This is a genomic window from Amycolatopsis sp. NPDC031561, from assembly GCF_055580625.1.
In genome coordinates this window covers 322683-378423 of sequence record NZ_JBVILA010000001.1, presented here as the reverse complement: position 1 = coordinate 378423, position 55741 = coordinate 322683, and the positions used below count along the sequence as shown (strand labels likewise).

At 69.2% G+C, this 55741-nt stretch carries 53 protein-coding genes and 2 riboswitches (1 of these 55 running past the window's edge); of the genes, 24 read left to right on the top strand and 29 right to left on the bottom strand.

Features of this window, described 5'->3' with window-relative positions; all coding sequences use genetic code 11:
* Positions 1 to 999, bottom strand: the 5' end (the start) of a protein-coding gene (locus tag ACZ5IK_RS01820; RefSeq protein ID WP_465486128.1) for a sensor histidine kinase. Its footprint begins 1749 nt before the window's first position; only the first 999 of its 2748 coding nucleotides appear in the window; the start codon lies at positions 997 to 999; its stop codon lies off the left edge, out of view.
* A 197-nt stretch (positions 1000 to 1196) separates the two neighbouring features.
* Between ACZ5IK_RS01820 and ACZ5IK_RS01815 the strand changes: the two genes are divergently transcribed.
* Entirely contained in the window at positions 1197 to 2150 is a 954-nt protein-coding gene (locus ACZ5IK_RS01815) for an ABC transporter substrate-binding protein (RefSeq protein WP_465486127.1), read from the top strand.
* Here ACZ5IK_RS01815 and ACZ5IK_RS01810 read toward each other — a convergent pair.
* Positions 2147 to 2782 carry an LppU/SCO3897 family protein gene (locus ACZ5IK_RS01810; RefSeq protein WP_465486126.1) on the bottom strand — a complete coding sequence of 212 codons (636 nt, stop codon included), beginning with the start codon at positions 2780 to 2782 and terminating at the stop codon, positions 2147 to 2149. The genes ACZ5IK_RS01815 and ACZ5IK_RS01810 overlap by 4 nt on opposite strands.
* Before the next feature lie 85 nt (positions 2783 to 2867).
* Between ACZ5IK_RS01810 and ACZ5IK_RS01805 the strand changes: the two genes are divergently transcribed.
* From ACZ5IK_RS01805 to ACZ5IK_RS01795, 3 genes are all read left to right on the top strand, one after another.
* Complete coding sequence (locus tag ACZ5IK_RS01805) at positions 2868 to 4514, top strand: DNA repair helicase XPB (protein WP_465486125.1); 1647 nt, start codon at positions 2868 to 2870, stop codon at positions 4512 to 4514.
* Positions 4515 to 4788: 274 nt separating this feature from the next.
* Positions 4789 to 5544: a DUF4253 domain-containing protein gene (locus ACZ5IK_RS01800; RefSeq protein WP_410600153.1), complete on the top strand. Its 756-nt coding sequence runs from the start codon at positions 4789 to 4791 to the stop codon at positions 5542 to 5544.
* Positions 5545 to 5596: 52 nt separating this feature from the next.
* Positions 5597 to 6412: a DUF72 domain-containing protein gene (locus ACZ5IK_RS01795; protein WP_465486124.1), complete on the top strand. Its 816-nt coding sequence runs from the start codon at positions 5597 to 5599 to the stop codon at positions 6410 to 6412.
* Positions 6413 to 6531: 119 nt separating this feature from the next.
* On the opposite strand, the gene ACZ5IK_RS01790 is transcribed toward ACZ5IK_RS01795, so the two are convergent.
* On the bottom strand, positions 6532 to 9336 hold the full coding sequence (locus ACZ5IK_RS01790) for an AfsR/SARP family transcriptional regulator (RefSeq protein ID WP_465486123.1): 2805 nt from the start codon (positions 9334 to 9336) through the stop codon (positions 6532 to 6534).
* Positions 9337 to 9402: 66 nt separating this feature from the next.
* Between ACZ5IK_RS01790 and ACZ5IK_RS01785 the strand changes: the two genes are divergently transcribed.
* A complete protein-coding gene (locus tag ACZ5IK_RS01785; RefSeq protein WP_465486122.1) occupies positions 9403 to 10347 on the top strand; it encodes an o-succinylbenzoate synthase in 945 nt (314 codons plus the stop codon).
* Between the two features lie 58 nt (positions 10348 to 10405).
* Here the strand turns inward: ACZ5IK_RS01785 and ACZ5IK_RS01780 are convergent, their stop codons facing one another.
* The 4 genes from ACZ5IK_RS01780 to ACZ5IK_RS01765 form a co-directional block, all read right to left on the bottom strand.
* The gene (locus tag ACZ5IK_RS01780; RefSeq protein ID WP_465486121.1) at positions 10406 to 11314 is read right to left on the bottom strand and encodes a M23 family metallopeptidase; all 909 of its coding nucleotides are present in this window, start codon (positions 11312 to 11314) and stop codon (positions 10406 to 10408) included.
* Positions 11315 to 11471: 157 nt separating this feature from the next.
* Positions 11472 to 12143 (bottom strand): hypothetical protein, encoded by a 672-nt coding sequence (locus ACZ5IK_RS01775; protein ID WP_465486120.1) that lies wholly within the window; start codon positions 12141 to 12143, stop codon positions 11472 to 11474.
* A gap of 78 nt (positions 12144 to 12221) precedes the next feature.
* Entirely contained in the window at positions 12222 to 13016 is a 795-nt protein-coding gene (locus tag ACZ5IK_RS01770; RefSeq protein ID WP_465486119.1) for a transporter substrate-binding domain-containing protein, read from the bottom strand.
* Positions 13016 to 13786 (bottom strand): nucleotidyltransferase domain-containing protein, encoded by a 771-nt coding sequence (locus ACZ5IK_RS01765; protein ID WP_465486118.1) that lies wholly within the window; start codon positions 13784 to 13786, stop codon positions 13016 to 13018. Before ACZ5IK_RS01765 ends, ACZ5IK_RS01770 begins: the two co-directional genes overlap by 1 nt.
* Before the next feature lie 129 nt (positions 13787 to 13915).
* Between ACZ5IK_RS01765 and ACZ5IK_RS01760 the strand changes: the two genes are divergently transcribed.
* Positions 13916 to 14140, top strand: a complete 225-nt coding sequence (locus ACZ5IK_RS01760) for a PspC domain-containing protein (protein ID WP_101610920.1) — start codon at positions 13916 to 13918, stop codon at positions 14138 to 14140.
* Between the two features lie 211 nt (positions 14141 to 14351).
* On the top strand, positions 14352 to 16049 hold the full coding sequence (locus tag ACZ5IK_RS01755) for a hypothetical protein (protein ID WP_465486117.1): 1698 nt from the start codon (positions 14352 to 14354) through the stop codon (positions 16047 to 16049).
* Positions 16050 to 16369: 320 nt separating this feature from the next.
* Here ACZ5IK_RS01755 and groL read toward each other — a convergent pair whose 3' ends face one another.
* The 5 genes from groL to ACZ5IK_RS01730 all read right to left on the bottom strand — a co-directional run bounded on the left by groL (position 16370) and on the right by ACZ5IK_RS01730 (position 21385).
* Positions 16370 to 17998 carry a chaperonin GroEL gene (gene groL, locus ACZ5IK_RS01750; protein WP_101610922.1) on the bottom strand — a complete coding sequence of 543 codons (1629 nt, stop codon included), beginning with the start codon at positions 17996 to 17998 and terminating at the stop codon, positions 16370 to 16372.
* Positions 17999 to 18261: 263 nt separating this feature from the next.
* Entirely contained in the window at positions 18262 to 19704 is a 1443-nt protein-coding gene (locus ACZ5IK_RS01745; RefSeq protein WP_465486116.1) for a serine/threonine-protein kinase, read from the bottom strand.
* 57 nt (positions 19705 to 19761) lie between these two features.
* Positions 19762 to 19965: a cold-shock protein gene (locus tag ACZ5IK_RS01740; protein WP_076160121.1), complete on the bottom strand. Its 204-nt coding sequence runs from the start codon at positions 19963 to 19965 to the stop codon at positions 19762 to 19764.
* 114 nt (positions 19966 to 20079) lie between these two features.
* Positions 20080 to 20703, bottom strand: a complete 624-nt coding sequence (locus ACZ5IK_RS01735) for an AIM24 family protein (RefSeq protein WP_101610924.1) — start codon at positions 20701 to 20703, stop codon at positions 20080 to 20082.
* A 4-nt stretch (positions 20704 to 20707) separates the two neighbouring features.
* On the bottom strand, positions 20708 to 21385 hold the full coding sequence (locus ACZ5IK_RS01730; protein WP_101610925.1) for a TIGR00266 family protein: 678 nt from the start codon (positions 21383 to 21385) through the stop codon (positions 20708 to 20710).
* 74 nt (positions 21386 to 21459) lie between these two features.
* On the opposite strand from ACZ5IK_RS01730, the gene moeA reads away from it, so the two are divergent.
* Complete coding sequence (gene moeA / locus ACZ5IK_RS01725; RefSeq protein WP_465486115.1) at positions 21460 to 22653, top strand: molybdopterin molybdotransferase MoeA; 1194 nt, start codon at positions 21460 to 21462, stop codon at positions 22651 to 22653.
* A gap of 19 nt (positions 22654 to 22672) precedes the next feature.
* On the opposite strand, the gene ACZ5IK_RS01720 is transcribed toward moeA, so the two are convergent.
* Both ACZ5IK_RS01720 and ACZ5IK_RS01715 read right to left on the bottom strand, forming a co-directional pair.
* Positions 22673 to 23926 carry an MFS transporter gene (locus tag ACZ5IK_RS01720; protein WP_465486114.1) on the bottom strand — a complete coding sequence of 418 codons (1254 nt, stop codon included), beginning with the start codon at positions 23924 to 23926 and terminating at the stop codon, positions 22673 to 22675.
* Entirely contained in the window at positions 23923 to 24486 is a 564-nt protein-coding gene (locus ACZ5IK_RS01715) for an ArsR/SmtB family transcription factor (RefSeq protein ID WP_465486113.1), read from the bottom strand. Before ACZ5IK_RS01715 ends, ACZ5IK_RS01720 begins: the two co-directional genes overlap by 4 nt.
* An 80-nt stretch (positions 24487 to 24566) precedes the next feature.
* Here ACZ5IK_RS01715 and ACZ5IK_RS01710 point away from each other — a divergent pair, with 80 nt between their 5' ends.
* The 3 genes from ACZ5IK_RS01710 to pssA all read left to right on the top strand — a co-directional run bounded on the left by ACZ5IK_RS01710 (position 24567) and on the right by pssA (position 27038).
* Positions 24567 to 24857, top strand: coding sequence for a GlsB/YeaQ/YmgE family stress response membrane protein (locus ACZ5IK_RS01710; protein ID WP_101610928.1), 291 nt, complete (start codon positions 24567 to 24569; stop codon positions 24855 to 24857).
* A 477-nt stretch (positions 24858 to 25334) separates the two neighbouring features.
* Positions 25335 to 26063 (top strand): phosphatidylserine decarboxylase, encoded by a 729-nt coding sequence (locus ACZ5IK_RS01705; RefSeq protein WP_465486112.1) that lies wholly within the window; start codon positions 25335 to 25337, stop codon positions 26061 to 26063.
* Between the two features lie 3 nt (positions 26064 to 26066).
* Complete coding sequence (gene pssA, locus ACZ5IK_RS01700; RefSeq protein ID WP_465486111.1) at positions 26067 to 27038, top strand: CDP-diacylglycerol--serine O-phosphatidyltransferase; 972 nt, start codon at positions 26067 to 26069, stop codon at positions 27036 to 27038.
* A 259-nt stretch (positions 27039 to 27297) separates the two neighbouring features.
* On the opposite strand, the gene ACZ5IK_RS01695 is transcribed toward pssA, so the two are convergent.
* Entirely contained in the window at positions 27298 to 27930 is a 633-nt protein-coding gene (locus ACZ5IK_RS01695) for a TetR/AcrR family transcriptional regulator C-terminal domain-containing protein (protein WP_465486110.1), read from the bottom strand.
* An 81-nt stretch (positions 27931 to 28011) separates the two neighbouring features.
* Here ACZ5IK_RS01695 and ACZ5IK_RS01690 point away from each other — a divergent pair, with 81 nt between their 5' ends.
* Both ACZ5IK_RS01690 and ACZ5IK_RS01685 read left to right on the top strand, forming a co-directional pair.
* Complete coding sequence (locus ACZ5IK_RS01690) at positions 28012 to 28620, top strand: nitroreductase family protein (protein WP_465486109.1); 609 nt, start codon at positions 28012 to 28014, stop codon at positions 28618 to 28620.
* A 19-nt stretch (positions 28621 to 28639) separates the two neighbouring features.
* Complete coding sequence (locus ACZ5IK_RS01685; protein WP_465486108.1) at positions 28640 to 30919, top strand: AAA family ATPase; 2280 nt, start codon at positions 28640 to 28642, stop codon at positions 30917 to 30919.
* 54 nt (positions 30920 to 30973) lie between these two features.
* Here the strand turns inward: ACZ5IK_RS01685 and ACZ5IK_RS01680 are convergent, their stop codons facing one another.
* Complete coding sequence (locus tag ACZ5IK_RS01680) at positions 30974 to 31609, bottom strand: LytR C-terminal domain-containing protein (RefSeq protein ID WP_465486107.1); 636 nt, start codon at positions 31607 to 31609, stop codon at positions 30974 to 30976.
* Positions 31606 to 31917 carry a DUF3263 domain-containing protein gene (locus tag ACZ5IK_RS01675; protein WP_101610936.1) on the bottom strand — a complete coding sequence of 104 codons (312 nt, stop codon included), beginning with the start codon at positions 31915 to 31917 and terminating at the stop codon, positions 31606 to 31608. The genes ACZ5IK_RS01680 and ACZ5IK_RS01675 overlap by 4 nt, the downstream gene beginning before the upstream one ends.
* Positions 31918 to 32074: 157 nt before the next feature.
* Here ACZ5IK_RS01675 and ACZ5IK_RS01670 point away from each other — a divergent pair, with 157 nt between their 5' ends.
* Positions 32075 to 32641, top strand: coding sequence for a peptide deformylase (locus ACZ5IK_RS01670; protein WP_465486106.1), 567 nt, complete (start codon positions 32075 to 32077; stop codon positions 32639 to 32641).
* Positions 32642 to 32717: 76 nt separating this feature from the next.
* On the opposite strand, the gene ACZ5IK_RS01665 is transcribed toward ACZ5IK_RS01670, so the two are convergent.
* The gene (locus ACZ5IK_RS01665) at positions 32718 to 34907 is read right to left on the bottom strand and encodes a glycoside hydrolase family 15 protein (RefSeq protein WP_465486105.1); all 2190 of its coding nucleotides are present in this window, start codon (positions 34905 to 34907) and stop codon (positions 32718 to 32720) included.
* 242 nt (positions 34908 to 35149) lie between these two features.
* Positions 35150 to 35280: riboswitch (TPP riboswitch) on the top strand.
* Between ACZ5IK_RS01665 and thiC the strand changes: the two genes are divergently transcribed.
* The gene (gene thiC, locus ACZ5IK_RS01660; RefSeq protein ID WP_465486104.1) at positions 35274 to 36920 is read left to right on the top strand and encodes a phosphomethylpyrimidine synthase ThiC; all 1647 of its coding nucleotides are present in this window, start codon (positions 35274 to 35276) and stop codon (positions 36918 to 36920) included. (Overlaps the previous riboswitch by 7 nt.)
* A 34-nt stretch (positions 36921 to 36954) precedes the next feature.
* Positions 36955 to 37776, top strand: a complete 822-nt coding sequence (thiD, locus tag ACZ5IK_RS01655; RefSeq protein WP_465486103.1) for a bifunctional hydroxymethylpyrimidine kinase/phosphomethylpyrimidine kinase — start codon at positions 36955 to 36957, stop codon at positions 37774 to 37776.
* A 63-nt stretch (positions 37777 to 37839) separates the two neighbouring features.
* Here the strand turns inward: thiD (ACZ5IK_RS01655) and ACZ5IK_RS01650 are convergent, their stop codons facing one another.
* Positions 37840 to 39357, bottom strand: a complete 1518-nt coding sequence (locus tag ACZ5IK_RS01650; RefSeq protein ID WP_465486102.1) for an alkaline phosphatase family protein — start codon at positions 39355 to 39357, stop codon at positions 37840 to 37842.
* Between the two features lie 95 nt (positions 39358 to 39452).
* Complete coding sequence (locus tag ACZ5IK_RS01645) at positions 39453 to 39851, bottom strand: winged helix-turn-helix transcriptional regulator (RefSeq protein WP_174720471.1); 399 nt, start codon at positions 39849 to 39851, stop codon at positions 39453 to 39455.
* Positions 39852 to 39940: 89 nt separating this feature from the next.
* On the opposite strand from ACZ5IK_RS01645, the gene ACZ5IK_RS01640 reads away from it, so the two are divergent.
* Complete coding sequence (locus ACZ5IK_RS01640; protein ID WP_465486101.1) at positions 39941 to 40864, top strand: NADP-dependent oxidoreductase; 924 nt, start codon at positions 39941 to 39943, stop codon at positions 40862 to 40864.
* Positions 40865 to 40932: 68 nt separating this feature from the next.
* On the opposite strand, the gene ACZ5IK_RS01635 is transcribed toward ACZ5IK_RS01640, so the two are convergent.
* Positions 40933 to 41952, bottom strand: a complete 1020-nt coding sequence (locus ACZ5IK_RS01635; protein WP_465486100.1) for a phosphatidylinositol-specific phospholipase C domain-containing protein — start codon at positions 41950 to 41952, stop codon at positions 40933 to 40935.
* 109 nt (positions 41953 to 42061) lie between these two features.
* On the opposite strand from ACZ5IK_RS01635, the gene thiD (ACZ5IK_RS01630) reads away from it, so the two are divergent.
* Together thiD (ACZ5IK_RS01630) and ACZ5IK_RS01625 are read left to right on the top strand one after the other, a co-directional pair.
* Positions 42062 to 42892 (top strand): bifunctional hydroxymethylpyrimidine kinase/phosphomethylpyrimidine kinase, encoded by an 831-nt coding sequence (gene thiD, locus ACZ5IK_RS01630; RefSeq protein WP_465486099.1) that lies wholly within the window; start codon positions 42062 to 42064, stop codon positions 42890 to 42892.
* A 26-nt stretch (positions 42893 to 42918) separates the two neighbouring features.
* Positions 42919 to 43716, top strand: a complete 798-nt coding sequence (locus tag ACZ5IK_RS01625) for an ion transporter (protein WP_465486098.1) — start codon at positions 42919 to 42921, stop codon at positions 43714 to 43716.
* On the opposite strand, the gene ACZ5IK_RS01620 is transcribed toward ACZ5IK_RS01625, so the two are convergent.
* The 4 genes from ACZ5IK_RS01620 to thiO form a co-directional block, all read right to left on the bottom strand.
* Positions 43694 to 44128, bottom strand: a complete 435-nt coding sequence (locus ACZ5IK_RS01620) for a MarR family winged helix-turn-helix transcriptional regulator (protein WP_465486097.1) — start codon at positions 44126 to 44128, stop codon at positions 43694 to 43696. The two genes, ACZ5IK_RS01625 and ACZ5IK_RS01620, sit on opposite strands and share 23 nt — an antisense overlap.
* A 99-nt stretch (positions 44129 to 44227) precedes the next feature.
* Positions 44228 to 44986 (bottom strand): thiazole synthase, encoded by a 759-nt coding sequence (thiG, locus tag ACZ5IK_RS01615; protein ID WP_465486680.1) that lies wholly within the window; start codon positions 44984 to 44986, stop codon positions 44228 to 44230.
* A 10-nt stretch (positions 44987 to 44996) separates the two neighbouring features.
* Positions 44997 to 45197 carry a sulfur carrier protein ThiS gene (thiS, locus tag ACZ5IK_RS01610; protein ID WP_465486679.1) on the bottom strand — a complete coding sequence of 67 codons (201 nt, stop codon included), beginning with the start codon at positions 45195 to 45197 and terminating at the stop codon, positions 44997 to 44999.
* The gene (thiO, locus tag ACZ5IK_RS01605; protein ID WP_465486096.1) at positions 45197 to 46270 is read right to left on the bottom strand and encodes a glycine oxidase ThiO; all 1074 of its coding nucleotides are present in this window, start codon (positions 46268 to 46270) and stop codon (positions 45197 to 45199) included. Before thiO ends, thiS begins: the two co-directional genes overlap by 1 nt.
* Positions 46264 to 46371: riboswitch (TPP riboswitch) on the bottom strand. Its footprint overlaps the gene before it by 7 nt.
* Before the next feature lie 30 nt (positions 46372 to 46401).
* On the opposite strand from thiO, the gene thiE reads away from it, so the two are divergent.
* A complete protein-coding gene (gene thiE / locus ACZ5IK_RS01600) occupies positions 46402 to 47067 on the top strand; it encodes a thiamine phosphate synthase (protein WP_465486095.1) in 666 nt (221 codons plus the stop codon).
* Positions 47068 to 47147: 80 nt separating this feature from the next.
* Here the strand turns inward: thiE and ACZ5IK_RS01595 are convergent, their stop codons facing one another.
* The gene (locus ACZ5IK_RS01595; protein ID WP_465486094.1) at positions 47148 to 47858 is read right to left on the bottom strand and encodes a hypothetical protein; all 711 of its coding nucleotides are present in this window, start codon (positions 47856 to 47858) and stop codon (positions 47148 to 47150) included.
* 150 nt (positions 47859 to 48008) lie between these two features.
* Between ACZ5IK_RS01595 and ACZ5IK_RS01590 the strand changes: the two genes are divergently transcribed.
* Positions 48009 to 48947, top strand: a complete 939-nt coding sequence (locus tag ACZ5IK_RS01590; RefSeq protein WP_465486093.1) for a threonine ammonia-lyase — start codon at positions 48009 to 48011, stop codon at positions 48945 to 48947.
* Between the two features lie 82 nt (positions 48948 to 49029).
* Here ACZ5IK_RS01590 and ACZ5IK_RS01585 read toward each other — a convergent pair whose 3' ends face one another.
* Positions 49030 to 50541 carry an MFS transporter gene (locus tag ACZ5IK_RS01585; protein WP_465486092.1) on the bottom strand — a complete coding sequence of 504 codons (1512 nt, stop codon included), beginning with the start codon at positions 50539 to 50541 and terminating at the stop codon, positions 49030 to 49032.
* A gap of 260 nt (positions 50542 to 50801) precedes the next feature.
* A complete protein-coding gene (locus tag ACZ5IK_RS01580) occupies positions 50802 to 51557 on the bottom strand; it encodes a GntR family transcriptional regulator (RefSeq protein WP_101610953.1) in 756 nt (251 codons plus the stop codon).
* A 140-nt stretch (positions 51558 to 51697) separates the two neighbouring features.
* On the opposite strand from ACZ5IK_RS01580, the gene ACZ5IK_RS01575 reads away from it, so the two are divergent.
* Positions 51698 to 52741: an SIS domain-containing protein gene (locus ACZ5IK_RS01575; protein ID WP_101613548.1), complete on the top strand. Its 1044-nt coding sequence runs from the start codon at positions 51698 to 51700 to the stop codon at positions 52739 to 52741.
* Complete coding sequence (locus tag ACZ5IK_RS01570; protein ID WP_465486091.1) at positions 52738 to 53694, top strand: N-acetylglucosamine kinase; 957 nt, start codon at positions 52738 to 52740, stop codon at positions 53692 to 53694. Before ACZ5IK_RS01575 ends, ACZ5IK_RS01570 begins: the two co-directional genes overlap by 4 nt.
* Positions 53695 to 53801: 107 nt before the next feature.
* On the opposite strand, the gene ACZ5IK_RS01565 is transcribed toward ACZ5IK_RS01570, so the two are convergent.
* A complete protein-coding gene (locus ACZ5IK_RS01565; protein ID WP_101610955.1) occupies positions 53802 to 54506 on the bottom strand; it encodes a DUF3159 domain-containing protein in 705 nt (234 codons plus the stop codon).
* 273 nt (positions 54507 to 54779) lie between these two features.
* Here ACZ5IK_RS01565 and ACZ5IK_RS01560 point away from each other — a divergent pair, with 273 nt between their 5' ends.
* Complete coding sequence (locus ACZ5IK_RS01560) at positions 54780 to 55631, top strand: SGNH/GDSL hydrolase family protein (protein WP_465486090.1); 852 nt, start codon at positions 54780 to 54782, stop codon at positions 55629 to 55631.
* Positions 55632 to 55741: the final 110 nt, after the last annotated feature.

Here is a 55741-nt window from a genome sequence, read left to right as displayed (position 1 = left end):
GGACGTTCTCGCTTGCGCCGCAAGGGTGTCCGTGCGTTCCTGCAGCTGGACGAGCACCGCCTGCTGCACCTGGTGGGCCAGGTTGACCGTGTAGGTGGCGGCGGTGTCCCACTGGTTCGGGTCCAGCCCGCCGAGCCCCTGGTCGTTCTCGGCGCGGATGAGCGCCGATTCCACCATGTCGTTGCCGATGTCGACGATGAGGCCGATCACCGTGTCGTCGTACATCCGCTGCTGTTCGGGCGTCGCGAAGGTGCGGTAGTCGTTGCGGGCGGCGGCGAGTTCGGCCTCCGCGCCGAGCAGGGCGCGCGTCCGGTCCCGGTTGAGGCCGCCCTGGGCGAGCGCGGCCGCCATGATCGCGCGTTTGACCGACATCTGGTCCTTGATCCGCGCGAGCGCGTTGCCCGCGAGGCGGAGCTTCCCCAGATCCGGGTCGGAGACGTCGGCGGCGGTGGAATCGCTGATGTCGAGCAGGCCGGAGATCAGCTCGCTGTAGGAGCGCAGGACCGCGTCGGCGGGAAAAGCGGAGTGTTCCGCGGAAAACCGCAGCCCGGTCAGCACGCGCAGGCGGTCGCTGGTCAGCTGCAGGCTGGTCGCGGCCTTGTCGCCGAGCCTGCTCTTGCTCTCGCCGAGCGTGCGGTCGAACGTGCCGATGGCGTCGTCGGCGCGCTTGCGCTGCTCGGTCAGTTCGGAGACGTCGCCCTTGCGATCGCCCGCGACGAACCGGACGGTGAGGTCGCGTTCGCGCTGAAGCTGGTGCACGGCCTCGGCGACGGTGCTGTCGACCCGGCCGCGGGTGGCGAATTCGGCCAGCTGCCGGGCATCCCGCAGGTCCGAATTGACCCGGAGCCCGACGAGGGCGACCACCGCGAGCGCGGGGATCAGGAGGACGACGAAGAGTTTGGTACGCAGGTGCCAGTTCCGCAGCCGCCAGCGTCCTCCGACACGCGGATGCCGTTCCGCCGCATCGCCCCCACGGGGACGCTTGTCGCGACGGGCCACCTGGTTTCCTTTTCCCACCACGGGACCCTTTCCCATGGCTGACATCGGGGACGAGAGCCCGAACCTACTGTAGAGTAACAAGGTTCGAGAACGATCGAAAGCCGCGCAATCCGGCGTCTCCCGCACGCGATCGTATGGGGCCTGGACCATACGATCCAGAAGGAGGAGCACATTCTCTCGGTAGGTGGGCGGAGGCGATGATGCGCGTCTGGGCGATTCCGCTGGTAGCGGCTCTTCTGGCGACGGCCGGTTGCGGAGTGTTTTCCGGCGGTCACGCAAGTACCGACGCGCCACTCGAACGGGCGGAACTACGAATCGGTGTCGGAAGCCCCCTCGACACGGCACCCTTGCGGGTCGCCGTGGCCGACGGCAGGTTCACCGCCGCCGGCCTTTCCGTGACCCTTGTCGATGTTCCCGCCGACCAGGCGATCGGCAAACTTTCGGCGGGCGAGATCGACTTGGCGTTCGCCAGCGACGTCTCGATCTTCCGCGCCGCCGCGGCCGGGACGGCACTGCAGTTGCAGGGCGAGGCGTACACCGCCGGACGCAACACCATGGCGCTCGTCACACTCCCCGGCTCCGACTACACCGAACCGACGCTCAAGAAGTCGCCGAAGATCGCGGTGAACATGCTCGACGACGTCGGCGTGCTCGCGGCCCGTTCGGTACTCGCGACCGCCGGCGTCGACGTGAACAAGATCCAGTTCAAACAGCATCCGTTCGACCGGATGCCGCAGGCGTTGCAGGCGGGCGAGGTCGACGCCGCGTGGATGGTCGAGCCGTACATCACCAGGGCCGAGAAGGAACTCGGGGCGAGCATCCTCGCCGACGGCGCTCGCGGCGCGACGCTGGACTTCCCGATGTCGTCCTACGTTTCGACCGGCGCCTTCGGCCAGGGCAACGCCCGCACGCTCGCGGTCTTCCGGAAGGTGCTCGGCGAGGCGCAGGTGCGGGCGGCCGACCCGGCCGTCGTCCGTGACGCGCTGCCGTCGTTCTCCGACATCGACCGGACCACGGCGTCACTGATCTCGCTCGGGACCTACCCGGTCTCCCTCAACGGCATCCGGCTGCAGCGCGTCGCCGACCTGATGCACAACTCGAGGATGATCGGCGCCCGGCTCGACGTCCAGGCGATGGTGCCGCGTCCCTAGATGTTCTCGCCGGTCGGCCGCAGGCACACGGTGCGCTCGGGCGGCCCGGTGTAGTGCAGGGCGGTGTCGTCCGACGAGCAGACGGTCTCCGAAGATCCCCGCATCACGAGCGCCCGCGCCTCCGCGGTGATGTCGGTGCAGCGGACCTTCGCGATCCGCGTCTCGTGCACGACGTCGCGCAGGCAGTCCCCGGTTTCGACGTTCAGCGCCAGGCAGAGCGTCTTCTCGGCCTTCTTGTCGGAAGACCTGCCGTACAGCTCGAACTGGACGTAGTCCGAACCGCGGCACTCGGACGAGCCGGTGCGCACGTCGTCGATGCGGAAGGTCGCGCGGCTCGACGAGCATCCGGCGGTCGTGTAGCTCTGGCCGCCACCGGCCTCGTCGGTGAGGTACAGGCACTCGCCCGCCTCGACCGAACCGAACTTGCCCGACTGCGACATCCCCCAGGCGACCAGGCTCCCCAGGCCCAGCGCGGCGACGACGCCCAGCACGATCGCGACCCTGGCCAGGACGCTCAGCGGCGGCGGCTTCGGGAACGGCGTCGGCATTCCCACGTCCGGCATCGCGGGCAGCGGGGCGGGCGCGTTGAACGGGTCGTACTCGGGCGCCCCGTTGGTCGGTGTAGTCGTCAAGATCCCCTCCAGTCACCAGTCGCACATCCTTCCACCAGCGGTGCCGCGGCGGGGGCAGGTGTGGCCGGAACGTATAAAGGAGGATGTGACCGATGGCCCGCTGATCGTCCAGTCCGACAAGACCGTGCTCCTCGAGGTCGACAACAGCCAGGCCGACGACGCGCGGATCGCCATCGCGCCGTTCGCCGAGCTGGAACGCGCGCCCGAGCACGTCCACACCTACCGGATCACGCCACTGGCGTTGTGGAACGCGCGCGCCGCGGGCCACGACGCGGAACAGGTCGTCGACGCGCTGACGACGTACTCGCGGTTCCCTGTCCCCCAGCCGCTGCTCATCGACATCGTGGACACGATGGGCCGGTTCGGGCGGCTGCAGATCGCCAACCACCCGGCGCACGGCCTGGTCATGTCGACCACCGACCGCGCGGTACTGGAGGAGATCCTCCGGCACAAGAAGATCAGCCCGATGCTGGGCGCGCGGATCGACGAAGACACCGTCATCGTGCATCCGTCCGAACGCGGACGGCTCAAGCAGGTGCTGCTGAAGGTCGGCTGGCCAGCGGAGGACCTCGCCGGCTACGTCGACGGCGAAGCGCACCCGATCGAACTGGCCGAGGACGACTGGGAGCTGCGCGACTACCAGCGCAAGGCCGCGGAGGCGTTCTGGGCGGGCGGATCCGGTGTCGTGGTGCTGCCGTGTGGCGCGGGCAAGACGCTGGTCGGTGCCGCGGCCATGGCGCACGCGAAGGCGACGACGCTGATCCTGGTGACGAACACCGTCGCCGGACGGCAGTGGAAGCGCGAACTGATCGCGCGGACCTCGCTGACCGAAGAGGAGATCGGCGAGTACTCCGGCGAGAAGAAGGAAATCCGGCCGGTCACCATCGCGACGTACCAGGTGGTCACGCGCAAGACCAAGGGTGAGTACCGGCACCTGGACCTGTTCGACTCGCGGGACTGGGGCCTGGTGGTCTACGACGAGGTCCACCTGCTGCCCGCGCCGGTGTTCCGGATGACCGCGGACCTGCAGTCGCGGCGACGGCTGGGCCTGACCGCGACCCTGGTGCGCGAGGACGGCCGCGAAGGCGACGTGTTCTCCCTGATCGGCCCGAAGCGGTACGACGTCCCGTGGCGCGACATCGAGGCGCAGGGCTGGATCGCGCCGGCGGAGTGCACCGAGGTCCGCGTGACGCTGACGGACGCCGAGAGGCTCTCGTACGCGACTGCCGAGGCCGAGGAGCGGTACAAGCTGGCGGCGACCGCGGACACCAAGACCAAGGTGATCAAATCGCTGGTGGACCGGCATCCGGGCGAGCCGACGCTGGTCATCGGCGCCTACCTCGACCAGCTGGAGATGATCGGCGACGAGCTGGACGCGCCGGTGATCCAGGGCGCGACGCGGAACAAGGAACGCGAGGAACTGTTCGACGCGTTCCGGCGCGGCGAGATCAGGACGCTGGTCGTTTCGAAGGTCGCCAACTTCTCGATCGACCTGCCGGAGGCTTCGGTGGCGATCCAGATCTCCGGGACGTTCGGTTCGCGGCAGGAGGAGGCGCAGCGGCTCGGACGGCTGCTGCGGCCGAAGGGCGACGGGCGGCAGGCGCACTTCTATTCGGTCGTCTCGCGGGACACCGTCGACACCGAATACGCGGCGCACCGGCAGCGATTCCTGGCCGAACAGGGCTACGCGTACCGGATCGTGGACGCGGACGACCTGCTGCGCCCGATGTGACCCCCCGCGTTTCGTCCTCTAGTTGCGGTAGTTGCGTGTGCAAGGACCGCAACTAGAGGACGAAACGCGGACGCCTTCGTCCACTGTGGACGTCGTGTGTTTCTGGTGTGACTTCAGGGACACGTGGGAAAGCGGGCGGATTCGGTGCGCCGAGAAATTTCGGCGCCTCGACCTGGGCGACCCCGAGATCCCGCAAACGGGGTATCGAAAACTGTCGGTGCTTCGAACTAGTGTTCGGGTAGAGTTGACCGAACACCAGTTCGAGGGGAAGCCGATGACGATCGCACCGTTCCGCCCGGGTACGCCGCCCGTCCAGACCCTGCCGCCCGGCCGGTGGCACGGCCGGATCTGGGTCTCGGACCTGCCCTTGACCCGGCCGGAGCGCTACACCGGCTGCGTCGCCGAGTTCGACCGGTCCGGGCTGTGGCCGGTGCTGATCCCGCACGACCAGCGGTTCGCGGCCAACGGCGAGGACTGGATCGACGACCGCGGCAGGCTCGCCCCCGCCGACCACCGGATCTCCTCGGCGGACCCGGCCGAGGTGCTGGCCCGCTGGTGGGATACGTCGTGCTGCGACGGCGCCTGCCTGCGCCCGTTCGGCGCGAAGTTCCCCGGCCTCGCCCGCCGCCCGTCGCGCCGGGCGGATCCGCTGGCCGAGGCGGGCAACACCGGGTCGATCCTGGCCGCGCGCGGGCCGCACCGGCTCGCGCTGGTGCAGACCGAGCGGCCCGCTGACATCCCGGCGATCCTCGGCTGGACGGGCATGATCAAGGCGACCGACCAGGTCCACGAGCTGTCCGCGGTCCTGCGCAGCTGGGAGGACCGTTTCGGCGCGACTCTCACGGTGCTGGGCTTCGACTCGATGGAACTGTCGGTGGCCGCGCCGCCGCGCACCCAGGGCCGCGCGCTCACGGTCGCCGCAGAGCACCGCTCGTTCTGCCTGCCCGCGTTCGCCGGTCAGCCCGGCAACCTGCGCGAGTTCGCCTCCAGCCTGGTCCAGACCCGCCGGTGGCAGTTCTCGTGGGCCTGACGGGCGTTTGCACCGAGGAGAGAGGGGGAATCAGGGCCGCAATGGGAAGGCGGTGATCGACGTCGCCGAGATCAGGATCGGCACTTCAGGCTGGCGCTACCCACCGTGGCGGGGGAACTTCTACCCGCGCGGCCTGGTGCAGCGACGCGAGCTCGAGTACCTGTCCGGCCGGATGAACTCCGCCGAGATCAACGGCTCGTTCTACTCGCTGCAACGGCCGGAGCGGTATCGCGCGTGGGCCGAGCAGACCCCGGACGACTTCGTCTTCGCCGTCAAGGGTGGCCGTTTCATCACCCATCTGAAGCAACTGCGCGACGTCGAGACGCCGCTGGCGAACTTCTTCGCTTCCGGAGTGCTGGCGCTCGGCAGGAAGCTGGGGCCGATCCTCTGGCAGTTGCCGCCGCGCTTGTCGTTCGACGCCGAGCGCGTCGAGGACTTCTTCAAGCTGTTGCCGCGCACCAGCCATGCCGCCGCCAAGCTCGCGAGCGAGCACGACGACAAGCTCAAGGCCGAGCCGCACACCGATCCGAAGCCGCGCCGGAAACTCAGGCACGCCGTCGAGGTCCGGCATCCGAGCTTCACCGAGCCCGAAAGCCTCGACCTGTTCCGGAAACACGGCATCGCGCTCGTGGTCGCCGACACCGCCGGCGAGTTCCCGTTCGTCGAGGAGATGACGAGCGAGGACTTCGCGTACGTCCGCCTGCACGGCGAAGAGGAGCTCTACGTCAGCGGATACGGCGACAAGACGCTCGAACGCTGGGCCCGCAAGATCGAAGGTTGGGGCCGCGACACGTACGTCTACTTCGACAACACCGTCGAGGCCGAGGCGCCGAAGAACGCGATAGCCCTCGCGAAACTCCTGGCCTGACCCGCGCACGCTGCACAGTCAGCGCACAGTGAGCGGTGTCCTGTTAGGTGACGCGTGAGGTCACGGGCGTACTCGCGTGCTGCGACTGGGGGTCGGCACGCCGGGCGCCCGTGCCTCGCTTAACTTTGCCCGGAGACCAGCGAGGCGAGTTTCGTCCGGACGTCGTCGGCGTCCGGATGCGCGAGTTCGGTCAACACCCGCACCGAACGCAGCCAGCACTCACGCGCCGACGAGGGATCACCGAGCCGCAGATGGATTCCGCCGAGCTGAGCCAGCACGTCGGCCGCTTCGTAGAGCTCGCCGTGGGCGAAGAACATCTCGACGGCCCGCCGCATGCAGGCGATGCCTTCATCGGCGCGGCCGAGCCCGACGAGCGCGGTCCCCTTGGTGTGCAGGGTGAAGCGGGCTTCGTCGGGGAGCGCGTGCACCTCCAGGGCCAGTGCCTGGTCGGCGAAGCCGAGCGCCTGCTCGAAGCGGCCGACTTGGGTGCAGATGTCCCCGAGGGCCTGCAGGGCGCTGGCCTCCATGCCGGCGCCGACGTTGTGCTCCCGGATGAGACTCAACGCGCGCGTCCCGTATTCCCACGCCGTGCCGGGGTCCTGGCTGGCCAGTGTCAGGTTGTAGAGAGCCCGCGCCTCCCCTTGCCGATCCCCGACCTGGCGCTGCAGTTCGACGACCTGCTTCAGGTAGACGATGCTGTCCTCGTACTGGCGGCCGACTCCGCAGACCACGCCCAGTCCACTGAGGATGGCGGCCTCACCGGAGCGGTCCTCCAGGTCGCGGGCGGCACGGAGCGCCACGCCGAACACCGAACGCCAGTCCTCCAACCTGGCACGGACGATGAAATACGACTGCAGCAACCAGGCCAGCTGCCAGCACTCCCGGTACCGCCGCTCCCGGTACGCCACGTTCACTGCGGCGATGAGATTCCCCGCCTCCTCGTCGAACCAGTCCAGCGCCTGTTCGTAGTGCCCGAACTTCAGCCCCGCGCCGTCGAACCGCTCCGGTTCGACGAGCCGGTAGTGCCGATCCGAGCGCAAGAGCCGCGACGCGTTCAGCGCCGAGGCGAGCGACGCGTGGAGCAGCCTGTCCAGCACCGCCGTCCGCGCCTCGGGCCCGTCCAGCTTCGCCGAAAGTTCGGCCGCGTAGGCGCGGATCAGGTCGTGGAACTGGTACCGGCCGGGCCTGGACCGCGCGATGAGGTGCGCGGAAGCCAGTTTCGCCAGGTCCACGCTCGCTTCCGCGACGTCGACCCCGGCCACCGCCGCGGCCGAGGGCACGCTGAAGTCGCCGCCGGTGGGCAGGGCGAGCAGCCGCAGCATCCGCGCGGCCCGTTCGTCGAGCGCCCGGTACGAGTACGAGAAGACGGCCCGGACGTTCGTCTCGTCGCCGTCGGCGAGGTCGAACGAGCCCAGCCTGTCCTGTCCGGTGTCCAGCAGCCGGACGAACTCCCGCAGCGCGAGGTCCGGGAACTGCGCCGCCCGCACCGCGAGGATCCGGATGGCCAGCGGCAGCCCGCCGCAGTACCGGACGAACCGTTCGGTGGCTTCGGGATCCTCGGTGACCCGGTCCAGCCCGATCGTCGAAGCGACGAGGGTGATCGCGTCCTCGTCCGGCAGTTCCTCGAGCGCGACGCGTCGCGCGCCGTGGGTCGCCACGAGGGCGTGCAGCTGCCAGCGGCTGGTCACCAGCACCAGGCAGCCGGGGCCGGGCAACAGCGGCCGGATCTGCTCGGTGCTCGCGGCGTTGTCGAGCAGGATCAGCATCCGGCGGCCCGCGCTGTAGGTGCGCCAGGTGGCCGCGCGGCCGTCGACGCCGGCGGGGATCCGGTCGGCGGGGACGCCGACCGAGACGAGCATGGTTTCGAGCGCGGTCGCGGGTTCGACCAGGTCGCCGGGGCCGTATCCGCGCAGGTTGAGGTACACCTGCCCGCCGGGGAAACGCTCCCCGACCTCGTGCGCGAAATGGACGGCGAGCGTCGTCTTGCCGATGCCGCCCATCCCCTCGATCGACGCGATGGACGTCGACCGCTCGGTGTCCAGCGCTTCCGGGACGAGTCCGTGCAAGGCCTTGAGGTCGCGCTGACGGCCGGAGAAGACCCGGAGATCCGCCGGGAGCTGGCGCGGGATCATCGGCTCGGCGCCGAGGCGGTACCGCGTCAGCTCGGAGTCCAATGTGGTCTCGACGGCCTCCTCGCCGGTCAAGATCGCCTGGTGCGCGCGCTGCAGTGACGCGCCGGGGTCCAGGCCGAGTTCTTCGGCCAGCACCGCGCCGATCCGGCGGTAGACGTTCAGCGCTTCGGCCTGCCTGCCGGAGCGGTAGAGCGCGATCATCAGCTGCTCGTGCAGCCGCTCCCGCAGCGGGTTCTCGCGGCACAGCCTGGTCAGCTCGGGAACGACCGTGCCGTGCTCGCCGAGGGCGATGAGCGCGTCGGCCCACTGCTCGCGGACACGCAGCCGCTCTTCGCCCAGCTGGTCGGCTTCGTCCCGGAGCAGTGCCTCGGAATGGACGTTCTGCAGTGCCGGGCCACGCCATTCGGACAACGCGGCGGCGAACCGCTCCGCCGCCTGGCGCAGGTCGCCGTCCGCCGCGGACTCCGCTCCCGCCGCGGCGAGTGACCGGAACCGGGCGAGGTCGAGCAGGCTCTCGTCGAGTTCGAGCAGGTAACCGCCGCGTTCGGTGCGGATGGTGACCTCGTCGCCGAGGGCGCGACGGACCCGCAGGATGTACGTCTGCAGGGCGCCTTTGGACCGCCGCCGGTCGTCCGGCCACAGCCAGCGGCCCAGTTCCTCGACCGGCACCACCGTGTTCGCGCGCAGCAACAAGCCCGCCAGCACGATGAGCGGCCTGCTGCCGCCCAAGGGCACCGGCAGCCCGTCGGCCGTGACCTCGGTGGGTCCCAGCACGCGAAAGTCGAGTGCCACGTCGCCCATTCTGTCCGGAATCGCGGAAAACGGCATCCGATTCCAGCAGTGGCATGATCGGCGGTGATGGACGTCTACGCGATCCCCCTGCGCACGCGGTTCCGCGGCATCACGGTCCGTGAAGGACTGCTGATCCGCGGTGACGCAGGCTGGGGCGAATTCTGCCCGTTCTCCGACTACTCCGACGCCGAAAGCGCGCCGTGGCTCGCGTCCGCGCTGGAGGCGAGCGAGCGCGGCTGGCCGTCGCCGGTCCGGGACAGCGTCGAGGTGAACGCGACCGTCCCCGTGGTGTCGCCGGAAAAGGCGTACGAACTCGTCGCCGCGTCGGGCTGCCGCACGGCGAAGGTCAAGGTCGCCGACCCGCGGGTGAGCCTCGCCGAGGACTGCGCCCGGGTGGAGGCGGTGCGGGCAGCGCTGGGCCCGTCGGGCGCGATCCGCGTCGACGCGAACATGGCCTGGGACGTCGACACCGCGGTCAAGGCCATCGGCGAACTGGACCGCGCGGCGGGCGGGCTCGAATACGCCGAGCAGCCGTGCCCGTCGATCGACGAACTGGCCGACGTCCGGCGCCGGGTCGGCGTGCGAATCGCCGCCGACGAATCGATCCGCCGGGCCGAAGACCCGCTCAAGGTGGCCGTGGCGGGAGCTGCCGACGTCGCCGTTCTCAAGGTCGCGCCGCTGGGCGGGGTCCGGCGCGCGCTGGAGGTCGCCGAAGCCTGCGGCCTGCCGTGCGTGGTGTCCTCCGCCGTCGAGACGAGCGTCGGGCTCGCCGCCGGGCTCGCGCTCGCGGGTGCGCTGCCCGCTTTGGACTTCGCTTGCGGGCTGGGGACGATGTCGTTGCTGACGGGGGACGTCTGCGGCGAGTCACTGTCCCCTGTGGACGGTCGCCTGCCGGTGCCGCGCACCGCTCCCGCTCCCGGCCTGTTCGCCGGTCACGCCGCCGCTCCGGAGGTCCGGGCCGCTTGGGAAGACCGCTTCACTCGCGTACGCGACCACCTGCGCGTGTCATGAAAGGGGCTTTCAAGACAAAAAATGTCTTGAAAGCCCCTTTCATGACACGCGCGGAGGGTCAGCCGCAGTGCTCCAGCGGGGATTCGTAGCTGGAGGATCCCGCCGAGCCGCCCCACTTGACGCACTTCGCGCCCGCGGCCGCGCTCACCGGGCCCGCGTAGTACTCGAAGCTTCCGGAGTCGGTCTTTCTCGCCGCGCCTTCCACTTCGAGGAAGGCGGAAACCGCGCTGCCCGTGCCCACCGAGGTGGACTTGATGGTGGTGACGCAGTTGTTCTTGTTCGTGCCGTTGTACAGCAGGTACGTGGTCGCGGCGCTGCCGAGCGCCTGCGAGTCGATCACCTTGTAGCCGTCGCCGCACACCTCGACGGCGTCGTACGGGTTGGGGTTCCCGCTGCCACTGCAGGTGTTCTTGGAGGTCACGTTCGCGTTGGGGTAGCCGAACTTCACGCCGTTGAAGTACGCGGGCTTGATGTTGTCGGGCCACAGGGCGTCGTTGGTGCGGACCTCGTAGTGCAGGTGGGGGCTGATGTTGTTGCCCGGCTTGGAGGTGTTGCCGACCTCGCCGATCTTCTGCCCCTGCGCGACCTGCACGCCCGCCGCGACCGAGCGCACCTTCAGGTGCGCGTAGTAGGTCGACCATCCCCCACCGTGGTCGATCTTCACCAGGTTGCCGAAGCCGTTCGCCGAACCCTGGTGCGCCGAGGTGACCACCTTGCCGGCAGCCGCCGCGACGACGGTGTCGCCCAGGTCCGCCCCCGCGGAGCTGCCGCGGTTGAAGTCGATTTCGTAGGCCCGGTGCGCGCTGCTGTTGTCGTTGTCGCCGTTCCACACCTGGTTGCAGGGGAATGGCAGCTGGAAGTTGGGACGTGGACCGACGGCGGCTTCGGCCGACGTCGCGGTGATCGCCAGCCCGGCCATGCCCAGCAAGGCGGTGGCGGCCGCGGTGGCCAGTCGTCTGAATCTCATCGGATGTCCTTTCTCGGCGTTTCGCGAGAAGCGTCCCGAAAGGGCATACAAGTGAGATACAAACGACCACGAGCCCTCCTGGCCGAGGGGACCAGGAGGACTCGTGCCGCCGCCGCACCGGATCCGTCCGCGTCTTCCCCGTTCCGGTGCGGGTCTACTAGCCGACCCGCTCGATGACGGCCCGGCGGATCAGGAACTTCCCCGGTTCGCGAACCTGCTCGAAGGCGGCGTTGTTCAGCAGCGCGCAGCTGCCGGAAACGCCGGTGACCTCGACGGTCGTGGACTTGTCGTTGTCCAGGTTCGTCACCTTCAGTTTGGTGCCCGCCGGGAACTCGTCACTGGACGCGGCCGGCGCGCCGCCCTCGCCGGACAACGTCACCGTGGAGCCCTGGCAGACGACCTCGCCGCCCCCCGCGGCCGCGCCTTCCTGGTCGGCCGCCTCGTCCTCGCCCGCCATGGCGTCGTCCATCCCGGCGTCCTGTTCGGCGGCCTTCTCGGCCTCGTCCGCGGCCTGGTTCTGTTCCTGCCTCCCGCCGTCGGCCTGGACGACCTCGGTGCAGGTCGCGGCCTGGCGGCGCTGCTGGATGAGGTCGACGACGGCCTGCCGGTTGGCGATCCGCGCCTCGGAGAGGGCGTCCGGCTCCGCCCGCTGACCGGCGATGAAGTCGAGGTTGTTCCGGAGGGCGGTGTCCAGTCCCTGACAGCTTTCCGAGGCCTGGCCGTCGGGCGTGCTGATCGCGAACATCGCCGCGGCGATGGCGGCCACCCCGAGTACGGACGCGATGCCGATCGTCGCGCGCTTGCGGTGTTTCCCGGCGCTGTTCATCATCCGTGTTTCCTCCGGTCTGGTTCCTCCTCACCCACATCTGGAGATACGGTCGGATAACGAAAGTGGTTCAAACCGATTTCAGCCGAGCCAAGGTTTCGCGATACGCGCGTAGGTGCCGTCGTTCAGCGAGAGGTGCAGCCACTGGTCGGCCCACTCCTTGAACACGATGTCGCGCGGCAGGAGGTACGCCTTCTCCGAGAAGGTGAACGGCTCGTCGGGATGCACCGCGCAAAGGCGCGGGTTCTGCTTTGCCTGCCAACGGGTTTCGGTCGCGTCGGTGATCATCAGATCGGCGCGGCCCGCGATGATCTCGGCGAAGATCGTGTTGTTGTCCGGATGCCGCACGATGGTCGCCCGCTTGAGGTTGGCGTCGGCGAACTGTTCGTTGGTACCGCCCGGATTCACGATCGCCCGCACCCCCGGCTGATCGATCTGTTCCAGCGTCCGGAAGCGCTTTTCGTTCTCGCACAAGGTGATCGGCGTCTTGCCGTCACGAAGATACGGAGCGGTGTAGAAACCCTTTTTCGCCCGGTCCAGCGTCACCGACACGCCGCCCATCGCCAGGTCGCACTTCCGCCCGACGTCGTCGGCAATCGCCTTCCAAGTGGTCTGGACCAGCTGGAGCCGGACGCCGAGCCGCGAGGCGAGGTCGCCCGCGAGGTCGATGTCGATCCCGCTCCACACGCCCGCGACGTCGCGATAGGTGAACGGGCGATAGTCCCCCGTCGAACACACGCGGAGCTCGCCGCGGGCCTGGACGACGTCGAGCCTGCTTCGCGCGTCATGGCCTTCGGGTGCGGCACTGGCCGTGCCGATTCCCAGCACGGTCAGCACCGCGACCCCGAAAGTGAGCGCCTTCGCCTTGATCGTCATCAAGGCATTTTCCACGCCCTGAGGTAGGCGCGCACCAGCCAAGCGTCGGCCCATCCTGCGTCCGGCGCCTCCGGCAGCGGCGAGGATCCGCGGACCAGCTCTTCGAGACGGCGCTCGAGAGCCTCGGCCGCTTCCAGCGCTTCCTCGCGGGTTTTCTTGCCCTGCCTCAGATCGCGAAGCCAGCTCAGCCACGGTTCGGGAACGGGCAGCGTGATCCGCCCGGTCTCCAGCAACTCCACGCCCTGTACCCCGAGGCGCACCATGTGCATGGCGAACTTCGTGTCGAAGCCGTACTTCTCGATCAGCTCCGGCCGCCCGTCCTTGCCCCGCAGCCCGAGCATCCGCTCGCGCTGGGCGCGGGAGTAGCCGAGGAACCGCAGACCCGCGACGCGCGAGACGATCCGGTGCGCGTTCTCCCTCAACTCGGCGCCGAGCTCGTCGATCACGACGATCTCGGACTCCGGCACGAACAGGGGCAGCAGGACGGTCGGGTTCCCGTTGAGCACGAGACGCATCCACTTGCGCAGCGAGTAGACCGTCAGATCGAGGTCACCCGGACCGGACCGGACGCCTTCGGGCTGCGTGCGGAAGATGTACTGCTCGAACCGCTTGAGGCCGATCACGTGGTCCGGCGGCTCGACGCAGATGCCGAGCTCGTCCCGGTCGTCCTGGCCGAGCACGGCGGTGCCGTGCAGCCCGGACCCGACCTGGCAGCGCAGGATCATGCCCTGCTCGGCGATGGCGGCGAATTCGGGGCTGTCGTGTTTCACCCGAGAAGTTGTACCCGCGGCGGCACCGCCCGGGCATCCGGTTTTCCGCCCCCTCAGGGTCGGATTCCAGGGTCGGACCGGGGCCGTACCCCGATGTGCCGGGGGTCGGTCCCGGGCGAACATTGAGCCATGACCAACAGCGTGTACACCCCCCAGGCCACCAAGAAGCTCTTCCGCAGCCGGACCGACAAGATGATCGCGGGCGTCGCGGGCGGCTGGGCCGCCTACTTCGGGATCGACGCCGCGATCCTGCGCATCGCCCTGGTGGCGGGCGCCTTCTTCACCGCCGGTTTCGCGATCCCGGTCTACGTCGCCGCGTGGCTCCTGACTCCGGAACAGCCGGGCGAATCCTGATCGGGGCGGACGCCGCGCGCAGGGGACGCGGCGTCCACCGGATCGCGTCCAGCCCGCTGAACGCGATCCGAGGGGGTAGGGGGAAGAGGTGAGGGGCCCGGACATGGGGATGTCCGGGCTTTTCGCTTTTCCGGAGTTCGGCCGCGCGGGCGCGTGTTCACCGTTACACTCCCCATGACTTTGTCACAGGGAGCGGGAAGCGGGGGCCTCCATGGCCGGCAATTATCTCAGCCTCAGCGAGTACAAGAGGATGCTCGATGGCGCGCTGGACGACTTCCACAAGGCGCTCACCAAGCGCTGGATGGAAGACGCCGTCGACGCCATGGTGGAGCTCTTGCCCGCCGTTCCGTGCTCGACCGAGCCCTGGGCCTGGCAATGGCCCGCCGAATCGTACGGCCACCTGGCGAGCGGCGACGACAACTGCGGGTACCTCACCTGGGTCATGGACGGCATGCTCGGCCACTACAAGGACGTCCACTGCCAAGGCTGGAATCCACAGACCCAGAAGTACGTCGAATGCCACGTCGAAAAGATCCTGGCGCAGATCGAGCGACTGGCCTGGAACCGGCGGCAAGAGGTCGCCAAGTTCGTCCCCCAGTTGGAGGGATCTGACCTCGCGAAGCTCGAAGCCGCCCACAACACGTTTCTGAACGTCGCCGGCAACCTCGGCTTCCACGACAAGAACGGTCGGGTGACCGAACTGCTGGGGCAGGGCGCGGTCGTCCGGAACGTCGAGTGGCTGGACGGGACGACCAGTTCGGACGAAGACTGGTTCATCGAGTGGACCGGGCTCGCCGCCAAGTCCTTCAGGGCCGGATTCTTCGCCTCGATCGCGCCGACCATGCTGAACCAGTCGCTCATCCTCGCCAGCCTGTCCACCCTGTACTCCACGCGCGCCGCGACGATCCAGGCGACCCGGCTCAACATCGTCAAACGGCTCAACTGGGCCACCAAGAAGCTGGACGAAAAGGTCACGCTCAAGGTCTTCACCGCGGACTCGATCCTGGAGAAGGTGGATCGGGCGTCAGCGATCCACGGGATCGTGAGCAGCCTCCTGTCCGCGGGGGCGAAACTCAGCAAGGTCGTGAACACCGTCAACGAGGCAGGCGGGAAGGTCCTCGGCCCGGCAGGCGCGGTCCTCACCCTCGCCGGGTTCGTCGGCGGGATCATCCAGGGACTCACCGTCGAGCAAGACGCCATGTCCCTCCAGGACATCCTGCAGAAGCTCACCGCCTCGATCCAAGACGAACACAACGCGTTGTCCGGCCTCGAAGACGACTTCGGCGGGGACGTGCTGGCTCTGCAAAAGGCGATCGCGGGGGTGCACAGCTACAACCTCGAGCTCTACGACCTCACGGCGAACACGCTGCCGAACCGGACCGAGCGCGAGAAGAACACGGGGATCACCGTCAAGATCCACTTCCTCCTGCGGGTGGCGCAAACCTGCTTCGAAGCGGCCGAGGGATATTCGGCACAACTGCGGATTCTCGCCGAGGCCGACCGCGCCGACCGGCACCTCGCGGGCCGTGACGAGCAGACGTGCACGGGCGACGACTCGACCTTGGAGATCCGTGACGCCGTCGAGCAGTTCATGAGGACGAGCTGCGCCCGGTTCCTGCTCGCCGGTGAGCAGCTCCGGAAGGCCGCCGAGGCCTACGCGAAAACGGACGGGCAGCTCTCGGACGATCTCAAGAAGCTGTTCGCGGACTGGGAGAACGCCACCGCGGGCAGGAAAAAGATCGACCCCAATCCCGAGACGGTCGAAAGGGAGAACCCGGCCAAGGAGGCGGGCTCGACCGACCGGACGAACCTCGAACCCAGGAAGCCTTCGGACCCGAACTCCACCGACCCGTACGAGAAGGACCGCCAGCGGCAGGGCGGCGGGTACTTGGTGGACGGGCAAAAGTAGGCCCATGGTCCACTGGGGTCGGGTTGGTCGTGAGTGGCGTTTCGGGCTCTATTGAGGGGCAAGTCAAAGGCGGCGTGTTCGTGGGCGAGGCTGGCGACGGGATGAAGGCGTCCTTCGTCACGTCTGATGCCGAGTGGCCGTGTCGCGAAAGCCACTTTCGGGACGTCTGATGTCGCGAAAGTGGCTTTCGCGACGTCCCGGGAGGCCGACGTGGCGCTCACGGTGGCGGGATCGGCGGACCGCCCGGTCCCGCACTCACGACAAGGAAAAGCCCGGACGCGCGAGGCGCGTCCGGGCTTTCCGGTGTTACGGGCTCGAACTCAGAAGTCCATGCCGCCCATGCCACCGGACGGGTCGGCGGGAGCGGCCGAGGCCTTCTCCGGCTTGTCCGCCACGACGGCTTCGGTGGTCAGGAACAGCGCCGCGATGGAAGCGGCGTTCTGCAGCGCGGAGCGGGTGACCTTCGTGGGGTCCGGCACGCCGGCGGCGAGCAGGTCCTCGTAGACACCGGTGGCGGCGTTGAGGCCGTGACCCTGCGGGAGGGACTTGACCTTCTCCGCCACGACGCCGCCTTCGAGGCCGGCGTTGATCGCGATCTGCTTGAGCGGCGCCTCGACGGCGACCTTGACGATGTTGGCACCAGTGGCCTCGTCGCCCTCGAGCTTCAGACCGGCGAAGGCAGCCTCGGCGGCCTGGATGAGAGCGACGCCACCACCGGCGACGATGCCCTCTTCGACGGCGGCCTTGGCGTTGCGCACTGCATCCTCGATGCGGTGCTTGCGCTCCTTCAGCTCGACCTCGGTGGCGGCACCGGCCTTGATGACGGCCACGCCGCCGGCCAGCTTCGCCAGACGCTCCTGGAGCTTCTCGCGGTCGTAGTCCGAGTCCGAGTTCTCGATCTCGGCGCGGATCTGGTTGACGCGACCCTGGATCTGGTCGGCGTCGCCCGCACCCTCGACGATGGTGGTCTCGTCCTTGGTGATGACGGCCTTGCGCGCCTTGCCCAGCAGGGAAAGGTCCGCGTTCTCCAGCTTGAGGCCGACGTCCTCGGAGATGACCTGGCCACCGGTCAGGATCGCGATGTCCTGCAGGATCGCCTTGCGGCGGTCACCGAAGCCCGGGGCCTTGACGGCGACGGACTTGAAGGTGCCGCGCATCTTGTTGACGATCAGGGTGGCCAGAGCCTCGCCCTCGACGTCCTCGGCGATGATCAGCAGCGGCTTGCCGGACTGGATGACCTTCTCCAGCAGCGGCAGCACGTCCTTGACGGTGGAGATCTTGGAACCGAAGAGGAGGACGTACGGGTCCTCGAGCTCGGCTTCCTGACGCTCCGGGTCGGTCACGAAGTAACCGGAGATGTAGCCCTTGTCGAAGCGCATACCCTCGGTGAGCTCGAGCTCGAGCCCGAAGGTGTTGCTCTCCTCGACGGTGACGACGCCTTCCTTGCCGACCTTGTCCAGCGCCTCGGCGATGAGCTCGCCGATGGTGCGGTCAGCGGCCGAGATCGAGGCGGTAGCAGCGATCTGCTCCTTGGTCTCGATCTGGACGGCCATCTTGTGCAGCTGCTCGGTGATGGCCTCGACGGCCGCCTCGATGCCGCGCTTCAGGCTGATGGGGTCGGCCCCGGCGGCGACGTTGCGCAGACCCTCGCGGACGAGAGCCTGGGCGAGCACGGTGGCGGTGGTGGTGCCGTCACCCGCGACGTCGTCGGTCTTCTTGGCAACTTCCTTGACGAGCTCGGCCCCGATCTTCTCCCACGGGTCCTCGAGCTCGATCTCCTTGGCGATGGAGACACCGTCGTTGGTGATCGTCGGCGCGCCCCACTTCTTTTCGAGCACGACGTTCCGGCCCCGCGGGCCGAGGGTCACCTTGACGGCTTCGGCGAGGATGTTCAAGCCACGCTCAAGACCGCGGCGGGCGTCCTCGTCGAACGCGATCAGTTTGGCCATTTCGGTGTGGTCCTCCGGTATTGGGCGCCGCCGCACGCTCTGTACTCGAATGTCACAGAAGCGCGGCGGCAGGACTCTTCCTCGGCCAGGCTCGGTGCCCGCGACGGACGACCCACCCACTCAAGGGTGCGGCCTCACCGTCCCGACCTTCAGGCGAGCGGTCGGTGACCGCCTGCCTGGCACTCGACGGCGTCGAGTGCCAATGCCGTGTTTAGCACTCTCCAGGGTCGAGTGCAAGAACCGCAGGTCAGCGTGGTGCCGCGTCAGTTGCCCGGCTTGATGGAGATCGACGTCGGAGGAGCCTTCGCCGACGACTCCGGGGACTGCGACTGCGAGTCGCCGGGGCCGACCGGGATGTTCGGCGCGGTGGTCTGCGGGCCGTTGCCACTGCTCGAATCACCGAAGACGAGGATCGCCGCGACGATCGCGCCCGCGACCACGAGGACGCCGACGATGATCCAGATCCACTTGGCGCCGCCGCCCTTCTTGGGCTGCTGCTGGAAACCGCCCTGCTGCTGCGGCGGGGGGCCATAGCCGGGGGGCGGGCCTTGCTGGAAGCCACCCTGCTGGAAACCGCCTTGCTGCGGCGGGGGGCCGTAACCCGGGGGCGGGCCCTGCTGGAAACCACCGGGCTGCTGGTAGCCGCCCTGCTGCGGCGGCGGGCCGTACCCGGGCGGAGGGCCTTGCGGCGGGGGACCCTGCGGTCCCGGTCCCTGCTGGCCGTAGCCGGGCTGCTGTCCTCCGTACGGGTGCACGGGGCCCCCCTCTCCCTGTGGCGGCGTGTTCTGCCGTTGCGGTACCGCCTGCTGGACGGTCGCGGCCGCCGCCTGCCCTGGCGGGCCCGGAGGCTCGTTCGACGCCGCGAGCGGACCGAGGGCGCGCCTGGCGGCCGCGATCATCTCAACACAGTTCGGGTAGCGATCGGCGGGATTCTTCGCCATTCCCTTCCGGACGACCTCGTCGATCCCGGCGGGCACGCCGACGATCCGCGAGATGGCCGGGGGCTCGCCGTTCAGGTGCCCCTTGATGACCGTCTGCACGTCGCCCTTGAAGGGCGGGCTGCCGGTCAGGCAGGCGTAGAGGACGCAGGTGAGGGCGTACTGGTCGGTGCGGCCGTCGAGCGGCTCGCCGCGCAGGTGCTCGGGCGCGGCGTAGGTCGGCGAACCGAGGAAGTCTCCGCCGCGGGTGCGGTGTCCGGTGGCGCCGCGGCGGGTCAGGCCGAAGTCGGCGACGTAGACGTGCTCGCGCGAGGTCTCCTTGCTGGTGACCAGGACGTTGGCCGGTTTGACGTCGAGGTGCACCAGACCCCGGTTGTGCAGGGTGTCGAGTGCGTCGGCGACCTGGTCGAGCATGGTGAGCGTGCGGACGGGCGCGATCGGGCCGCCGGAGATCAGCCCGGCGAGGTCCCCGCCGTCGACCATCCGCATGGCGATGTAGAGCATGCCTTCGAGCTCGCCGAAGTCGTACAAGGGCACGACGTTGGCATGGTCGATCGCGGACGTGTTCCGCGCCTCGTCGACGAAGCGTTCGCGGAACTCGGCGTCGGCCCCCAGGTGATCACCGATGACCTTCAGTGCCACCTTGCGTCCGAGCCGCACGTCCGTGGCCTTGTAGGTCACGCTCATGCCGCCCTTGCCGAGCACACCGTCGATGCGGTAGTTGCCCAGCCGGCGACCGGTCAGGTCCCCCGACTCATCGCCTGTCACGCAGCGCAGCCTAACGCGCCAGTTCCGGCGGCTGCCGGGGGTCGGCTGAAGTCTCGGCTAGACCTTGCGCACGTCCGCCGCTTGACTCCGCCCGTCACGGCCGGACTGGACTTCGAATTCCACGCGATCACCCTCGTCGAGCGTCCGGAATCCGTCGGCCTGAATGGCCGAGTAGTGGACGAAGACGTCGGGCCCTTCGGTGGATTCGATGAATCCGTAGCCCTTTTCCGAGTTGAACCATTTGACGGTGCCGACTGCCACTGCGCACTCCCTCAGCACGGGGCCCGCCGGCCTTCTCTGCCCCGGACGGCGGTTTCGAGTGCAGTTCACGCTACCCGAATTACCGGCGTCGGCAATGGTCGATTCGCCCTAAGGTCACCCGCGAGAAAGCCGCCTATTGCGCGCTTGCACCAGGACGCGTCCTGGTCCTGCGAAGTCCAGCGCGAGCCCCTCGCCGGTGCGGACCGACTGCGGGCCCGCCTGGTCGACGGCGCGGAGACGGCACTGCACGGTGTCCGGATAGGCCAGCAGGAAGTCCGGCCGCACGGTGACGAGTTCGCCCGCCGTGAGTTCGAAGGCGTCGACGGGACCCTGCGCGGCCAGCACGAGCGGGCCGCTTCCGCTGTAGTGCTCCAAGAAACCGGAATCGGCCCCGAAGAGCTTCTGCAGCGGCGCCCAGCCGGGGTCCTGCCTGATGGTCGCCGGCCGGGCGAGGATCGCGTCGCGGCTCACGCACCAGCCCGCGCCGCCGGTGAACTCCAGCGGGTAGACGTCGCCGGCGGTCAGCGGCGCGAAGTCGATCCAGCCGCCGCCCTCCGGCGCGTTGAACACCGACGGGGCGGCTTTGCCCGCCCGGGAACCCCCGCGCGCGGGAACGGTTTCGGTGATGCCGAAACTGCTGGCCAGCATGGTGTCCCCGGCGGCCTGGACGGCTTCGCCGGGGGACAGCAGGATGCGGGCGACCCCGAAGTTGGGGGTGTGCCTGGTCTGGACGCGCATGCGCTCAGCGGGCGGGGACCTGGGCGATCACCCAGGCGGACAGCGCCGACGGGTTACGGGTCTGGGTGAGCAGCTGGCCAGGCCCGGCGAAGTCGAAGACGAGGCCTTCGCCGCTCTTCATCGACTGGATGACGCCGGTGGCGACCTTGCGGACCTGGTACTGCACGGTGTCCGCGAACGCGACGACGTGCCCGGTGTCGATGGTGATCACCTCGCCCTGCTGGAGGGTGACCGTCTCCAGCGCGCCGTAGCAGGCCACGACCAGCGGGCCCTGTCCCGTCGCGTGGGTCAGGAAGCCGCCTTCGCCGCCGACGAGGTTCTTGAGCCCGCCCCATTTGGTCTCGGTCTGCACGCCGTGGGAGGACGCGAGCCACGAGCCGCGGGTGACGCACCAGCCGGTGCGGCCGTCGAGGTTGATGATCTGCATGTCGCCCGGCAGGTTCGCGGCGACGTCGACCCAGCCGCCGTTCTGCGGGGCGGTGTAGGTGGAGATGAAGAAGGACTCGCCGGAGAGGAAGGCGCGGCCGAGGCCCTTCATGATGCCGCCCTGCGCCTGTGACTGGACCTGCACGCCGTAGCTCGTCGCCATCATCGCGCCCGACTCGACCTGCGCCGGTTCACCCGGCGCGAGCATGAGCCTCGCCACCGCGAACGATGGCTGGTGACGGATCTGAACCTGCATGTCTTCTTCTCCCCGGTGGTCGTTGTGACGCGCAGAGTCTTGCATGCGGGCCCGGAGGCGGGAGGATGGTCGGCGTGATCTCCGTCGACGCCCACCGTGAGACCGTCACCGGCCTGCTCGGGAACGCCCCCGTCATCAGCCTTCCGCTCGCCTCCGCCGCCGGGCTCGTCCTGGCCGAGGACGTGCTCGCGGGGGTTTCGCTGCCGCCGTTCGACAACTCCGCGATGGACGGTTACGCCGTCCGCGCCGCGGATGTCGCCGAAGTTCCCGTGACGCTTCCCGTCGCCGACGACATCCCCGCCGGCCGCGTCGAGATCGGGGCGCTGGAGCCGGGGACCGCGCACCGGATCATGACCGGCGCGCCGCTGCCGCCCGGCGCGGACGCCGTCGTGATGGTCGAGCACACGGACGGCGGCGTGACCGACGTCCGGATTCTCAGGACAGCCGTCCCGGACGCGCACATCCGGCATCTCGGCGAAGACGTCGTCGAGGGCACGGTGGCGCTGCCCGCCGGAACCGTGCTCGGCCCGGCGCAACTGGGTCTCGCGGCGGCTGTCGGCCTCGCCGAGGTTCCGGTGCGGAGGCCGCTGAAAGTGCTCGTCGTGTCCACCGGCACCGAACTCGTCGACGCGCCGAATCCGTTGCGGCACGGGCAGATCTACGAGTCGAACAGCATCATGCTGGCGTCCGCTATCCGCGCGCTCGGCTGCGAGGCCGAGGTCGTGCGCAGTGTCGTCGACGACGTGGACGAGTTCCGCGCGGTGATCGAGCCGCGGCTGGCGGACGTGGATCTGCTGGTGACCTCGGGCGGAGTCAGCGCGGGGGCCTACGAGGTGGTGAAGGACGCGCTGACCGGGCAGGGCGTGGAATTCCGGAAGGTCGCGATGCAGCCGGGCGGGCCGCAGGGCTGCGGGCGGTGGAACGGTGTGCCGGTGGTGACGTTGCCGGGCAACCCGGTGAGCGTGCTCGTCTCGTTCGAGGCGTTCCTGCGGCCGGCGTTGCTCGCGGCGATGGGGCATTCCGGCGTCGACCGGCGGAAGGTGCGGGCCCGGCTGACCGAGGCGATGAAGTCCCCCGCCGGGCGGCGTCAGTTCCGGCGGGGCTTCTACACGCATTCAGAGGGAGAGGTCACCGGGGTCGTCGGGCCGCGCGGCGGCCCCGGCTCGCATCTGCTGGCGTCGTTCACGCAGGCCAACTGCCTGATCGTGCTGCCGGAGGACGTGGACTCGGCCGAGCAGGGCGACGAGGTGGACGTCCTGCTGCTGTGACCCTCCTGCCGTGTCGCGTTCAGCCCGCTGAACGCGACACGGAGGGGAAGTCGCGGCACCGGCCGATCGGGGTGAACAGCAGGGCCGCGACGGCGATGACCTCGAGCCCGGCCATCAAGCCCAGCGTCTGCCGTACACCGGCGGTCTCACCGAGGATCCCGCCGAGCAGGCCGCCGAGCGCGATCGCGCCGAAGCTGAGCACGGACATGCTCGCGGTGACCCGGCCGAACATCGCCGCCGGGACGTAGCGCTGTTTGAAGGTGGCGTTGAGGACGTTCGAGCCGACGACACCGGCACTGAGCGAGAATCCGGCGGCGACGAAGAAGGCGAGCCCCCAGCCGTCCCGCGCTAGCGGTCCCAGCAACATCATCAGCGCCCCGAAGGCCTCGCAGAGCACGAAGGCCCGCGCGGTGCCGATCCGCGCGGCGAGCTTGCCCGACAACGCGGCTCCGACGACGCCACCCAGACCGGCGAGGGCGAGCACGACTCCGGCGGTACCCACTCCCACGCCGAGATCCCGGACGAGGAACACGACCTCGATCGACTGGTAACCCATGAGCGCGACGTTCGAGATCGCGCCGAAGACCGCGAACACCCGCAGGTACCGGTCGTGGAGGACGAAGTCGAGACCCTCGCGGATCTCGTCCCGCAGTCGCGTCCGCGTCTTGGCCGGGCGCTCCGGTTCGCGGTAGCGGATGGAGCGCAGGCACAGCACGGAGATCCCGAAACTGACGGCGTCGGCGAGCACCCCGGCGACGGCGCCGAACGCGTGGGCGAGCAGACCGGCGAAAGCGGGACCGCCGATCTGCGCGGCGGACTCACTGCCCTGCAGTTTCTCGTTGGCCTCCTGGAGGTCTTCCTTCTCGACCAGGGAAGGCAGGTACGCGCGGTAGGCGACGTTGAAGAACACCTTCGCGACTCCGCCCGCCAGGGCGACGATGAGCAGTTGGGTCATCGTGAGCAGCTCGAACCACGCGGCGATCGGGACGCTCAGGAACACCAGCATGGAGAAGGTGTTGCACGCCAGCATGATCGGCCGTTTCGGCCGCCGGTCGACCCAGGCGCCCGCCGGCAGGCCGATCAACAGCCACGGCAGCCAGGCGGCCGCTGTCAGCAGTCCGACCGCGAACGTACTGGCCTGCAAGGCGACCACGGCGACGAGCGGCAGCGCGACGACCGCGATGGAACTGCCGAGCACGCTGGTCGTCTCGCCGGTCCAGAGCAGCCGGAAATCCCGGGAGCGCAGCAATCCGCCGCGTTCGCGGACGCTCACGGCCGGGCCGGGACGGCTCGGGTGGCGAAGAACACCGGCCTGCGTTCCTGGCCGTCGTCCGGCCGTTCCCGGTCGCTGTACTCCCGGACCAGCGCCTGGATCCGGCCCTCGATTTCGGCCATTTCCGCGACCGAGAGCTTCATCCAGCTGTCGGTGGCGAAGGCGGCTCGATGCCACTCCTCCGGGTAGGTCTCGCGTTCGGCGAACCATTGGCGCGCCATGGAAACCTGGCGTTCGAGGGCGAGGGATTCGGCGGCGGCCGCGACCGGATCGTCGGGGAAGTCCGACGGCGACCAGGACACCGCGTAACCGACGCGGCGCCACCAGCGCTCGCGCCGGTCTCGGGCCAGTTCCGGCGCCTCCTCGACCAGGTCGCTGGCGGCCAGCACCTTCAGATGGTGACTGACGTTCCCGACCGCCTGCCCGGTCCGCTCGGCGAGCACGGACGCCGTGCACGGACCGTCGAGGCGGAGGACGTCGAGCAGGCGGCGGCGCAGCGGGTGGGACATCGCGGCGAGCACCTTCGAATCGTGGACTTCACGCACTTCACGGTCGGCCATAACGCACAACAGTAGTTGCACAACAGCTCTTGTACAAGTCTTCTTGTGCGCTACTCCATCCACGCCGGTAATCTCATGGCATGGGTTTCTTCTCGTGGATCGTGTTCGGCGCCATCGCCGGGTGGCTGGCCAACGTCGTGGTGGGCGGGCCGGACCGCCGTGGCGGCTGCCTGTTCAGCATCCTGGTGGGCGTGCTCGGCGCGGCGCTCGGCGGTTTCATCTACCGCCTCGCGACGGGCACCGAGCGGTCCTTCGAGTTCGACTTTCCCAGCTTCGGCGTGGCCATTCTCGGCTCGATCGTGCTGCTCGCCCTGCTGCGGCTGGTGCGCGGCTCCGGGCGGCGCGACTCGCGGCCGCCGTATCGCCGGTGATCATGGGAGTGACCGTTGGTAACGGTTTTCCCGTGACCGGTGATCACCGACGTCCGGCGAACTAGAGTGGGACTTTCGCTCAGTTCCAGTGGCCGCGTCCGGGTGCATGTGCCGTCGGGGGGCATATGCATCCGGACGCGCGTGCCTCGGCGATGACCGAGACGGCGCGGACGGGGTCGATGAGCGAAGGCATCGGCGCCGCCGAGATGTCCCTCTTCCAGGCTCGGAACAGCTCGGCGAGTCGCTCACCCACGGGGTCCGGGCTGGCGGGCATTCGCGGGTCCTCAAGGTCGGCGATCGGCATCAATTACCTAGAGTTATCGCGTATTTCCACCTTCCGTTACCGGGATGTGGTCCCTCCCACCCGAGCCGGGGAAACCCTTCCGGGGGAGGCCACGGCCCGCCCCTGGACCGGGCGGTAGCGTGGTGGCTCTTCATGCCCCCACCCCCCGACACGAACTGCGGTGAACCCGACCAATGAGCGGCAACCGGCCGGAATCCACTGGAAACCCACTCACGCACGCCGTGAAGCTGGCCCGCGAGACCGTTCCGCCGATGCACCCGGCCGGCAGGCCGTTCGTGTTCGGCGGTCTCGCCGCGACGCTGGTGCTGCGGAAGTTCTCCAAGCGCCTCGGTGTCGTCGGCGCGCTCGCGACGGCCGCCACGGCCGCGTTCTTCCGTGAGCCCAAGCGCGTCCCGCCCGCCCAGTCCGGCCTCGCGGTCGCGTCGGCGGACGGTCTGGTCTCGCTGATCGAGGAGGCCGTGCCGCCGCCCGAGCTGGGCTTGTCCGCCGAGCCGCGGATGCGGGTGAGCGTGTTCCTGTCGGTGTTCGACGTGCACGTCCAGCGGATCCCGGCGTCGGGTGTGATCGAGCGGGTCGCGTACCGGCCCGGGAAGTTCCTGTCGGCGGACCTGGACAAGGCGAGCGAGGACAACGAGCGCAACTCCGTGCTCATGCGCACCGAAGACGGCCACGAGCTCGTCGTGGTGCAGATCGCCGGGCTGGTGGCGCGGCGCATCCTCTGCGAAATCCGCGAGGGCGACAAGGTCGGCGTCGGCTCGACGTACGGCATCATCCGCTTCGGCTCGCGAGTCGACCTGTACCTGCCTCCGGGCAGCAAGGTCCTCGTCTCGAAGGGCCAGCGCACGATCGGCGGCGAGACCCCGATCGCCGAGCTGCCCTCGGCGCCGCACTCGGAAGGCTGATCCATGGTCCGTGTGACCACTCCCGGCGTGCGGCTGCTGCCGAACGCCATCACGGTGCTCGCCCTGTGCGCCGGTCTGTCGTCGGTGCAGTTCGCGCTGATCGGCAACTATCCGATGGCGATCGCGTCGATCGGGATCGCCGCGGTGCTCGACAGCCTCGACGGCCGGATCGCGCGGCTGCTGGACGCGACGTCGAAGATGGGGCAGGAGCTCGACTCGCTGTCCGACGGCATCTCGTTCGGTGTCGCGCCCGCGCTGGTGCTGTACGTCTGGCACGCCGAGGGCGAGCGGATCGGCTGGGTGGCTTCGCTGATCTTCGCGGTCTGCATGATCCTGCGGCTGGCGCGGTTCAACACGCTGATCGAGGACACCGAGCAGCCGCCGTACGCGGGCGAGTTCTTCGTCGGCGTGCCCGCGCCCGCCGGTGGCCTGCTGGCGATGCTGCCGCTGATCCTGGAGCTGCAGTTCGGGCAGGGCTGGTGGTCGCACCAGTACACGGTGTGGGTGTGGACGATCGCCGTGGCCGCGCTGCTGATCAGCCGGATCCCGACGCTTTCGCTGAAGACGGTGAGGGCGCCGGCGAAGGCGATCGCGCCGCTGCTGGTCGGGGTGGGCCTGCTGGCCGCCGCGATCATCCAGTTCCCGCTGGTGGCGCTGGCGATCGCGCTGGTGCTGTACCTGGCGCACATCCCGTACTCGATGTACCGGCAGCGCTGGCTGGCCAAGCACCCGGAGGCGTGGATGGCGCCGCCGCGGGAACGGCGGGCGATCCGCCGTTCCTCGAGCCGCCGACGACTGGGCCTGCGCCCGCCGTTGCGGCGCGTGGTGGCCGGTGCCGCCCAGCGCGTCCGGCTGCAGCGAGGCGAACAGCACGTCGCACGCGCTCCGCGCACCCTCACCAACGACAAGGACCGCGACAACGGGCGGGGCCCTCGGCGCCGCTCGTGGCGCCGGATCGGCCTCCGTAAACGCTGACCCCGCGTTCCCCCACCCCCCGCCCGTCCCAGGGGGACGGCCCCGCGCCCAGCGTATCGAGGCCGACCGACGGGGCCTGGGGAAACGGGGGGCGGGAGCGGGAGTTGTCCACAACGAGGTGACCCTGTGGACAACTTGGGGACAAGTGCGGTGAGTACGTGTCATGAAAGGGTCGTTCAGGACGAAAAGTGTCCTGAACGACCCTTTCATGACATCCGGGACCCGCCACCGAGCCCAGGCGACACCAAAGGTCCCTTGCTCACCGCGCCGAAGCGGCCAGCCCGCCGATCACCAGGTCCAGCTGGAATTCGAAGTCCTGCAGGCAGTCGCCCTCCAGCATCGACGGCAGCACCCGGTGCAGGGCCGGCAGCTCACGCGCGGTCACCAGCCGCTGAAACCACGCGTCGACAGGTTCGGCCCGCTCCTCGGAAACGCCGCCGGAAAGTCCCACGGATTCGGTCAGCACGGCCCCGAACACCAGCCCCATCAGCGATCGGTAGCCCCGCGCGGCACCGCGCTCGTCCAGCCCCGCGTCCAGGAGCGCCTCGAGCATCGCGTCGATGAACTTCAGCGCCCCCACCGAACGCGGGTTGGCCTGATCCGTCGCCAAAGCGCGCACGACGACCGGATAGCGCGAAAACGCCGTGTACAGGCCGGAGGTGAGCGCCCGCAGCCGCGAATCCCAAGGACCGGGAGCGGGCAGCGGGACACCTTCGAAGACCCGCGCGGTCAACCCGTCGAGCAGATCGCCCTTGTTCGCGACGTGGTTGTACAGCGACATCGCCTCGACGCCCAGCTCAGCGGCCAATTTTCGCATCGACAGCCCGGCCAGGCCGTGTTCGCTCGCGAGCCGCAGCGCGGCGTCGAGCACCTTCTCCCTGCTGAGCGCCATGACCCGAATCTACCGCGAGCCACTTACGCCGTAAGTACTTACATCGTATGCTTACGTCGTAAGTCACCCCTGGGAGGAATCATGGACGCCGAAACCCTGCTCACCACCACCCGCTCGGTCCGCCGCAAACTCGACTTCGAGCGCCCGGTGCCCACCGACGTGCTCAAGGACTGCCTCCGGATCGCGCAGCAGGCCCCGGCCGCGGGGAATCTCCTCGACGCCGCGCATTGGGTGGTCGTGACCGACCCCGCCCTGCGCACCCCCATCGCGCGGATCGTCCGCGAAGACGCCATCGCCACGATGAAGCGCTACGAGCATCTCGTCGACCCGTCCGCCTTCACCTCGGCGCGGCACCTCGTCGACAACCTCGACCGTGTCCCGGCGCTGGTGATCCCCTGCCTGACCGGCCGCCCGCCGGAGGGACACATCGAGCAGAGCGCCTACTACGGCTCGTCGTACCCGGCGATCTGGAGCTTCCAGCTCGCCCTGCGCGCCAAGGGCCTCGGCAGCTCGATGTGCGGCTACCACCTCGCCGACCACGAAGCCGACGTCGCCGGGATCCTCGGAATCCCCGGCGACGTCACGCAAATCTCCCTGCTGGCCGTCGCGTACACGACCCAGCGGGACTTCCGGCCCGGCAAGCGGCCGCCACTCGACCGGATCGCGCACTTCAACGGCTGGGCCGCCTGAGCCTGGATAGGGTGATGGGGTGAGCGCACCCCAGATCACGCTGACCGTCCGGCACACCCCGTCCGCCCTGGATTCCCGCCGCGGCGTCGTCCGGCTGCACCCCGAAGTCCTCGACGCGCTCGGCCTGATGGCCTGGGACGCCGTCCGCCTCACCGGCGCGCGGGTCAGTTCCGCGCTGGCCGCCCCGTCGGAGGCGGAGGGGATCCCGGGCGTGATCCTCCTCGACGACGTCACGATGTCGAACCTCGGCGTGACCGAAGGCTCGGAAGTGGTCGTCGCGCCGGCGGAGGTGTCGGCGGCGAAGACGGTCACCGTGTCGGGTTCGCGGATGGCGAGCGTGTCGCTCTCCCCGCACACCCTGCGGCTCGCCCTGATCGGCAAGGTGCTGACCGTCGGCGACGCGGTTTCCCTGCTCCCCCAGGATCTCGCGCCCGCGCCGGGCTCCGACGTCTCCGCGGTCCGCGGCCAGCTTTCCCGCGCCATCGGCATGACGTGGACGAACGAGCTGCTCACCGTCACCGCCACCGAGCCGTCGGGACCGGTCGCCGTCGGACCGTCCACTGTGGTCAGCTGGCGTGACGGTGCCCGCACCGGCGAGGCCGCGCCCGCCGCCGCCCCGGCCCGTGCCGGGACGACCTTGGTGCGCAGCACACCCTCGACTCCGCACGAGGACTTCATCGACGCCGAGATCGTCGAAGACGAACAGCTCGACGAGGTGGCCGAGGAAGCCGTGCCTCCCCTGTCGGACCTCGCCGGATCCGAATCGGCCGCGCGCAAGCTCGCCGAATGGTTCGACCTGGCCTTCCACCGCCCGGAGCTGCTGGCCAAACTCGGGACGTCGGCGCATCTCGGCGTCCTGCTGTCCGGGCCGGAAGGCGTCGGGAAGGCGACTCTGGTCCGCGCCGTGGCACAGGCCGAGAAGGTGCGAGTGGTGTCGCTCGCGGCGCCGAACATCGCCGTTCTGGATCCGAACGTGGCCGCCGCGCGGCTGCGCGAGGCGATCGAGCAGGCCACGCGCGACGAAGACCCCGCCGTCCTGCTGATCACCGACATCGACGCGCTGCTGCCCGCGTCCCAGCCGCCGCCGCTCGCGACGGTCGTCCTCGATGACCTGCGCAAGGCCTTGCGCAGCAAGGGTTTCGCGGTCATCGCCACCACCGGGCGGGCCGAGTCCACCGATCCGAGGCTGCGCGCCGCCGACCTGCTCGACCGCGAACTCGGCCTGCCGCTCCCGGACGCCAAGACCCGCACGGAACTGCTGCGCGTGCTCCTGCGCGACGCTCCGCTGGAGACCGGCGTCGACGTCGGCCCGATCGCCGAACGCACCCCCGGTTTCGTGGCCGCCGACCTCATCGCGCTCCGCCGTGACGCCGCCCTCCGCGCCGCGCTGCGGCAACGTGAGGCGGACGAGCCGCGGATCTCCCAGCAGGACCTGCTCGACGCGCTGACCACCGTCCGCCCGATCTCGATGTCCACTTCGGACAATCTGGCCACCGGCGGGCTCACCCTCGACGACGTCGGCAACATGACCGACGTCAAGCAGTCGCTCACCGAGGCGGTGCTGTGGCCACTGCGCTACCCGGACTCGTTCGCCCGCCTCGGCGTCGACCCGCCGCGCGGCGTGCTCCTCTACGGGCCGCCCGGCGGCGGCAAGACCTTCCTGGTCCGCGCGCTCGCCGGCACCGGCGCGCTGAACGTTTTCGCGGTCAAGGGCGCCGAGCTGATGGACAAATGGGTCGGCGAGTCCGAGCGCGCGGTGCGGGAGCTCTTCCGGCGAGCCTCCGAGGCCGCGCCGTCACTGATCTTCCTCGACGAGATCGACGCGCTCGCCCCGCGCCGCGGTCAGTCCTCGGACTCGGGCGTGTCGGACCGGGTCGTCGCGGCCCTGCTCACCGAGCTGGACGGTGTCGAGCCGATGCGCGAGGTCGTCGTCCTCGGCGCGACGAACCGGCCGGAACTGGTCGACCCGGCCCTGCTGCGGCCGGGACGACTGGAGCGTCGCGTCTACGTCCCGCCGCCGGACGCGCACGCGCGTGAGGCGATCCTGGCCGCCAGCGCGAAGAACACACCGCTCGCGTCCGATGTGGACCTCGCGGCCTATGCGGCCACTTTGGACGGTTACTCGGCGGCGGACTGCGCGGCGCTGATCCGGGAGGCGGCGCTGACCGCGATGCGGGAGTCGCTGGAGGCCAAGGAGGTCACCGCCGCGCATCTGGCGAAGGCGGCCGAGGCCGTGCGGCCGTCGCTCGACCCGGCCCAGCTGGCGGCTCTGGAGGCTTACGCCCAGAACCAGGCGTGAATACGCGAAAGGCCCTCTTCCCATCGCGAGGAAGAGGGCCTTTCGCGTACTCGGCTAAGAGCCGGTCTTGTCGTTGACCTTGTAGTCCTTGGTGACGATCACGATCACACCCGGGCCGATGTTCTGGATCTCCGCGAACCTCGGCTCGGCGCGGAAGCCGAACTCCAGGGCCAGCGCCTTCGCGGCGGCTTCCTCGTCGGTGCCAGGCCGGTAGTAGGCCACGGTCTCGGGGAGCTTGCCCTGGTAGCCCTTGACCTCGGAGACGTTCCAGCCGGAGGCACGGAAGTCCTTCGCGGCCTGCTCGGCGAGACCTTGGATCAGGCTGTTGTTGTAGACGCGCACGGTCACCCACTTGTGCGACGCCTGCTGGTCTCCGCCCGGCTGGCCCGGCCCGGGCTGGCCGGTCTGCCCCGGCTGGCTCGCCGGCGGCGCGGAGCTGGCGGGCGCGCTCGACGGTGGCGCCGACGAGGCGGGCGGTGAGCTGGCCGAAGGCGAGCCCGGAGCCGGACTCGACGGCGGTGTCGCGCCGTCCGAGGTCGTGGGCGTGGTGCCGGGCGGCGTCGCCGTGTCCGAATCACCGCCGCCGGTGGTCAGGGTGATCCCGCCGATCACGGCGGCGATCACGGCGACACCGACCAAGGCCAGTCCGGCGGCCTTCATCGGCCGGGACAGGCCCGAAAACAGACTCATGAGAGATCGATCCCCAGTCGCCGGGCCGCGCGATTGCGCTGCCGGGCCGCTCGCGTCTTTCGCAGGCGCTTCACCAGCATCGGATCGGCCTGCATGGCTTCGGTCTTCTCGAGCAGCCGGTTCAACAGCTGGTAATAACGCGTCGACGACATCGAGAAGCGTTCACGGATGGCCTGTTCCTTCGCGCCGGCGTACTTCCACCACTGCCGTTCGAAAGCGAGCATGTCGAGCTCGCGCTCGCTGAGGCCGTGCACGGTCTCCGACGGGGACGGCTGGTCGGGCTCAGCCATCGACTCCGCGGCGTCCATCCGACTCCTCGCAATCAGGTCAGTGCTCGGCGGCGTGAAACCACAGGCTTGTCATTCCGCGGCGCCATTAGACCACGGATCCGGCGCCCGGCCTCGGTATCGGCGTCGGCGCGTCATGGGTAAGGGTGTACCAGAAGGGTCCGACTAAACTGCGCTCGTGACCGTCCATCCCATCGTGATCGCCGGCGAGCCCGTGCTGCACAACCCGACTCGGGAGATCACCGAGTTCGACGACAAGCTGCGCACGCTCATCGACGACATGTTCGAGACCATGTACGCCGCCGAAGGGGTCGGCCTCGCGGCCAACCAGATCGGCCTCGACCAGCGCGTGTTCGTCTACGACTGCCCCGACGACGAGGGCACCCGCCACAAGGGCGTCGTGGTGAACCCGAAGCTCGAGACCTCGGAGATCCCGGAGACGATGCCGGACCCGGACGACGACTGGGAAGGCTGCCTGTCCGCCCCCGGCGAGTCGTACCCGACCGGCCGCGCTTCGTGGGCGAAGGTCACCGGCTTCGACGCCGACGGCAACCCGATCGAGGTGGAGGGCACCGGCTACCTCGCGCGCTGCCTCCAGCACGAGACCGATCACCTGGACGGCTTCATCTACCTCGACCGGCTGGTCGGGCGCCACGCCCGGGCGGCGAAGAAGATGCTCAAGGCGAACCAGTGGGGCGTTCCGGGCAACTCGTGGCTGCCCGAACCCGAAACCGCCGTCGACTGACCTCTCTGGTGTCAGGAAAGGGGCTTTCAGGACAAAAAATGTCTTGAAAGCCCCTTTCCTGACGTTCAGGGGCCGCTCAACAGCCCAGGAAGTGGCACCGCACCACGCGTGGCTGCTCGATCACCTTCCCGGCCTCCACCGACCAGGCGAGCCGGAGGTACTGGGCGTGCGTCCAGGCCAACGGGGTCGCGGACGCCGTCGGCGTGCCCGCGGGGAAGCCCGTCTGCCCCGAAGGCGCGTTCTCGTCCCAGACCTGCTCCGGCATGGTGTCCCCGGAGCTGCTGACGCGCCCTAGGTCGCGAAGGCGCTTCGCGGCCGTACCCCGGTCACCGGCGGCGAGGTCGTACTCGCCGCGTTCACCCGCGAGCAGGGGCCAGAGTCGCCCGAAGGTGGTCCGGCTTTCGGCAGGGAACGTGTAGTCCCAAGGTGAGCCGTCAGCCTTCTCGCCGTAGCCGTCCTTCGTGTAGCGGTGCCAGAACTGACCCGTCGGGGTGGTGAACGCGATGTCGGCGTCGGTGACCTTGACGCTGTTGCGGATCACCGGATCGTCGGCCCGGTAGATGCCCAGCCTCACCAGTTCGAGGAAGCCCGCGTCGGTCACGGCACGCTGGTCCATCGTGACGCTGGAGTTGCCGAGGTTGTACTTCGTGCCGTTGTCCGCGTTGCCGTCCTTGGTCAGCCGGACGAAGTACGGGTCCTTCGACAGCGGACCGTTCGTGGTCACCGTCCACCGGGCGAGTTTCGCCTTGAACGCGTCGGCGGTGTCGAGGTAGCGCTTCGCGTCGGCGGCCGCGCCGTTCGCCTTGGCGAGATCCGCCGCGCAGACCAGTCCGGCGATCACCGCGGCGATCGTCGAAGGCGAGTAGCCGTCCTGCTCTTCCCAGCGTTCCTGCTGGCTGTACGGCGACGCGTGGCCGTTGTCCGCCTTGTAGGACAGCAGGAATTCCGCCGCCTTGCGCACGCCCTGCCAGGTTTTGGCGTCGGTGCGGCCGAGTTGCTGCGCGAGCACGATCGGCAGCGCGGTCTCGTCGAGCTGGATGGACGTCCAGTACGGCGTGCCGTCGACGTGACTGTTCTGTGGCAGGTGCCCGTCCGGAAGCTGCTGTGTGCCGAACATGTAGTCGACCGACCGGTTGGCGGCGTCGCGATCACCGGCGGCGAGCAGGCCGGTCGCGATCTGGTAGAGGTCACGGGGCCAGACCAGGTGATAGGTGCCCGACGGCGACCACTCCGGGTCGTTGTTACCGAACCGCCACGGCATGCTCGGCGACGCGATGAGCGCCCCCTGGTGGATCTTGTCCTCGCTGGCCGCGAGCATCAGCACGGACGCCTTGTAGAGGTCCCGTTCCTTCTTGGTCTTGAGGGACGACGGGACGTCCTTCACCTGGCGGAGGTACTGCTTCCAGCCGCGGTCGTACGCGCGGGCGGCGTCGGCGAATCCGCGCCGTAGCGAGGCTTTCGCGTTGGTGAGTGCTTCGGAGTCCTTCGCGCCCATGCCGAGCGAGAGCGTGAAGTCCCGCGAGCGGACACCATCGGCGGACGTCCGCCCGGTGAGCAGCACGTTGCCCTTCGCCGCGCTCGCGTAATCCTTGAGCGCGAAGGACTTCGTCAGCTGGGTGATGCCGTCGGAGGAACCCGCGTACCCCACGGAAGTGTGCGAGAACGCCGGTTCCGCGGTCAGCGCGGCCGCGGTCTTCGCGTCGGACGCGACCGCGTTCGCCACGCCGGATCGCGCGGAGTCGTCGGAGCCTTCGTTGGTGAGATCCGGGTCCGCGACCGCGTACACCTGGTACGGGCGGCCGGTCAGCGAGACGAAGTCGACGTCGATCAGCACACTCGTGCGAGCCGGGTCGGTGACGTAGGTCTTGCGCACTTTCCAGCGGCGCCGGTCGTCGGTGATGGTCTGCTCGTAGGTGAGGCCGTCCGCGCCGGTGCGCCGCACCTGCTGCGACTTGGCCGAAGAGTCGACGGTGGCGAAGCTCTTCCCGTCGGTGACGACGAGGTCCAGCGAGCGGACGCTCGGCGTGGACAGATCCGGGTAGTAGACCTCGGACATCCGGCCACCCTGGAGGGTGAACCAGACGTTGCTCGCCCGGTCACGGGCGGTGCCGAAGCCGGTCTTGTCCGCCGGGAGCCAGCTCGGATGGGCGCCGGGCGCTCCGGGCGCCTCACCGCCCTGTGTTTCACTGCCCTGGGCCTCGGCGACCGCCGGGACCAGCCCCGCGATCAGTACGCCTGCCAGTGCCGGGAGCACGAGTTTTCGCATAACCACCCCAGACTTCTGTAACGGTGCAGAACCTTCGGGATTCTGTCGTGAATCCTCCGCGAGCACATGCTCCAAACCGGTGAACCGCTAACGCTGTCGACATGTCGATCACGCATCTAGAGGACTGGTTGCGGTAGATGCGCGCGCATGAACCGCAACCAGTCCTCTAGATGCGGCTTCGGAGTGACCGATCCCCTGGAGGGTTGATTGTCCGAGCCCCGGCGTGGCATGGTCGGGGCACAACCAAACAACGCGGGAGCTCGCGCCATGGCGGGCTGAGAGGGCGGCTGGTGTCTTTCTAGAAGACCCGGCGCCGCCGACCGCATGAACCTGACCGGGTAATGCCGGCGTAGGGAGTGAACGTCGTTGACGACGCTTGAAAACGGTGCCCAGAACGTCACGCCGACCGTGACCACCGGGCCGATCACCGGTTCCCACAAGGTCTACAACCAGACGGAATCCGGTCTCCGGGTCCCCGCGAGGCGGATCGATCTTTCCAACGGCGAGCATTTCGACGTTTACGATACTTCCGGCCCGTACACCGACGACGACGCGCAGATCGATGTCCACAGTGGACTGCACCGGCTGCGCGCCGGCTGGGCGGACGGCCGTGCGCACAACACCCAGCTGGGCTGGGCGAAACAGGGCGTCATCACCCGCGAGATGGAGTACGTCGCGGCACGCGAGCGCTGCTCGCCGGAATTCGTGCGGGACGAGGTCGCGCGCGGTCGCGCGGTGATCCCCGCCAACCGCAAGCACCCGGAGTCCGAGCCGATGATCATCGGCAAGAAGTTCCTGGTGAAGATCAACGCCAACATGGGCAACTCGGCCGTCTGGTCGTCCGTGGAGGAAGAGGTCGACAAGATGGTGTGGGCCACCCGCTGGGGTGCCGACACGATCATGGACCTCTCCACCGGCAAGCGGATCCACGAGACCCGCGAGTGGATCGTCCGCAACTCGCCGGTCCCGGTCGGCACCGTGCCGATCTACCAGGCGCTGGAAAAGGTCGACGGGGAGCCGGAAAAACTGTCGTGGGAGGTCTACCGCGACACGATCATCGAGCAGTGCGAACAGGGCGTCGACTACGTCACCGTGCACGCGGGCGTCCTGCTGCGCTACATCCCGCTGACCGCGCGCCGGGTCACCGGCATCGTCTCGCGCGGTGGCTCGATCATGGCGGCGTGGTGCCTCGCGCACCACAAGGAATCGTTCCTGTACACCAACTTCGCCGAGCTCTGCGAGATCCTGCGCGAGTACGACGTCACCTTCTCCCTCGGTGACGGCCTGCGTCCCGGCTCGATCGCCGACGCGAACGACCGCGCGCAGTTCGCCGAACTGGAGACGCTGGGCGAGCTCACGCACATCGCGCGCGAGCACGACGTCCAGGTGATGATCGAGGGCCCCGGCCACGTGCCGATGCACAAGATCAAGGAGAACGTCGAACTCGAGGAGAAGCTGACCGGCGAGGCGCCGTTCTACACCCTCGGCCCGCTCACGACCGACATCGCGCCGGCGTACGACCACATCACCTCGGCCATCGGCGCGGCGCAGATCGGCTGGTACGGCACGGCGATGCTCTGCTACGTCACGCCGAAGGAGCACCTAGGCCTGCCCAACCGCGACGACGTCAAGACCGGGGTGATCACCTACAAGATCGCCGCACACGCCGCCGACCTCGCCAAGGGGCACCAGTACGCGCAGGAGTGGGACGACGAGCTTTCCAAGGCCCGCTTCGAATTCCGCTGGAACGACCAGTTCAACCTGTCGCTGGACCCCGACACCGCCCGCGCGTACCACGACGAGACGCTGCCCGCGGAACCGGCGAAGACGGCGCACTTCTGCTCGATGTGCGGGCCGAAGTTCTGCTCGATGCGCATCACCCAGGACGTCCGCAAGTACGCCGAGGAACACGGACTGTCCACTGTGGAAGCCATCGAAGCCGGTATGTCGGAGAAGTCGAACGAGTTCGCCGAGCAGGGCAACAAGGTCTACCTGCCGGTGGTCAATCAGTGACACACGCCGACGCACTCTCTCCCGCGGAGGCGTCATGAACACGGCACCCAGGACCGCCCTCACCATCGCCGGATCGGATTCCGGTGGTGGTGCGGGCATCCAGGCCGACCTGCGCACCTTCTTCGCCAACGGCGTGCACGGGATGGTCGCGCTCACCGCGGTCACCGTGCAGAACTCGCTGGGCGTGCAGGGTTTCAGCGAGATCCCGGTCGACGTCGTCACCGGCCAGATCAAGGCCGTCGCCGTCGACATGGGTGTCGACGCCGCCAAGACCGGGATGCTCGCGACGGCGGAGATCATCAACGCCGTCGCCAAGACGCTCGACGAGGTCCACATCGGACGGAACACGCCGACGCCGTTCGTCGTGGACCCTGTCGCCGCGTCGATGACCGGGCACGCGCTGCTGCGCGAGGAAGCGCTGGAGGCGATCCGCACCGAACTCTTCCCGCGCGCGACGCTGATCACCCCGAACCTCGACGAGGTGCGGCTGCTGACCGGCGTGCACGTGACAGGGCCCGCGACGCAGCGGGAGGCGGCGGAAGCGCTGCTGGAGTTCGGTTCGGAATGGGTACTGGTGAAGGGCGGGCATCTCGACGCGGCCCAGGACTGCGTGGACCTGTTGTCCGACGGCACGTCTTGGGTCGAGTTGAGCGGACCGCGGTTCGACACGCGGAACACGCACGGCGGCGGGGACACGATGGCCTCGGCGATCACTTCATCGCTGGCGAAGGGTTCCGACGTGCCCACCGCGGTCGCCGAAGGGAAACGGTTCATCGAGCGTTGTGTGGCGGAGTCGTATCCGCTGGGGGCGGGCGTGGGTCCGGTTTCACCCTTTTGGCGGCTCAGCGACGCTTGAGGCGTGCTATGAAAGGCCCGTTACTTGCAAATTTTGCAAGTAACGGGCCTTTCATAGCATCGGTTACCGGGCGAGCAGGCGAGGAGCGTCCACGGCCCAGTACCAGTTGTTGCCCGCCGCGTACAAGCGCCAGGCCAGCTTCACCGACCGAGCCCCCGCCGGCACCTTGACCGAAGCCGACGTCGGCACCGAAAGCACGTCCCCGCCCTTGTTCGCCGTACCCGACTCCGGCCCATAGGCCAGCACATTCTGCTCGGGACCACCGTCGAACGACGCCGTCAGCGCGCCCCGCTGCGTCCCGTCCTGCCGGTAGTGCGAGACGAACGAGACGTCCACAGTGGACTTGCCGGAAACGTCGAGCCCAGGCGAAACCAGGGAAGAATCGAAGGTGCCGCGTGAGGCGGGCGAGCCCTTGTCGTCCCACTCGTCCGGGTCCGCGACCGCGAAGACGCCGCGCGCCCGGGCGTTCGCCTCGCGCTGCTGGCCGGGCGCCGTGCGGGTCCAGAAGTCGTCGTTGGTGAAGGACCAGCCCTGCCATTCCGCGACACCCGCGGGCATCCCGGTGGCGTTGCGTACGGTCCAGCCGCCCGGCGCGTCGTGCGTCCAGCCGAAGACTCCCGCAGGGACACCGGTTTCGTCCTGACGAGGCTTCAAGGAGGCCGTGTCGAAGACATCCGAAGGCGCGGCGCCGAGCGGGTAGCCGTCGTAGCCCGCCGGGGCCGCGATACCCAGGTGCCGCAAGACGGTCGGTGCGATGTCGACGATCTTCGGTGCCACGGCGGGGGTTCCGGCCGGGACCGCGCCGCCCGCGGCGATCACGAACGTCATCCGCTCCTCGGGGCTGTCGCCGCCGTGACCGCCCGACGGCGTGTGGCCGTGGTCGGCGGAGATCATGATCTGCCAGTCCTCGCTCGCGCGATTCGCCCGCGCGTCGACGGCTGCCAGCAGGCGGCCGATCAGCGCGTCGTCGGTGCGCAGGGAGGCTTCGTACTGCGGCGAGTCCGCGCCGTGTGCATGGCCCGCTTCATCCGTCTGTCCGAAGTAGACGAACGACGCGTCGGCCTTGTCCTGCTTGAGGTGCTTCTCCGCGTCGATGGCGATCTGCTCGTCCGTCTTCTCGTAGCCGGCACTGTCACCGTCGAGCACGAACTTGCGGTCCTGGCCGGTGCGCAGGATCTTGTCGCCGATCGGCTTCCAGTCGACGGCCGCGTAGGTGTCGAGAGCCGGGTTCGCGGTTTCGGCGCGGGCGAGCCAACTCGGGTGCGAGGCGAGGTCGTTGCCGGTGAAGGAGTTGTCCTTCACCTTGTGCTTGTCCGGCCAGACGCCGGTGAGGATCGTGGACCAGCCCGGACCGCTGACCGTCGGCGCCATCCCGCTGCCGTACAGCGAACTGCGCGAGGCGTACCCGCGCTTCACGAGCGCGTGGACGTTCGGGGTGTCGGCGGCCATCAGCTTGTCGAACCGGGCGCCGTCCAGGCCGATGACCAGTACCTTCGGCGTCTTGACCTCGGCGGCCGCGACTCCGGTGGTCAGCCCGGCGACGGCCACCATGGCCGACAGGAGGGAAAGCGTTCTGCGCACAAAAGCCTCCGGATAACTTGTTCGAACCAATTGTTCGCCAAGTTAGTACGCCGAACTGTCCTCCCGATGAAGTCCGCGTGCCGCCGCGAAGGACTTCAGCCGACGGGCTCCATCACGCGCGAGTCGTAGGCCTTGCGGGATTCCAGGATCCCGTCGAAGTTGCCGACGGACCATTCGCTGACCGCCATCAGCAGGGTGCTCGCGCTCGAACCTCGTTCGGTCAGCGCGTACTCGACGGTCGGCGGTGTGGTCGGGTACACCGTCCGGGTGACCAGGCCGTCGCGTTCGAGGGCGCGCAGGTTCTGGGTCAGCATCTTCTGGCTGATCCCGCCGACGGCACGGCGCAGTTCACCGAACCGGTGCGGCCGCCGCGACAGCGCGCCGAGCACCAGCGCGGTCCACTTGTTGGCGAGCAGATCGAGGACGTCTCGGCACGGACAGTTCCGCAGGTAGATGTCCCACGGCGATTCCGGCACTTCACAGGTGGTTTCCATCAGGTACCTAGTTTACCTACAAGTGCCTTCTGGCGAGAAGTGACCAAGGCGCCGAAGATGGAGTCACAAGAACTACTAAGGAGCTTTCGATGCGCGTCGTGACCCAGCAGCGGCTTGGTGGCCCGGAGGTACTGGAGGTGACCGAGACCGGCCGTCCGGTGCCCGGCCCGACCGAGGTGCTCGTGCGGGTGCGGGCCGCGGGCATCAACCCGGTCGACTGGAAGACCCGGGCCTACGGCGTCTTCATGGGCGAGCCGCCGTTCGTCCTCGGCTGGGACGTGTCCGGGGTGGTGGAGGAGCTCGGCGTCGGCACGACGCACTTCGCCGTCGGCGACGAGGTCCTCGGCTTCCCGTGGTTTCCCCGGCAGGCCGGTGGCTACGGCGAATACGTGACCGCGCCCGCCCGCCAGTTCGTGCGCAAACCCGCGAACCTCTCCCACGAGGACGCCGCCGGGCTGCCGCTCGCCGGCCTCACCGCGTGGCAGGGCCTCGTGGACATCGCCGGCGTCCAGCCGGGACAGCGTGTGCTGATCGACGCCGCGGCGGGCGGGGTCGGGCACCTCGCCGTCCAGGTGGCGAAGGCGCGCGGCGCGTACGTCCTGGGCACGGCGAGCGCCGGGAAGCACGGATTCCTCCGCGAACTCGGCGTCGACGAGCCGATCGACTACCACGACGAGAGCGCGACGGCGTCCGACGTCGACGTCGTGTTCGGGCTGGTCGGCGAGGAGAGCGACCTGCGCTGGTTGGACGCGGTGAAGCCGGGCGGCCTGCTCATCGCGGTTCCGGGCGGCGTGAGCGAGGCTGTCGCGGAGAAGGCCGGGAAGCTGGGCGTGCGGACGTCGGGGATGCTCGCCGAACCCGATCAGCTCGGCCTGCTGGCGCTGACCGAACTGATCGAGAAGGGCGAACTGCGCGTACACGTCGAGCAGACCTTCCCGCTGGAGGACGTCGCCAAGGCCCACGAAGTCGGCGAAGGCGGCCGTGTCACCGGAAAGCTCGTCCTGACGGTGTAGACAAGCGCGTGAAGGCCCCCTTCCCTCGGCTGAGCCGAGGGAAGGGGGCCTTCACGCGAGACCCGGGTCTAACCGCGCGGCAGCACCTTCGGCAGGACGGTGGTCAGCCCCGTCCAGTCCGAGGTGAGCACGGACGCGTGGTTCTTCGCCAGCAGAGCCGCCCGTTCGCTCGCCTGCGCCACGGTGGGGTTACGGGAGTCGATGGCCGGCGCGACGTTGTGCGCGTCGGTCATCACCACGTAGTAGTGGTTGTCGTCGTACCAGCCCGGCCCGGTCTGCGTCAGGAACGCGTTCGCGTCGCCGTCGAACACCACGAACCACGGCCGGAGCCCGGTGTCGGCGTACTTCGTCCGCGGATCACCCGGCGCCGCGCCGTGCACCGCCGGGAAGATCTGCGCCTCGCCGACCCGGCCCGCGTCCTTCAAAGACCGCAGATGGCGCGCGTATTCGACATCGGTCTTGAGCGTGTCCGTCGGATTGCCCTCCTCGACCGTGCCGGGGATCACCTCGATGATCACCTTGCCCCGCAACGCGTCCAGCGACGGCCAGTTGTCTGCTTTGGCCGCGTCGTCGAGCGTCGCGTACCCGCCGAGCAGATCCGCCGGGCGGAAAACCGCGCCGCCGAGATGCCCCCGGATGGACGCGTCGAGTTCGTCCGGGCCTAGGCCGCGGTTGTCCGCGAAGCCGGTCTTCATCTCCAGTTTGAGCGTGAGCGGTTTGCTGCCTGGATGCTCGCCCAGCCAGACGCGGATGTCGTCGAGGCAGTGTTCGAGGTTCTTGTTCTTCCCGCCGGTGTACAGCTGCGACGGCGAACTCGCCGCGACGCAGTTGTTGTCGTTCCCCAACGGGTTCGAGTGACTGACCTTCCATTCCCGGGTGATGATGTTCGGCCAGACGTCGAGTTCGATCAGCGAGGTGCCCGCGTCCAGCGACCTCGCGAGGTAGTCGTAGGCGCCGGTTTCGTAGGTGTTGTGGACGCCGACGGTGGTCACGTGGGAGACCTTGGCGGCGTCCGCGTTCGCGACCGTTCCGGACAGCGAAGCCGCCACGATCACGCCGATCAGGGACACGGTGGGGACGAGTTTCATTCGGGCCCTTTCGCACGCGGGGAGTGCAATGGCTCACACACTGTGCCACCGTGGTGGACGGTGGCCGAACCGGTGTTGAACCAAAAGGACCAGTCGGGAAAATGAACCCATGAGCGAGAACCCGAGCCCGCCGTCGGCGCTGACCATCGCCGGTTCCGACTCCGGCGGCGCCGCCGGTCTGCAGGCGGACCTGCGCACGTTCCTCACCTGCGGCGTGCACGGCCTGGTCGCGGTGACCGCCGTGACCGTCCAGAACACCCTCGGCGTGCACGACCGGACCGACATCCCGGCGGCGATCGTCGCCGGGCAGATCGAGGCCGTCGCGGCCGACATGGGCGTCAACGCGGCCAAGACCGGGATGCTGGCCTCGGCCGAGATCATCCACGCCGTCGCCGCCGCCTGCGACAAGGCCGAAATCGGCCGCGACCGGAAGGTGCCCTTCGTGGTCGACCCGGTCGCGGCGTCGATGCACGGGCATCCGCTGTTCGACGAAGACGGCCTGGTGGCGCTGCGCGACGAGCTCCTGCCGCGCGCGACGGTCCTCACGCCGAACCTCGACGAGGTCCGGCTGCTGACCGGGATGACCGTGACCACCCGCGAACAGATGCACCAGGCCGCCGTCGTCCTGCACCGGCTCGGCCCGAAGTACGTGCTCGTGAAGAGCGGTCACCTCGTGTCCGACCCGGAATGCGTCGACGTGCTCTTCGACGGCTCCACGTTCGTCGAGTTGCCGGGCGAGCGGTTCGCCACGCAGCACACGCACGGCGCCGGGGACACGATGGCGTCGGCGCTGACGGCCGGGCTCGCGAAAGGCATGTCCGTCGTGGAGGCCGCCCGCTACGGCAAGTGGTTCGTCTCACACGCGGTCGAAAACGCCTACCCCATGGGCGCGAAGGTCGGTCCGGTTTCGGCGTTTTGGCGGCTTGCGCCGGAGCACTGAGAACACGTCCGGTTACGATCTGTGCCGTGACCGGACGCGAGCGGGTCGCCAAGGTCGTCGAGGCCCGCGGCTTTCAGAACTTCATCATCGCGGTGATCGTCTTCAACGCCGTCACCCTCGGCCTGGAGACCTCGACGAGGATGCTCGCGGAGTACGGGCCGTTGCTGCACGCGGTCGACTACCTCGCGCTCACGATCTTCGTGCTCGAGCTCGGCGCGAAGTTCTACGCCTACCGCGCGAAGTTCTTCCGCGACCCGTGGAACATCTTCGACCTGCTCGTCGTCGGCATCGCGGTGATCCCCACGACCGGCCCGTTCGCGGTCCTGCGGGCGTTGCGGGTCCTGCGAGTGCTGCGGCTGATCTCGGTCGTGCCGTCGATGCGGAAGGTCGTCACCGGCCTGCTCGCGTCGATCCCCGGGATGGCGTCGATCGCCGCGCTGCTCGCGCTGATCATCTTCGTCGCGGGGGTGATGGCGACCAAGCTCTTCGGGGCCATCTCGCCGGAGAACTTCGGCGACCTCGGCACCTCGCTGTTCACCCTGTTCCAGGTGATGACCGGCGAGGCGTGGCCGGACATCGCCAAGGAGATCATGAAGGAAGCACCCATGGCCTGGGTGTTCTTCGTGGTCTACATTCTCGTGTCCAGCTTCGCGGTGCTGAACCTCTTCATCGCCGTCGTGGTCAGCGGGATGGAGGACGAGCTTCGTCAGGACATCCGCGAAGAAGAAGCGAAGCAGGCCGAAACCCAGGCCCTGGCGAACAAGGAGATCCTCGACGAACTCCGGGCTCTTCGCGCCGAAGTCAGCGCTCTTCGTCAGCGATGAGCGCTTCGAGGGCGGGCAGAGCCGCCGCGAGCGCCGCCTGGTGCTCCGGGGTCAGCCGTTCGAGGCGCTTGCCCAGTTCGTTCACCCGCGTCGACCGGACGCCGGAAACCAGCCTCTCGCCCTCTTCGGTGGCCTCCGCGAGCCAGGCCCGCCTGTCGATCGGGTCCGATTCACGGCTGACGTAGCCCGCTTCGACCAGCGAAGCGACGATCCTCGACATGGTGGCCGCGGCGACGCCTTCCTTCGCCGCGAGATCCCCCAGCCGGAGCTGGCCGTAGTGCACGAGCGTGGCGAGCGCCGAGATGGCGCCGTGGCCCGGTCCGGGTATTCCCGCCTGACGCAGTGACCGGGACAACCTGCCCACCGCCAGGAACAATCTGCCCGAAACATCCTGGACCGCTGACGTGGTCACCACTGGCTCCTCTGGGTACACGGCGGCGGTGCGCCGCCGGAGAGTGCCGTCAACCATACGGGCTCTCCGCGCACGGTCGCCGTGAACCGTACAAAAGGGTTATCGGGGCGGGCTCGACGCGTGTGCCCAGAACCGCTGGGGAATCCGCCCCGCGCCCGCGGCCAGCCGTCCGGCGGTGACCGCGGCGCGCATCGCCGACGCCATCCGCTCCGGATCCGCTGCCCTGGTCACGGCGGTGGAGAGCAGGACGGCGTCGCAGCCGAGCTCCATCGCCAGTGTCGCGTCGGAGGCCGTGCCGATCCCGGCGTCGAGGATCACCGGGACCCCCGCGCGCGACACGATCAGCTCGATGTTGTGCGGATTCCGGATACCGAGACCGGTGCCGATCGGCGCGCCCAGCGGCATCACGGCCGCGCAGCCCGCCTCCTCCAGCCTCAGCGCCAGAACCGGATCGTCGTTGGTGTACGCCAGCACGGTGAAGCCGTCCGCGGTGAGCCGCTCCGCCGCTTCGAGGGTCTCGAACGGGTCCGGAAGCAGCGTGCGGTCGTCGGCGTGGACTTCCAGCTTGACGAGGTCGGTTTCGAGCGCTTCGCGCGCCAGCTGGGCGGTGAGGATCGCTTCGGCCGCCGTCCGGCAGCCTGCGGTGTTGGGCAGCAGGCGGATACCGAGCCGCCTGAGCAGTTCGAGGACGCCGGAGCCGCCCTCGGCGTCCGCCTTGCGCATCGCGACGGTGGTCAGTTCCGTGCCGGACGCCACCAGCGCGCGTTCCACCACGGCGAGGTTCGCCGCGCCGCCGGTGCCGATGATCAGCCGCGACGAGAGCTTGTGCTCGCCGATGACGAGGTGGTCGCCGTCCATGCCGGACATTTCAGCCTCCTTGGACCGCGGTGAGGATGTCGACGCTGGCGCCCTTGGGCACCACGGCTTCCGGCCATTCGCCGCGCCGGACGACCACGCCGTCCACCGCGACGGCGACGCCTCGTGCCGCCGTGCCGAGCGCCTCGAGCACGCCCTCGACGGTGGTCCCGTCGGGGAACTCGCGCCACTGGCCGTTGACCTGGATCTCCATCACACCCGCTCCTCGCTCCGCCGCGACGGCGACGCCGCCGTGACCTCTTCCGGCAACGGCCCGCCGTCCAGCCAGGCGACCGCGGCGTCCGCGGTGAGCGGGGCCATCAGCAGACCGTTGCGATGGTGACCTGTCGCGGCGAAGACACCTTCGCCCAGCTCACCGATGAAAGGCATGGTGTCGACGCTGGCCGCGCGCAATCCGGCGGCGGTCTCGACGAGTTCGTATTCGGTGATGCCCGGGAAGACGCGCTCCGCGCTTTCGAGCAGTTCTCGGACGCCCCGGACGGTGACGGTCTCGTCGAAACCGGCCTCGTACTGGGTCGCGCCGAGGACGAGCTGACCGTCGTCACGCGGGACGAGGTAGATCGGGCGGCCCTCGACCATCGCGCGGACGGTCCTCACCGGTGGCGGCAGGCAGCCCCGGCGCGGCCGCAGGCGGAGGATCTCGCCCTTCAGCGGGCGGACCGCGTCGGCGAGCGCGGGGTGGAGGCGTCCGGTCCAGGCGCCCGCGGCGAGGACGACGTCGCCTTCGAGGTCTTCGATATCGGTGACAGTCTCGTCGCGGAACGCGACCTCGTGCTTGTCGCAAGCGTGTTTGAGCGCCAGCAGCAGTCTTCTGTTGTCCACGGCCAGATCCCCGGGCACCAGCAGTCCACTTCGGACGGTGGCGGCGAGACAGGGCTCGACCCGGCGGGCCTCACGGCCGGTCAGTCTCTCGACCTCTCGGCCGAGTTCGGTGAGGTACGCGGCGAGCATTTCGAGGTTGCCCGCGTCGGCGCCGTCGAGCGCGACGACGAGCGTGCCGCGCGGCGAAAGCCCCGGGTCGGCGCCCTCTTCGGCCAGGTCACGGGCGAAATCCGGCCAGCGCCGCAGTGACGCTTCGCCGAGGGTGAGGACGTCCTCCTCGCCGGGCCAGGCCTCGGTGACCGGCGCGAGCATGCCGCCCGCGAGCCACGACGCGCCGCGACCGGGCTCGGGGTCGTACACGGTGACGCGATGGCCGCGCGCGGACGCGCGCCAAGCGACCGAGAGGCCGATGACCCCGCCGCCGACAACCGAAAGTTCCTTCATGAACGCACGCTCCCTGCGCCGGCATGACCCGGATCAGGTTCCACGGTCGGAGCGGTTTCGGCTCCCTCTCAGCCCGTCCTCGGGCTCCCGTGCGGACCACCCCACCGTAGCGCGCGGGTACCGTCGCCGCCATGCCCACCCTGTCTGATCCGCGGATCCGCGCACGGCTCGCGAACGCCCGCCTGTACCTCTGCACCGACGCCCGGTCCGGCCGCGGCGATCTCGCCGAATTCGCCGACGCGGCGCTGGCGGGCGGGGTCGACATCATCCAGCTGAGGGACAAGACCGGCGGTGCCCCGATCGAGGCGAAACACGAGATCGCGGCGCTGGAAGTGCTCGCGGAGGCGTGCGAGAGGCACGGCAAGCTGCTGGCGGTGAACGACCGCGCGGACGTCGCGCTCGCCGTCGGCGCACACGTGCTGCACCTGGGCCAGGACGACATCCCGGTGCCGCTGGCCCGCGAGATCGTCGGCGACGACGTGGTGATCGGCCGGTCCACCCATTCGGCCGAACAGGCCAAGGCCGCGGCCGAGGAACCGGGCGTGGACTACTTCTGCACCGGCCCGTGCTGGCCGACGCCGACGAAGCCCGGCCGCTCCGCTCCGGGGCTCGACCTGGTGCGCGCCACCGCGGGTTTCGGGACGCCGCGGCCGTGGTTCGCGATCGGCGGGATCGACGCCGACCGGCTGCCCGAGGTGCTGGACGCGGGGGCGTCGCGGATCGTCGTCGTCCGGGCGATCACCGAGGCCGAAGACCCCGAAGCGGCCGCTCGCACCCTCCGCTCCGCCCTCACCTAACCCCTCTACCACCGCAAGTAGTCCTCTAGTTGCGGTAGTTGGCGGTACGAACTACCGCAACCAGAGGACGAAACGCGGGATCAGGGCGCGGGGGTGCCGGAGGCGGGAGCGGACGGGGTGGTCGGGGGCGCCTGGGACGTCGACGGCGTCGTGGACGGCGTCGTCGAAGGGGCCTGCGTGGTCGTGGGGGACGTGGGTGTCGTCGACGGGGTCGGCGTGGTCGACGGCGTGTTCCGGGGCTGGTCGTCCTGGGTTTCGGAAGGGGACGTCGCGGGCGGGGTGTCCTGCTTGTCCTGCCGCTCCTGCGCCTGCCCGCCGCCGATGATCTTCCCTATGGTCGTCCCGGTCCCGCCGCCGAAGGTCTTGCCGGTCGCGCCCTCGAAGCCGGTGATCGCGACGAGCGCCACCACGAACGCCACCACGCTGACCCCGGCGATCACCGCCCAGCGCGGTTTGAACTTCCGCTCGGAGGACTCTTCATCCTCCGCCGGGGTGAGCCGGACGGTCTCCTGCTCCGACGGGTCGAGCACCCGCCGCCGTCCCGGCACGGTCAGCACCACGCGCGCCTTCAGCGCCGCGTCCTTGGTGCGTTGCAGCGAACGCAGGTACAGCTCGCCACCGAGCGTCGTGATGACACTCGCCAGCCCGGCACCGGCGACCGTGCCGGCCACGCCGAGCGTGGAACCCAGCAACGCCGCGGTGATCGCGGCCATCGCGGCCGCCGTCACCTGGACGATCCTCCCCTGCTTTTCCGTCTTTTCGGTGTCCTTTTCGGAAGTCTCCTTGGTCATGATCCCGTTCTGCAGCTAGTCGATCCTCACCCGGTCCTAACGAATAAGGCGCATGGGATGCTCCGTTCGTTGTCCACACGTGAGGAGCGCCACGCTGTCCGTCCAAAAAGGACTGTCCAGAGTTCACGATTCCTTGACATAATCAGGCAGATGGAATTGGTCTCAATCGAGGAAATCCGTGCCGCGGCGAGCCGGATCAAGGGCGCCGCGGTACGCACACCGTTGCTGGAACAGACGTGGGCGCCGTTGTGGCTGAAGCCGGAAAGCCTGCAGCGGATCGGCGCTTTCAAGGTTCGTGGCGCGTACAATGCGATCGCCGCCCTCGACGAAGATCAGCGCGCTCGCGGGGTCGTCGCGTTTTCCAGTGGCAACCACGCGCAAGCGGTCGCCTACTCGGCGAAACGGTTCGGAATTCCCGCGGTGATCATCGTTCCGGACGTCGCCCCGCGCGCGAAGGTCGAAGCCACCAAGGCGCTGGGCGCCGAAGTCATCGAGGTCCCGATCGACCGCCAGCAGTCCTCGGCGCTCGCCGTCGCCGGAGAACGGGACCTCACCCTGATCCCGCCGTTCGACCACCGCGACGTCATCGCCGGCCAGGGCACCGTCGGCCTGGAGATCGCCGAAGACCTGCCGGACGCCGAAGTCGTCCTCGTCCCGCTCAGCGGTGGCGGGCTGGCCTCGGGCGTCGGCACGGCGATCAAGGCGCTGCTCCCCGGCGCGAAGGTCATCGGCGTCGAGCCCGAACTCGCGGCCGACACCGCCGAGGGCCTGCGCGCGGGCAGGCGGATCGAATGGCCGATGGACCTGCGGGCGAGGACCATCGCCGACGGCCTGCGCGCCCAGCCGTCGGACCTGACCTTCGCCCACCTCCAGGCGGTGCTCGACGACGTCGTCATCGTTTCCGAGGAGGAGATCCGGGAGGCCGTCCGGACGCTGGCGCACCGCGCCCGCCTGATCGCCGAACCGAGCGGCGCCACCGCGACCGCCGCGTACCTGTTTCACCGCGACGCGTTGCCGCCGGGGAAGACCGTGTCGGTCGTTTCGGGCGGCAACCTGGACCCGGCGACGCTGGCCGAGCTCCTGGCCTAGGGCGCGCTGGAGTGTCATGAAAGGGGCTTTCAGGACAAAAAATGTCCTGAAAGCCCCTTTCATGACACTTGCGAGGGGCCGCTTAAGCCGAGTGACCGGCGGGACGGACGTGCGTCGGCGGCGAGTCCACCCCGCAGTGGAGACATTCGCCGGGATGCGGCGATTCGGCGGTGTCCTCGGCGGCCTCGGACGGCGTGTCGAGGACACCGTTGTGGATGCCGAGCGCGATCAGGCCGCCGCCGATCGCCAGCGCCGCGCACACCAGCAGCGCCGTCCGCCAGCCCGCGGTCAGCGCCACCGGATCGGTGTAGGCGGCGCCGGACAGTCCGGCGACGGCGGGCAGCACGGCGATCGCGAGCAGCCCGCCGGAGCGCGCGATGGCGTTGTTGACCCCGGAGGCCACGCCCGCGTACCGGTCCGGCGCGGCGGCCAGCACGGTCGCGGTCACCGGTGCGACGACCGTCGCCAGCCCGGCACCGAACACGACGACGGCGGGCAGCACCGACCCGAGATACGAAGACCCCGGCTCCACGCGCATCAGCAGGAGCATCCCGACACCGACCAGGATCGGGCCGACGACCAGTTGCGCGCGCGGCCCGATCCGCTGCGCCAGCGCGCCGGACCGGCCGGAGAACAGCAGCATGATGACGGTGATCGGCAGTCCGGCGAGCCCGGCCGCGGTCGGCGAATAGCCCAGCGAAACCTGCAACTGCATGACCATCAGCATCATCACGCCGCCGAGTGCCGCGTAGACGACGAAGGTCAGCGCGTTGGCGAGGCTGAACGTCCGGTCGCGGAACAGTTTCGGCGGCACCAGCGGGTCGGCCGAGCGGTGCTGGATCACCAGGAACGCCCCCAGCCCCGCGACCCCGAGCACGATGGCCACCAGGACGACGACGTCCCCGATGCCGCGTCCGGGTGCCTCGACCAGCGCGCCGGTCAGCCCGGCGAGGCCGATCGCGCCGACGGCGGCCGCGGTGAAGTCCGGATGCCCGGTCGCCTCCTCGTCGCGGGACTCGGGCACGTAGCGCCGGGCGAGCAGGACGCAGACGACGGCCAGCGGCAGGTTGATCAGGAACGCCAGCCGCCACGACCACACCTGCACCAGCACGCCGCCGAGCAGCGGGCCGATCGCCGCGGCGATCCCGCCGAGCCCGGACCACGCGCCGATCGCGCGGGCCCGGTCGTCGTGGGCGAAGGACGCTTGGAGGATGGCGAGGGAGCCGGGCGTGAGCAAAGCTCCCCCGATCCCTTGGAGGACGCGTGTCGCGACGAGCATCTCGGTCGTCGTCGCGGCGGCGCACAGCCCGGACGCGATCCCGAACCAGACGACGCCGACGACGAACATCCGGCGGCGGCCGTAGCGGTCGCCGAGCGAACCGGCGACGAGGATCAGCGCGGCGAGTGCGAGCAGGTAGCCGTCGAGGATCCATTGCAGGCCCGCGACGGACGCTTCGAGTTCTTCGCCGATTCTCGGCAACGCGACGTTGATGATCGTCCCGTCGAGCATCGCCATGCCCGAGCCCACGATGGTCGTCGCGAGCACTCCGCGCGCCACCGGCGTCCCCCAGCGGATCCCCGCCCCGTCAGTCATAGAACGACTGAATCACGCCCACCGACACCAAGCCACCGCGAAATCGGTAAGCCCCGAATACCTGACACGTCAGAGATTCAGCGACCGAACGACCGAACCGGCGGACCCTGACTACTCGAAGCGCGTCAGCGCGACGAGGAGTCCGCACAGGCGCGCCCTCTTTCGGCCGAAGGCCACGGAAACGTTTTGTAGGGCGCCCTGCAAGACCACGCGAGTTCTCTTCGGTCCAGCGCCCTGCGAAACGTTTCCGTCAGCGCGCCTCAAGGAAGCAGCGTGGTGACGAATTTGTAACGGTCGCCCCGGTAGATCGCCCTCGCGAACTCGACCGGTTTTCCGTCGGTGGCGAAAGAATGCCTCGAAAGGAGCAACATCGGCATTCCGACGTCGGCGCCCAGCATCTCCGCCTCGTGCGGTCCGGCGAGCGCGGTCTCGATCGTTTCCTCGGCCCTTTCCAGCTCGACGCCGTAATGCTCCCTCAGCACGGCGTACAGCGAACCACCTGCGGAAACGTGTTTGCGCAAACCGCGGAACCGGCCGAGCGGGAGATGCGTGGTCTCCAGTGCCATCGGCTGCGAATCGGCCAGCCGGAGACGGCGAAGACGAAGGATTTTCGCGCCGACGCGGATTCCCAGCAGTTTCGCCAGATCCGCTTCCACCGGCAGTTCGTCGATCTCCAGCAGCTTCGACGACGGCTTGAGGCCCTGCTTCTGCATGTCCTCGGTGTAGGACGACAACTGCAGCCGTTGCGCGAGTTTCGGCTCGGCGGCGAAGGTGCCCTTGCCCTGGACGCGGTGGAGCCTGCCCTCGGCGGTCAGGTCGGCGAGCGCCTGCCGGACCGTGGTGCGCGAAACGGTGAATTCCCCCGCCAGTGCCCGTTCCGTCGGAATCGGCGAGCCCGGCGGCAACGCGTCGAGCAGATCGAGCAGATGCTGTTTCAGCGCCCAGTACTTGGGTTCGCGCTGCCCGCGCATCCCTGCCGTAGCGCCCGCCTCACTCGCGGTGGTTGTCTCCAACATGACCGACTCCCTAAGCCTTCCCACTCAAACGCGCACCTGCCCCGCTAGGAAACGTACCCTTCACCACAAACGTCCATTCGGGCTAGCATTGGTCTAGACCTACTCGGGGGACGAAGTACGTCCCGGTGGAAGGGAACGAGATGACCGAACAGCGCCCCGGCGAGCACATGGCCGCGGAGATCTCCCAGCAACCCGCCATTCTGGCAGGAATCGTGGAGCGACAGGCCGAAATCGCCGAGGTGGCCGAAGCCATCTCCCAGCGCCCGCCCAGGTTCGCACTGCTCGCCGCCCGCGGCTCCAGTGACCACGCCGCCCTGTATGCGAAGTACCTGATCGAAGTACTCCTCGGTCTCCCCTGCGGTCTCGTCTCGCCCTCCACCGCGACTTTGTACGGCGCCCGTCCCGATCTGCGGGACGTTCTCTTCATCACAGTAAGCCAAAGCGGTGGTTCGCCGGATCTCATCGAGGTCACCGAAACCGCGCGTCGCCAGGGAGCGCTGACCGTCTCGGTCACCAACACCCCGGAGTCGCCGCTGCGTGCCGCCGCCGAACTCGGCGTCGACATCGGCGCGGGGCTGGAAAAGGCCGTGGCCGCCACGAAGACGTACTCGGCGACCTTGCTCTCCCTTTACCTGCTGATCGACGCGGTCCGCGGCGGCAAGGGCGAGGACGCGGCGAAGCTGGGCGAACTCGCGCAGCAGACCCTCGACAGCGCCGACGAAGGCGTTCAGCGCGCGGTGGACCGCTACCGCTTCGTCGACCGGGTGCTCACCACCGGCCGCGGCTACTCCTACGCCTCGGCGCTGGAGGGTTCCTTGAAATTGGCGGAAACCAGTTACCTCGCGGCCCGCGCGTACAGCGGCGCGGACCTGTTGCACGGTCCGGTCGCCGCGGTCGACGGCGAGACCGCGGTGCTCGCCGTGACGAGTCAGGGACACGGCGTTGGTGCGATGCAGGAGGTCCTCCAGGCCGTCGGCAAGCGTGGCGCGGACGTGCTCGCGGTCGGCTCGGCTTCCGCCGACGTCCCCGCGGCGCTGCGGATCGGGGTCGCCCCGTCCGCCGAAGAGGTCGCGCCGATCCTGGAGATCCTGCCCATCCAGCGGATCGCGCTCGGCCTTTCGCTGGCGCGCGGCGGTGACCCGGACAGCCCCCGCGGGCTGCTCAAGGTGACCAAGACCCGGTGACGCATGTCGTAGGGGTGGACGCCGGAGGCACGTCGACGCGAGCGATCGCGGTCGATGCCTCCGGCGTCGTTCTCGGCACCGGGCGCGCGGGCGGGGCGAATCCCAACTCCCATCCGCCCGCCGAAGCCGCGTCGCGGATCGCGAGCGCGATCACCGGCGCGCTGGGCGCGCTGGACCCGGCCGCGACGGCGGCGTGCGTCGTCGGCATGGCCGGGGTCAGCAAGCTGAGTGATCCGTCGATCGCGGAGATCTTCGCGACCGCGTGGAAGGACACGGGGATCAGTCCTGTGCGGACGGTCCCCGACGTCGAGGTCGCCTACGCGTCGGCCACTTCCGCGCCGGACGGTTCGGTGCTCGTCGCGGGCACCGGGTCGATCGCCGGGCGGATCCGCGGCAGGCGCATGGTTTCCACCGCCGGCGGCTACGGCTGGTTGCTCGGTGACGAAGGTTCGGCGTACTGGCTCGGCCGCGAAGCCGTTCGCTCCACTTTGGATGTTCTGGGCCGCGGCGGCGAACCCGGCCCGCTCGCGCGCGCCGTCCTCACCGAGGCGCTCGGACCGTCCGCAGTGGACGCGTTCGACCCCGACGCCCGGACGGCGCTGTGGCGCGCGCTCATCACGAGCGCGAACTCCGAAGCGCCGATCCGGCTCGCCAGGTTCGCCCCGTTGGTCAGCGAGGCCGACCGCGGCGGCGACCCGGTGGCGGACGGGATCACCACCCGCGCGGCCGTCCTGCTGGTGACGAATGTCATGACCACGCGAGAATCCGGCGAAACCACGCCGATCGTCCTCGTGGGCAGTGTGCTGTCACCGGAGGGCCCCGTCGGGGCGAAAGTCCGCGCCGAACTCACCGGCATCGAGGTCCTGACCAGCACCGACGGCGTACTCGGGGCCGCGTGGCTCGCCGCCGTCGAGGCGTTTGGGGAAGGGGCGCCCCGACTGGCGCGGGGCTGAAAAACACCAAAAAAGAGCCCTAAAAGACCAAACCATCGACTCCGGGCCCGAACTCCGGGTACCGTAGGACCCGGCCCCCGGACCCTCCCCCCTCGCCGGGGGCCGCCTTATGTCCTGGGTAGCCCGTCGGGCTCGGAGCCGGAGGGGTTCTTTCCCGCCGCACCCGCGTCGCCGTCGTCCTCCACGACCCGCAGACCGGGGTGTTCCGGCGGCAGTGTCCGGTAGAGCACCCAGCCGCTCACGGCGACCGTCACCGCGACCAGCGGCCAGGACAGCACCGTCCGCGCGATGCCGAGCGCGACCACCTGCCCGCTCCACCACAGCGAGCCGTAAACGACGACTCGCAGCGTGTACTGCAGGAAGACCCACACCCAGCTCGCCCGCGAATACGCGCGCAGCAGTTCGGGATCACGGCGCCAGCGGGTCTTCTGGCCGATGACGAGCCCGACCACGACACCGAGCAACGGCCACCGGATCACGATGCTGGCCGCCCACAGCAGCGCGCTGGCCACATTGGACAGCAGCTGGATGAGGAAGAAGTCTTCGGCGCGGCCGGTGTGCAGGGCGATCAGCGCGGCGGCGATCACCGCGGCGAGACTCACGACGACGGCACGGGCCTTGTCACCACGGGTGACCCGGTACGCACCGAGCAGTACCGCCACCCCGATGGCCACCCCGGCACCCCAGGCGATCGACTGGCCCGCGATCAGCCAGCCGACGACGAAGGCCGCCGGCGGGATACTCGCGTCGATGGCGCCACGCCGCCCGCCGAGGATCTGGGCGAGCGACTCGCGCGCGGGTCGGTAGGTCACCCTTACAGCCTGCCGGATCCATGACCCCGGACACCCGGGCGGGGAGACGTTCGCCACACACCCTGTCCGTTTCACACCCACTTGAGGGGAATCTCCGCAGCCCGGGAGTGTACATCCCGGTAATGGAGATGCATGGACGTCCGACAAACTAAGAGACTGTGCCAACGGGCTGAAACACCGGTTTCGCTCAGGTGGGATTGCAGGGGCGCTCTCAGCTGTTAGTTGTGGTGTACAAGTACCAACCGGGGGCACACGGACGGAAGGGGACCCAACGTGTACGGATTCGACAGCTACGTGGCGATCGGTGACAGCTTCACCGAAGGACTCAACGACGATCTGCCCGACGGCACCTTCAGGGGCTGGGCGGACAGGCTCGCGGAGATCCTGGCCGAAGGCAGGCCCGATTTCCAGTACGCGAACCTCGCCCTCCGCGGGAAGATGCTCGACGAGATCCTCGAAGAGCAGTTGCCGATCGCGCTGGCGGTGAAGCCCGACCTGGTCACCCTGTGCGCGGGCGGCAACGACATCATCGTGCCCGGCGCGGACGTGGACGCCGTCGCCGCGCGGCTGGAGGCGGGGGTCGCCAAGCTGCGCGATGCCGGGATCCCGGTGCTCATCTTCAACGGGCCGGACACCAAGTACCTGTCCGTCATGCACGTCCTGCGCGGCAAGGTCGGCATCTACAACGCGCATCTGTGGGCGATCGCCGACCGCCACGGCGCGAAGATGGTCGACATGTGGGCGATGGGCCCGCTGCACGACCGCCGCGCCTGGAGCGACGACAGGCTGCACTTCACCCCCGAGGCCCACCGGCGGATCGCGCTGCGCGCGGCCGAGGTCCTCGGCGTCCCGGTCGCCGACGACTGGCGCGAGCCGTGGCCGGCGTCCGAGCATCCGAGCACCTGGATCACTTCGCGCCGCTCCGACCTCGAGTGGACGAAGGCGCACCTGCTGCCGTGGATCCGGCGTCAGCTCAAGGGCGAGTCCATGGGCGACGGCCTGTCCCCGAAGCGCCCCGAACTCGCGCCGCTGCTCCCGCTGGAGCAGATCGAGTCCGCGGCCGTCTCCCTTCCGACCGAACAACAGCTGCGAGCGGCGCGGGAGATCCACCACCACGCGAGCTGAACGAGCCGCGGTCTCGCGCCGGTACAGCTGGTCGTGGGGGGGGGGGGGGGGGGGGGGGGGAAAGGCGCACAACAAAAAAACAAACAACCCCAACCAACCAACCCCCCCTC

What these genes read in the sequence shown, in the direction of transcription:
- ACZ5IK_RS01815 (WP_465486127.1), top strand. Translation starts at nt 1,197, where the DNA reads ATGATGCGCGTCTGGGCGATTCCGCTGGTAGCGGCTCTTCTGGCGACG.
- ACZ5IK_RS01800 (WP_410600153.1), top strand. Translation starts at nt 4,789, where the DNA reads ATGACGATCGCACCGTTCCGCCCGGGTACGCCGCCCGTCCAGACCCTG.
- ACZ5IK_RS01785 (WP_465486122.1), top strand. Translation starts at nt 9,403, where the DNA reads ATGGACGTCTACGCGATCCCCCTGCGCACGCGGTTCCGCGGCATCACG.
- ACZ5IK_RS01780 (WP_465486121.1), bottom strand. Translation starts at nt 11,314, where the DNA reads ATGAGATTCAGACGACTGGCCACCGCGGCCGCCACCGCCTTGCTGGGC.
- ACZ5IK_RS01775 (WP_465486120.1), bottom strand. Translation starts at nt 12,143, where the DNA reads ATGATGAACAGCGCCGGGAAACACCGCAAGCGCGCGACGATCGGCATC.
- ACZ5IK_RS01770 (WP_465486119.1), bottom strand. Translation starts at nt 13,016, where the DNA reads ATGACGATCAAGGCGAAGGCGCTCACTTTCGGGGTCGCGGTGCTGACC.
- ACZ5IK_RS01760 (WP_101610920.1), top strand. Translation starts at nt 13,916, where the DNA reads ATGACCAACAGCGTGTACACCCCCCAGGCCACCAAGAAGCTCTTCCGC.
- ACZ5IK_RS01755 (WP_465486117.1), top strand. Translation starts at nt 14,352, where the DNA reads ATGGCCGGCAATTATCTCAGCCTCAGCGAGTACAAGAGGATGCTCGAT.
- groL (WP_101610922.1), bottom strand. Translation starts at nt 17,998, where the DNA reads ATGGCCAAACTGATCGCGTTCGACGAGGACGCCCGCCGCGGTCTTGAG.
- ACZ5IK_RS01735 (WP_101610924.1), bottom strand. Translation starts at nt 20,703, where the DNA reads ATGCGCGTCCAGACCAGGCACACCCCCAACTTCGGGGTCGCCCGCATC.
- ACZ5IK_RS01730 (WP_101610925.1), bottom strand. Translation starts at nt 21,385, where the DNA reads ATGCAGGTTCAGATCCGTCACCAGCCATCGTTCGCGGTGGCGAGGCTC.
- ACZ5IK_RS01715 (WP_465486113.1), bottom strand. Translation starts at nt 24,486, where the DNA reads ATGGCCGACCGTGAAGTGCGTGAAGTCCACGATTCGAAGGTGCTCGCC.
- ACZ5IK_RS01710 (WP_101610928.1), top strand. Translation starts at nt 24,567, where the DNA reads ATGGGTTTCTTCTCGTGGATCGTGTTCGGCGCCATCGCCGGGTGGCTG.
- ACZ5IK_RS01705 (WP_465486112.1), top strand. Translation starts at nt 25,335, where the DNA reads ATGAGCGGCAACCGGCCGGAATCCACTGGAAACCCACTCACGCACGCC.
- pssA (WP_465486111.1), top strand. Translation starts at nt 26,067, where the DNA reads ATGGTCCGTGTGACCACTCCCGGCGTGCGGCTGCTGCCGAACGCCATC.
- ACZ5IK_RS01695 (WP_465486110.1), bottom strand. Translation starts at nt 27,930, where the DNA reads ATGGCGCTCAGCAGGGAGAAGGTGCTCGACGCCGCGCTGCGGCTCGCG.
- ACZ5IK_RS01690 (WP_465486109.1), top strand. Translation starts at nt 28,012, where the DNA reads ATGGACGCCGAAACCCTGCTCACCACCACCCGCTCGGTCCGCCGCAAA.
- ACZ5IK_RS01680 (WP_465486107.1), bottom strand. Translation starts at nt 31,609, where the DNA reads ATGAGTCTGTTTTCGGGCCTGTCCCGGCCGATGAAGGCCGCCGGACTG.
- ACZ5IK_RS01675 (WP_101610936.1), bottom strand. Translation starts at nt 31,917, where the DNA reads ATGGACGCCGCGGAGTCGATGGCTGAGCCCGACCAGCCGTCCCCGTCG.
- ACZ5IK_RS01665 (WP_465486105.1), bottom strand. Translation starts at nt 34,907, where the DNA reads ATGCGAAAACTCGTGCTCCCGGCACTGGCAGGCGTACTGATCGCGGGG.
- thiD (WP_465486103.1), top strand. Translation starts at nt 36,955, where the DNA reads ATGAACACGGCACCCAGGACCGCCCTCACCATCGCCGGATCGGATTCC.
- ACZ5IK_RS01645 (WP_174720471.1), bottom strand. Translation starts at nt 39,851, where the DNA reads ATGGAAACCACCTGTGAAGTGCCGGAATCGCCGTGGGACATCTACCTG.
- ACZ5IK_RS01640 (WP_465486101.1), top strand. Translation starts at nt 39,941, where the DNA reads ATGCGCGTCGTGACCCAGCAGCGGCTTGGTGGCCCGGAGGTACTGGAG.
- ACZ5IK_RS01635 (WP_465486100.1), bottom strand. Translation starts at nt 41,952, where the DNA reads ATGAAACTCGTCCCCACCGTGTCCCTGATCGGCGTGATCGTGGCGGCT.
- thiD (WP_465486099.1), top strand. Translation starts at nt 42,062, where the DNA reads ATGAGCGAGAACCCGAGCCCGCCGTCGGCGCTGACCATCGCCGGTTCC.
- thiG (WP_465486680.1), bottom strand. Translation starts at nt 44,986, where the DNA reads ATGGACGGCGACCACCTCGTCATCGGCGAGCACAAGCTCTCGTCGCGG.
- thiS (WP_465486679.1), bottom strand. Translation starts at nt 45,197, where the DNA reads ATGGAGATCCAGGTCAACGGCCAGTGGCGCGAGTTCCCCGACGGGACC.
- thiO (WP_465486096.1), bottom strand. Translation starts at nt 46,270, where the DNA reads ATGAAGGAACTTTCGGTTGTCGGCGGCGGGGTCATCGGCCTCTCGGTC.
- thiE (WP_465486095.1), top strand. Translation starts at nt 46,402, where the DNA reads ATGCCCACCCTGTCTGATCCGCGGATCCGCGCACGGCTCGCGAACGCC.
- ACZ5IK_RS01595 (WP_465486094.1), bottom strand. Translation starts at nt 47,858, where the DNA reads ATGACCAAGGAGACTTCCGAAAAGGACACCGAAAAGACGGAAAAGCAG.
- ACZ5IK_RS01590 (WP_465486093.1), top strand. Translation starts at nt 48,009, where the DNA reads ATGGAATTGGTCTCAATCGAGGAAATCCGTGCCGCGGCGAGCCGGATC.
- ACZ5IK_RS01585 (WP_465486092.1), bottom strand. Translation starts at nt 50,541, where the DNA reads ATGACTGACGGGGCGGGGATCCGCTGGGGGACGCCGGTGGCGCGCGGA.
- ACZ5IK_RS01580 (WP_101610953.1), bottom strand. Translation starts at nt 51,557, where the DNA reads ATGTTGGAGACAACCACCGCGAGTGAGGCGGGCGCTACGGCAGGGATG.
- ACZ5IK_RS01575 (WP_101613548.1), top strand. Translation starts at nt 51,698, where the DNA reads ATGACCGAACAGCGCCCCGGCGAGCACATGGCCGCGGAGATCTCCCAG.